Raw genomic sequence first — 57,671 nt, forward strand, 5'->3', positions numbered from 1 at the left:
ATACGGCAGTGAATGCGACAGCCAATATCGATGGTATTGTTAAAAATGCAAGAGTCAACTTCACCGTCGTTGGCGAACGTATTCCAGGTGCTTGGTACTCGGAAACGGATTATTCTGGCTTATATGATTTAGGGACTGAAAACACAGGGAAACTAGTCGTCGAGTATGACGCTATACCAATGAGTTCACGTATTGATGGGGTAATGGCTTTTATGGATTCGGATATTACACCGAGCAAATGGGGAGACCTTCCAATTATTATCCGCTTTAACATGGATGGTAGATTTGATGCGCGAAATGGTGGAAGTTATGAGGAATTAGGCTGGTACGAATATCGTAGATACGTTACCTATCATTTTAAAGTGATTATTGATCTTGATCATAAAAAATTGGGTGCATGGGTGACTACACCAGACGGCCAAACCAATCTCATTGCAGCAGATTATGACTTTAGGTCGGGAGCTCCGGTGCCAGACGATTTAGGAAGACTTTTATTGAAAACGAAAAATCCGAATGCATTACGGGTTGAAAATCTCACCGTTCAAGAGACGACAGAGGATGTTCCACCACGTCCTGAAAAGCCTGAATTGGTACCGATTACACCAAGTGGTAATACGGTGACAGTTAACGGATTTACTGGTGAAGACATTCAAGCTGCAATCGACACGGCAGCTCCTGGTGATGTGGTGTACTTACCAGCAGGAACGTATCAAGTCAAAGAAACAATTATGATTCAAAAACCGATCATAATGAAGGGTGCAGCGAAGCTACTAAACGTCGGTGAAATTGAATGGGACATTGTAGATTCAGAGGACAACAACGTGCCCCCAACATGGGATAGTCAGCCAACGGAGATTGTTTTTGATGATAATGTTCCATATACCTTTGATATGCTTGAGGTCATTACAGATAATGTGCGCTTTGAGGACATCCGTTTTGTTGGTGGTTTGGAGGACCAAAACGGTTATGACCAGCGCACCGAGGATATCCAAAATTCAATTGATTTACGACTGAATGGCGTAGAACTAATCACGGGATACGGAGAGGTTTATGGCTGTGAATTTACACGACATTCGCAAGGCTTGGTAATGGCAGGTCTTGGCTTTGATAAAACAATGATTGTACGAAATTCTTATTTCCATGAAAACTTCCGCCAACATAGCGGATACGGTGTTGTTTCTGAAAGTAATGGAATGGGGACGCTAGATGTTCGAGATAGTGAGTTTGAAAGAAATCGACACGATGTGATTGCGTCTACAGCGATTAACTTGACAGTAATGAATAACTACATGCATACAAATGATCCAATTGTTCGAGAATATAGCATTGATTTGCATCCAGCAGCTTATTATGATGGCAGAATGGTCGTGCGAAATAATGTCATGTTGAATACAGGATGGGTTATATTTCATGCAGGTTCAGGTGAAGTGACTGGAAACTATTTTGGACCATATGAAAATGATTATCATCCAGTATATGTTGGTCCTGGTGATAAAGAAGTTTTCTTAAATCAAAGTAAGCCGCATGACATTTATATCGGCAGAAATATCAATGCAACAGGTAAAGACTATACGGTTGTCAACGGTGTAGATAAACTTGCTGAGCTAAGATATTACGACTTTGACAAGACAGATAATGATCCGACGAAAGAATATTTAGCTTATAACGTGTACGAAGACGGCGTATTGTATGAAGATGCCTATGATCAATATAAGACGCATACTTCTGATCCTGCACCTAAATTAGGAGATATGTATGTAACCCAAGCAGATACAAGTGATATCGTCACAGAGGTGGAAAAAGGTGTATGGTATGACCTTCATGCGATGGCTGTTGACCCACAAGGTGCAGATAATATTGCTAAAATCGGTGTGCAAATTCATGATGCCGATGTTGATGTAGAGCCGGGTAATGAAGAAGGCGACTTTAATGCGGAAAACAATTACTTTGTAGAGGCAGACGGTTCAGCTGTTAATGTAAGAGAAGATGGATCAGACTGGATTAATTTACTTAAAACACAAACAGATGGTCTATACGTTGCTGAGGATAGTGTGGAATATGTCAATGATGGTAGTCATCGTAAGCATTTAACTGTTCGCTTCAAGTTACTTCCAGAAGCTTCCACTGGGTTATGGATGCTGAATGGTTACACGATGGATAAAGACGGAAATCGCCCGATTGATCTAGAATACTATGATCAAATGGGATGGGAAATACAGGTGAATGAACCTGCTGTTACAGCGGTAACAGGTGTAACAGTTGATAAAGAAAGTGTTGACTTGACAGTAGGTGAAGACACACAGTTAACAGCTTCCGTAACACCTGAAGATGCAACAAACCAAAACGCAAATTGGTCTAGCAGCGATGAAACAGTTGCGACAGTGGATGATACTGGTTTGGTTACAGCCATTGGAGAAGGTAATGCGGTTATTACGGTAACGACAGAGGATGGTGCATTCACGGCGACTGTTGATGTGACTGTTGACGCAGGTTCTTCTGGAGACGACGGTGAAAATCCAGGTGAAGATGGGAATAACGATAATGATGGTGATACAGATGAAGATGGCGACACACAAGGGGATAGTGACCAAACGTCAGATCAAATTTCCATTGAACTAGACAAAGTTATCACGGTCCAAGCTGGAACTACCGTGACGCTTCCAGATGGAATATCAAAAGTAGTTTTACCAGACGACCTACCAGACGGAACGACACTTAAGGTGGTAACGGTTGAGCCAGATGTGGAGGATCAAGGTCTCGAAACAGCAGGTGCTGCTTATGCATTTGACTTTGTGTTCCCAGACGGTGAAACGTATAGCGGAACGATTTCGCTAACATTAGGCTATGACGAAGACCATCACGATGCCGATGAAGTCAATATTTATTATTGGAATGAAACAGCAGGAGAGTGGGAGTTGCAAGGAGGTAATGCGCAGGATGGGGCTATCCTGTTAGAGGTATCACACTTCTCTACGTATGGTGTATTCGCAACAGCGAAAGTAGATGCATCAGACGGCCAGGACCAAAATACAGATGATGAGGCAGACGAATTACCTGAGACTGCTACTAATATGTATAACTACTTTATTGCAGGGATTCTATTACTTGTCATTGGTGGCATTACTTTTTATTGGTTTTGGAGAAAAAGGGTGAGTGAGGAATAGGGAATTGTTTCACTACCGATACTTTTCCGGTGAAGAGCTCAATCGATTCATAAGATAATTTTAATAGGAACATGAGGAACGGAGATAGAGTTGCTAAATTCATTTAGTAACTCTATCTAATATTACGAAAGATCTGGAATTGAAATAGGTGTCATCAAGTATTACGATAAACTTAACAACTACATGACAAAAGGGAGATGCAATATGAAAACGATAGATGAACTTGAAAATAAGTTATCAGAACCTTCTGCTAAGTTAGTAGAAGACATTTCGACATTAGGTGGCGACATTATCATTCTAGGTGTTGGTGGGAAGATGGGACCAAGTTTAGCAAAGCTTGCTAAAAATGCAATCGATCAAGCAGGTGTAGACAAAAAGGTGATCGCTGTCTCTCGTTTTTCCTCTCAGGCAGCGCGCATCGATTTAGAGAATCATGGAATTGAGACAATTGCTGCGGACCTGTTAAATGAGGGTGATTTACAAAAACTACCGGAAGTGGAAAATGTGATTTATATGGCTGGTAATAAATTTGGTACGACAGGAAAAGAACATCTTACTTGGGCGATGAATGCTTATTTACCTGGAAGAGTGGCTGAGAAATATAAAAACGCACGGATTGTCTCTTTTTCATCAGGTAACATTTATCCATTCACATCGATTGCATCTGGAGGAGCATCTGAGGACGTAGCTCCTGGTCCAATTGGAGAGTATGCACAATCCTGTTTAGGTAGGGAGCGAGTGTTTGAACACTTTTCCCGCAAATATGATATTCCATTAGTGCAGTTTAGGCTCAATTATGCAATTGATATGCGATACGGTGTTTTATTAGAAATTGCCAAATCCGTGAAGGAAAACAAGCCAATTGACCTCACGATGGGACATGTAAATGTCATTTGGCAAGGGGATGCCAATGAAATGGCAATTCGATCTCTGGCAATTGCTGAAACACCTCCACGCCTTTTAAATATTACTGGTCCCGAAACAGTATCGATTAAGTGGGTAGCAGAGCGATTTGGAAGCTTGCTTGAGACAGAGCCGATTTTTATCCATCAAGAGCAGGGTACAGCTCTACTAAATAATGCTTCGCAGTCTCACCAGTTATTTGGTTATCCACGCGTTAGTTTAAGACAAATGATCGATTGGACAGCCGAATGGGTACAAGAAGACGGAGCTACATTAAATAAACCGACACATTTCCAGGAAAGAGAAGGAGCATTTTAAATGGCGGAGCAAAGACTTAAAGCAGATGTAGTAGCCCTGCTACGAGAGGGTACAGTTATTCCTGCTCATCCTTTAGCGCTAAACGCTGAAAGAAAATTAGATGAACGTCGTCAACGTGCGTTAACGCGATACTATATCGATTCGGGAGCAGGTGGAATGGCGGTTGCTGTACATTCCACCCAATTCGAAATCCGTGATAAAGGTGTCAATTTATTAGAAACTGTCCTTCGCATGGCAGCAGAGGAAGTGGAGAAAGCCAAGCTCTCCCGTCCATTTATTAAAATAGCTGGCATATGTGGTCCGACTGAGCAAGCTGTTTTAGAAGCAAAACTTGCTGCAACACTAGGGTATGACCTTGGGCTCGTTAGTATGGGGGGATTACAGGATTGGTCTGAAGAACAATTGATTGAAAGAGTAAAACAGATTGCTGAAATGATACCTGTATTTGGTTTTTATCTACAACCATCTGTTGGAGGAAGAGTATTAAGCTATGATTTCTGGAAAGCGTTCGCTGAGATCCCAGGTGTTATGGCGATCAAGATGGCCCCATTTAATCGATATCAAACGTTGGACGTGGTAAGGGCAGTATGTCATGCAAGTCGAAGAGATAATATTGTACTCTATACAGGAAATGACGACAACATTGTTGCTGATTTGCTCACTTCCTACAAAATAAATGTAAATGGAGAAACGGTGCAAAAGGATATCGTAGGGGGACTTCTTGGTCATTGGGCGGTTTGGACGCATAAAGCGGTAGAACTGTTAGAAGAGATAAAGCAAGTACGTAAAAACAAGGAGCAAATACCGGCTGAACTGCTAAGTCGAAATATTCAGGTTACCGATTCCAATGCAGCTTTTTTTGACCCAGCCCATCACTTTGACGGGTGTATTCCAGGAATCCATGAGGTATTAAGAAGACAGGGTCTGTTAGAAGGACGTTGGTGTTTGAATCCTGATGAGGAATTATCACCCGGTCAGATGGAGGAAATTGATCGCGTCTATAGAGATTATCCTCATCTACATGACGATGAGTTTGTAAAGCAAAACTTAGAGAAGTGGCTCAGCAAATATAATAAGTAAAAGCGATAGATGTTAATATAAAGCAATGAACGTTAATTAAGAAAAGGACTGCTAGTCTATCAATTGCTAGCTTAAAAGCGCTTGATCGCGATTTACAATTTTCACTCACTTTGGAGGTGAAAGTATGAAGTTTAATTCTGTTTTCGATATTATCGGACCTGTTATGATTGGCCCGTCAAGTTCTCACACGGCAGGTGCAGTTAGAATTGGAAAGGCAGCAAGAACCTTGTTTGGAAAGCGACCCACATGGGCAAAAATTCATTTATATGGTTCGTTTGCTAAGACGTATAAGGGGCATGGAACAGATGTTGCAATCATAGGAGGACTACTTGGGTTTGATACGGATGACACAAGAATCGGTAAAGCACTAGAGATGGCTGCTGAAACAGGGATGAACGTCCAATTTGTTCAGGATGAGGCTTCTACGGATCATCCAAATACAGCTCGGATTAAGCTGGGAAATGAGGATGAAAGCTTTGAATTGGTCGGCATTTCTATTGGTGGAGGAAAGGTGGAAATTACAGAGTTAAACGGCTTTGAGCTTCACTTATCTGGTAATCACCCTGCCATTTTAGTTATGCATAATGACCGTTTTGGTGCCATTGCATCGGTGACGCAGATTCTAGCAAAGCACGAGATTAATATTGGACATATGGAAGTTTCCCGGAAAGATGTAGGCAAAGATGCATTGATGATTATGGAACTTGATCAAAATGTTAGTGACAAAATAGAAAAAGAATTAGCAGTCGCCAATCATATATTGCAGATTGCAAAGATTGTAGACTAGTATTGTTGGCTAATTATGTAAGAGATCTATACGCTAGATCTGAGATTCGGGAAGTCGACTCCAGTGGGAACAGTGCGTTCTGAAGACCTCGCAAGGAGGAGTCTTTGCTTCTGAGGAGACTGAATCCGGCCCGCGGAAAGCGACTGCCCGGATCGGAATCGGGCCGTTGCTGCTACGACGCTGTCTATAGTTTTTGTCAAACAACAATCTATTAAATATTAAGCGCCAACAACTCTAGTATTTTTCAGGAGATGATAACTTGTTTCGTAATGTTGCAGAATTAGTTCATATTGCTGAGACGGAGTGTATACCTATATCCGAGGTAATGATTAGAAGAGAGATAGACGTTCAAGATACGACAAGAGAACTAGTAATGGAGCAGATGGAACGTAATTTACAGGTGATGGGAAATGCCATTGAAGAAGGCTTAAATGGGGTGAAGTCCCGCTCGGGATTAACGGGTGGTGACGCAGTACTGCTGCAACAGTATATAGCAGAAAAAAATCCTCTATCTGGTAATCTCCTGTTGGATGCTGTAAGTAAGGCGGTTGCGACAAATGAGGTGAATGCGGCCATGGGCACGATTTGTGCGACACCAACAGCTGGTAGTGCTGGGTGTGTACCTGGTACCTTGTTTGCCGTTAAAGAAAGACTAAACCCGACTCGAGAGCAGATGATACGATACTTATTTACAGCTGGGGCATTTGGCTACATTGTAGCTAATAATGCATTTATTTCAGGTGCGACTGGTGGTTGTCAGGCAGAGGTAGGCTCTGCTGCTGCAATGGCTTCTGCTGCCATTGTCGAAATGGCTGGTGGAACTGCCCAGCAAAGCGCGGAAGCATTTGCGATTACCATGAAAAACATGCTCGGGCTCGTTTGCGATCCTGTTGCTGGACTAGTAGAAGTACCTTGTGTCAAAAGAAACGCAGCTGGAGCCTCAAATGCGATCGTATCAGCTGATATGGCATTAGCGGGTATTACAAGTAGAATCCCATGTGATGAAGTAATTGGTGCAATGTATCGGATTGGCAAAACGATGCCTAGTGCTTTACGCGAGACAGCTGAAGGAGGATTAGCTGCAACACCTACTGGTCGAGCGTTAGCGGCAAAAATATATGGAACTGACGCAAATCAAGATAACTAAATTTTTTGGATAGTATAACAGAGAAAAAATATTTAATAGGAGGCTTTCGTTATGACAAATACGATTACCCCAATAAAAGAGGGGCAAGCAAAGAACTTAACGTATCAAGTTTTTGAAGATCGAACTGCGATGGGGAAAGCAGCGGGACGAGATGTTATTGAATCGATCAATAAAGTCATAAAAGAAAAAGGGCACGTTAGAATGATCTTTGCGGCAGCACCATCTCAGTCAGAAGTTTTAGAGCAACTAGTAGCAACAAAAGATGTTGACTGGTCAAAGGTTACCGTTTTTCATATGGATGAATACATCGGTTATGATCACAACTCTAATAATAGCTTTGCATATTTTTTGAACAAACACCTGTTTAAACAAGTGAAACCTAAAACAGTAAACCTAATTAATGGCAATGTTTCCGATTATGAACAAGAATGTCAACGATATGTAGATTTATTAACAAAAGAACCGATCGACATCGTTTGTTTGGGGATTGGTGAAAATGGCCATATTGCCTTTAATGAGCCAGAAGTTGCCGATTTTCAGGATCCAAAGAAGATGAAAGTTGTTCCACTAGATGATATCTGCAGGCAACAACAAGTAAATGAAGGATTGTTCCCAACGATTGATGATGTTCCAAAGGATGCATTAACGGTGACAATTCCCATGCTGTTAAGTGCTTCTCATTTATTTTGTGTTGTACCAGGTCCTACGAAGCATAATGCTGTTATAAAAACGCTCCAAGATCCAATCACAACGGACACACCATCTACAATATTAAGAAAGCATGCAGATTGTACACTTTATTTGGATCAAGAGGCTTTTGGTAGGGGGGCTATGTAATGGTCTCTCTAGATTCACCTAATTCCTATCAAGTCCATGGACTCCACTATAAGACAGGTGATGAAGTGATAATTGATATCACAGATGGGAGCATACAGGACATACAAGCATGTCCGACATCTGATCAACAGGATAATCTTCCAATCATTGCACCGGGATTAGTTGATTTACAAATTAATGGCTATTTAGGAATGGATTTCAATCAGTCTCCATTATTAGAAGAAACGGTCACAAAAATAACCTATACGTTAGTAAAGGTCGGTGTGACCTCCTACTATCCAACCATCATTACGAATAGTTCGGAAGCAATTGAACAAGCCATGAGTGCTATCGCCAATGCTTGTCATCAAGATGAGATGGTTAACAGTGTGATTGCTGGCATTCACTTAGAAGGTCCATTTATTTCTCCAGAAGATGGCCCAAGAGGTGCCCATGATGCACAATACGTAATGGCCCCCGATTGGAATCTATTTAGTAGCTGGCAAGCTGCCGCAGATGGAAAAATTAAAATTGTTACGCTCTCTCCAGAATGGGATGGAACAGATGCATTTATTAAGAAGTGCAAAGAGCACGGCGTTACTGTCTCGATTGGACATACTGCTGCCTCTGCGGAGCAAATTAACTCTGCTGCAGATGCCGGTGCGCGGTTGTCGACGCATCTTGGTAATGGGGCGCACGTCATGTTGCCAAGACATCCGAATTATATTTGGGAACAGCTCGCTAATGATAAATTATATGCTTGTATGATTGCTGATGGCTTTCATTTACCAGCGTCCGTACTAAAGGTATTTCTACGTGCGAAGCAGGAAAAGGCGATGATTGTGAGTGATAAAGTGTCGTTATGTGGAATGGAACCTGGAGAGTATTCGCTTCATATTGGCGGAAAAGTTATTTTAACTGAAACAGGCAAGCTTCATTTAGCAGACAATCCAAGGTTATTAGCTGGATCCGCAAGTAAATTAATACAAGGAATTCAATTCCTTGTAAATAGAAAAATTACTACCTTTGCCGGTGCATGGGATATGGCTTCTGTAAGACCAGCTGCATTTATGCAGTTGGAAGACAGCACCTTCCAAATTGGATCAAGGGCAGATGTTGTATTATTCACAGAACGAGACGGAAATATTGATATCAAGCAAACGATAAAGAAAGGAAAGCTAGTTTATGAAGCTGATTGAAAGACAGAGGATCATAATCTTTTAGAGAGGAGGAGTAGAATGGCTAAAACGATCCAATCAGACCATATTTATAAACCATTGACACATGTAACTTATGAGATGTTCGGTGCCCCTTTAAACGGAATTGATGATGATACGTTGGCATTAAAACAATGTCATGAATTTGCTAATAAACATCAATTAAAGGTGGAACAGCATAGAGGAAAAATTAATCTAGCAACAACAGACTTACATGGTTCCCCACTGATTAAAACGGATACAGATTTATCTGGTATGGAATTAATCTTGGATGATAATATGGATGAATTAACCCTTTATAAGCTGGAAAGTGATGAACCAGTAGAGGAAATAGAAGTAAACGCAACACTTCAATCCCAGCTAAAAGAAGATGCCTTAACAATCCCTGCCTTATCAGCCTATAAATTCTCTTTATTCGTTGTAGAAAGCGATGAACTGCTGGCAGTCAGGGAAAATGGAATGGACTATTTCAAACATGAAAATTTTACAATTGGTCAAAATGGAACTTTAATTGATGGAGGTCTATTACTAGACTACACCACTGGCAATCTCAAGCTTACAAGAAAGAGTATATTGGATCGCCCAATTACTGTAAAAGCACCATTTATTAACGTGAAAAAGAAAAATAGCGTAATTTTAGGCACGATTTTTTCCATTAAAAGAAGCAATGTTTCTTTTCAACTTAGTGGGATAGATGAAGATTTACCACTTGAAGAGAAGACGAGCCGATTTAGAGGATTTCTGATTGAAATAATCGATACGTACAATTTTCATTTCTTTGGTGGAATAGGAGAAAACAGTGGAAAGTTAACTACGACCAATGCTACGCAAAGCCAATATATATTTAAAGTAAACACTTCTTCTAAAATTAAACTGACTGATCTTGTGCTTCAAAGAGGATGGGGCGCTATGAACACAGAATTTATTAAAGACATGACGATACGGGACTGTGTACTTAATCGTACGGATAGTCATTTTGGAATGAGTGATTTAACAGTCGAAAATGTCCGGATTGTTGGCAATAATGGTGGCGTTCAAATTGGTTGGGGAAAAGGAAATACGTACATTAAAAATGTGCGGATTGACTATTCAGAGGCAACCAGTAGTGTAAATCAGAACAATGCCATCACTTTTCGAACTGATTTAGGCATGTCTTATGAAGGAAACGTCACGATTGATGGATTGGATATTAAATTGTATGATGACCTTTCTGAATATAAGGTCATGTATATGTTTTTAGGTTGGGAGTTTGATTTTCAATATACGAGGCAGCTTAAGCTACCTAGGATTTCATTAAATAATGTTACAGTCACTCCGAAAGTACCGCAAACCAAGCTGATCGTAACAGGAATGGATTTTTATATGAACGGTAAACACCAGGAAGGAAAGTTAGCAATTCCTCAAGAGCTATCGATTCATAACCTCATATTAGTGAATGAAGGACCCAGACATATATTGCGTGCTGTCCGGTTTGACCAAAATGCAATTAATGGAATAGATCCAAGTGAAAAATTTAAGATAGCCATATCAAATACGGGTCGTCTCAATGCTGACACATTTAATAGGAATGACAAGGAAGAAATGGTCTTTCTAAAGGATGCTACAACCAAGGACGTCGCAAACTGTGATCTTATACTAAAACATGTAGCTGGCCGAATTAAAAGTCATTTATCATTTCTAACTGATTTATACGTAGAGGATTTGGTAGGGGAAATCGTGTCAGATGATCAAGCAAGCTTTACTTATAATAAAGTAGAAATCGAAAAGTCAAGGTTAATAATATTATCGCGGGCAAAAAAAATAGTAGTTAACTATTCCCAAGTGGAGCATATGCGAGACGTTGGGAAAATAAAAGCAAGTAATTCTATTTTCGATAATATCGATGTAACGTTGATGGAAGCTGTGGATTTCTTCAAATGTAACCTAAGCGGCCAGTTTGCGATCAATAAAAGTATGAATATTGATCAAAACTATTGTTTTGATCATTGTGATATTTATCCGCAACGAGACATAGACAACAAGCATACTGTCCTTACATTAGGCAATACCATCATGCGTCATTGTTTTATACACGCTTTTACACATGGGGACAGTTACCTCCCTGTTCATCTGATCCACGATCATGCCATCATCTTATTAGGTAACATAGTGGTTGGAGAAGTAACGGAACCGTCTTCTGTGGATAGATTGTTTCATTATATTAGTAACGGCTTTCCACAACCAAAAATAAGCTTTAAATCAGAAAGGGGAGGTCAGGGGTGAAGATTCATTTTACCGGTGACATGACAGAGCTTGAAAAGGGAATAGAAATTCTGGAAAAAGAGCTACACGTCACGATTGCATCTGATGGATTGCACATACAGGTTGAAAAAACAGAAGAAAATAGCTTGTCCGCTTCGCTTAATCAAAATCAAGGCTTGATTCGTTACAAGGAAAGCATTCACTTTTTTCGTGCACTCGGTTTATTTATGGAGGCAATGGAGGACAAAAGCTCTTTTGAGATAAAAGAAGAACCACAATTTACGATGAATGGCGGTATGTTCGACTGTTCGAGAAATGCGGTAATGAAAGTGGAAACGGTGCAATTGTTATTGCGTAAGATGGCTGTAATGGGATTAAATACCTTTATGTTATATACAGAAGATACATATACAATTGAGGGGGAACCATACTTTGGCTATATGAGAGGGCGTTATACGAGTGCTGAATTAGAACAGATTGATAATTATGCTGCCGCGCTAGGAATTGAAGTCATTCCTTGTATTCAGACCCTTGCTCATCTGGCCACCTATTTACAGTGGCCAATTACACAACCAATCCAGGATACCGATGATATACTACTAGCGAATGCGGAGGAAACCTATTCATTAATCGAGAAAATGATTGCTACGGCATCTAAGCCGTTTAGAAGTAATCGTATTCATATCGGAATGGATGAGGCGCATTTTCTTGGGAGAGGCAAGTACTTAGATAAAAATGGCTATCAATCCAGCTTTCAGATTATGTCCGCACATTTAGAAAGAGTGAAATACATTACGGAAAAATACAAGCTTAAACCAATGATCTGGAGTGATATGTATTTTCGGTTAGGCTCTAAAAACGGCAAATATTATGATAAAGATCTTGTTATTCCAGAAGCGGTTATAGAGGAAATACCTGATAATGTTCAGTTTGTGTATTGGGATTATTATCATAATGATCATGAATTTTATTGTGAGTGGATTAATAAACACCGCGAATTCGGTTCTGATCCCATTTTTGCAGGGGCAGTTTGGACGTTTAACGGCATGACCATTAACTATGATAAAACATTTACTACAACGAATGCTGCACTTTCCGCCTGCAAGAAAGAAGGCGTCCAAGAAGTATTTTCTACTTTTTGGGGAGACAATGGTGCAGAAACAAATGTCTTTACGGCATTACTTGGATTACAGCTTTTCGCTGAGCATGGGTACAGTAAGGAATTGGATACAGCGAAATTAAAGCGTCGCTTTAAATTTTGTACACAAGCTAGCTACCAAGGCTTTATGGATTTAGGTAAATTAGATTATCCTCCTTGTGCACGACCTGCAGAAAGTATCACAGAAACACCGGGACAGCCAGATAATCCATCGAAGTTTTTACTATGGCAGGACCCATTAATGGGGCTCTTCGATAAGCATGTGGAGAAGTATGATTTGAATACGTACTATCTAGAATTAAAAGTACAATTAGAAGAAGCGAAACACAACAATCAAGATTGGGCATATTTATTTGATGTCCCGATTGAATTGTGTAATGTGTTAAGTATAAAGAGTAATTTAGGTAATAAGTTAAAGCATCTATACGAAACAAATGACAAAGTGCGACTGCAATCCATGTTGGAAAGTGAACTTCCAACATTAAGGAATAGAATAAACCTGTTAAAACAAACACACAAAAGATTGTGGCATAAGACAAACAAGCCATTCGGATGGGAAGTTTTGGATATACGATACGGTGGACTGTTAGCAAGAATGGAAACAACGATGGAAAGATTGCAGAGCTATGTTGATGGGGAATTAGAGGAGATTGAAGAACTGGAACAAGACAGACTTTATTATCACCCAATTATTGAAGAACGCGGAGGCATTGGTAGGAATAATATCTATACTAATATTGCTACGGCGAATGTTTTATAAAAAATGATAGGAAAGTTTGCGCAGGTGTCCAGCTCCGGCGCCTACCCCCTCGAGGTCTTAAGTAGACCCTCTTTGTGGCAAAAAGCGCCACATAGAGGGTCTACTTAAGCTTGTCGGGGGTGAGCAAGGCGCCTGCGCTTTTCTTAGATAGCTTCTCATTTTGTACTAGGACACATTTTTCTTCCGATAATCTCCTGGCGTTACACCGGTAATTCGTTTAAACATGCGATAAAAGGAGCTAGCGTTCAAGTAGCCAACTTTCTCTCCAATTTCCTGAACTTTTAAGTTGGTGTCAGACAGTAATGTTTTTGCATTGGCTATCCTTTGCTCATTAAGATAATCAATAAAGTTTTTACCGGTTTTTTCCTTGAAATAGGTAGATAGATATCCTGTACTAATCTTTAGTTGGTCAGCTAAGATATCGAGTGAAATATCTTCAGCATAATGCTCGTTTATATAGGTAAACACAAATGATGTGATCGAGTCATGTTCTTCCTTTCTTTTTTTGATCAGTGCTGTAGCTGTGAGCAAGTAGTTCTCGAAGAACTCATCATATTCCATTAACGTGTGACAGAACTCTAATTGTTCAGAATATGTTTGCAAAGGACCATTATCTAAATTTAAGGATAGTAACGTCTGGTTGATCTTACTTACAATATAGTAGGCGTATTCTCGAATGTGAGTAGCAGAGATTCCTTTTTTACACATTTGTCGCATTAATCGCTCAACCCAGGTAATGACAACAGCATCATTACCTTCCAGTAGATGGATGTGGAATTCTTGCTCTTGATTTGGTGTTAAGAAGAATTCTTCGCTATTTACATCGATGTCATAAATAATTTGTGATTTATCATCTAATTTCCTTTGTTGGGAAGCATGAAGTACCTTTTCATATACATTTGTAAGCTGAGAAGCATGATTATGTGTAGCGCTTACAGTTATCGTAACGTAGTAATAATCATGGTCCACATTGAAAGCATCTTTCATACTAGTTACAAAGTTTGCTAATTCTTTTTCAGATTTTCCGTTTAAAAATATAAGAGATAAAATCTGGTATCTGTCAGCTTGAAATGTGACTGCTTCCGGTGAAAAATCGGAAGTCGTATGCGATAGATAATCCCTTAAAAATCGATTTGCTGCCTTCCCTTCTAATGCAAGCTCTTTAAAACGATTTTTAAGAAAAATATTAAACATTAAGAATTTATAAGGCTCATCTGTAAAATTAAAGTCTTTAATGCCATTGTTGTTTCCGTCTAAATTTTTTATTTTGTTAATATAAACATAGCTTTTTAAAAAATTGTTTTTTTGTTTAAGATTTCGATTTATAGTTTGATGTTCTTGCATTAACGTATTTAAGTTTTTATTTATCTCTCTATATTCATTAATATTTGTTTTGAATGGTTCAAAGGCATTCACCTGTTGAATCGATTGTAAAATCTTTTTAATTGGATTATTAAATCGTTTACTAAACCAGAAGGAAGTAATGATAGCTAAAATAATGGAAATGATTAAAAATAAAACAACCATCGTGTTCATTCGATAAATATTTGCGTCAATATACTCCGTAGGGATAATATTAATGTATGTTAAATTACTAAACGATCCTTTTTTATAAAAGTAATACTGATCATTAATTTTAACATGCCCTTCCGTGTTTTTATGTATAGGCAATTGGGCAATATTTTGGTTAGTTGTAGAAAATAAAACATCATCATTGTTATCCAAAATGACAAGTTTGTAATTGATCGATTGATGTGCACTATAGAAGATTTTATCAGCATCTAAGAAAGCGGTTACATACATTTCCGAAAACAAAGGATGTTTAACAATAATTGGAATTAGTTGTTTGTTATTTCCACTATAATAAGTAAAAGTAGTAGCGGGTAAAATTTTCTTATCAAAGGACTCCTGAAATTGATCTTTCCAAAAAACGTAAGGATAATTAGGATTCTTTAAATACTTTGTATACATGGATTGCAGCGAGTATATACCATCCTTATTAATGACAACGTCTTGATTATCAAATGTAATTAATAAATCGTCCACATATTGAAAATCACTACTTAAAAGTAAGTTTTTATTTCTTTTTATTATTTTATCAGCAATTAAATAGCTAAAATCATCGCCCATTAGGGTTTGGTAATACATTGTGTTGAGTAATTCATCAATCGAAAATACGAGGGACTGATCCACAATCCCTTCTAATTGTTCTTCGTAATTCTTCACTGTGTTGTTTACATTATTTGTGTTGTAAGTAATGGTTTCCTGTTGAATGTAATTCTGAAAGAAAGTAATAGATAGGAAGTTAGATGAGATTAAAAGTGTAATGATAATCATAAAACATAGAAATACTCGGATGAAGAGAGAGTTTGCAGCTAGCTTAAGTTTAAGAATATACTTCATTTGGCTGACCCCCTATAAAGATAATTGATAGTATGATATTTATTATAAGCGAAAAGTACTTATTTGACGTATTGCATTTTATTAAATATTTATACTATTTTCATATTTGTGATTTTTGTGCGATAAAAAAGTAAATCGGTGAATATACGGTGAGTGTAATTCTTGTTTATGATTTAAATGTAACATTTAGTTAAGCATATTTGATTTAGAAGGAGGTATCAACCATTTTTCATCATTGCTTGTTTGCATACAAAAGGCTGCTTTACTGAATCAATTTTATAATACTTATTTAACGTCTCTGACAACGAAAGATAGTGGGGTTAGATCGTTCCTAAACTATATGACGTTGCAAATGACTATATAAGGTAATTATGAGATTGGACCTTATTAGAAGAGAGGGGTAATTAAATGTTGAGAAAGTTTTTCCTTTTACTAGTATTACTGTTGACGATGACAGTAATTGTTGCATGTTCAGATGATAGTTCTACAGCAGATGATCAAAACACCCAAGATACAAATAATGGGGAAGTAAATGATGATAATGGTAACCAAACAGCCGACGACAAAACACCCGACAATCAACAACAAGATGAAAAGCCCACATATTGGTCAGAGGATGGCGCAAATCTAAAACTGTTCTTGGCTTCGCATGCGAGCTGGCCATATCAAGATGAATGGCCTATTTGGGATTGGATCAAAGAAAAAACTAATATCACCATTGAAGGACAGCCACCTTCTGGAGAATATGCAGATAAATTATCGATTACGATGGCATCAGGGAATTTACCGGATTTATTCAATATTTGGTCAGGCGATGATTCAAAATATGGTCAGGCAGGGGCATTTGTTGACTTAACAAAGCACTTGGATAAAATGCCAAATCTTAAAAAATTCTGGGAAGAAAATCCTGATGTAAGAAGTCGAGCAACTCTTCCTGATGGAGCTGTTTACTTAGCAATTGCAGAAGGATCTAGTTTTTCAAATCAACGTGCTTGGCAATATCGAGAGGACGTTTTTGAAGAAAATGGTCTAGAAGTTCCTACAACTTGGGATGAGCTATATGATGTAAGTAAGAAACTGAAAGAAATTTATCCAGATAGTTTTCCACTAGTTTTTAGAGGTGGTATAGGCGCATTTGGTAATATATCTATGAGTTTTGGAACCTATAATAATTATTTTCCAGATCTAGAAACACGAGAAGTAAAATTCGGACCGACTACAGATGAATTCAAAGCATTGGTGACAAGAATGAATACATTTTATGATGAAGGACTCATCCCACCAGATTGGCTTTCTATTAATACAAAGCAGTGGACAGAATATGTTGCAACAGATAGTTCATTTATGACAGTCGATTATATTGGTCGAATTGATTACTTCAATAATATGTTTACAGAGGGTAAAGGTAGACAAATGGCTTATATGAAACCACCAGCTGGTGCCGGAAGCCCGGGGTATGTAATAGATGCTTATTACAATAGTGAAGGTCTTGCAGTTGCTGCCACTTCTGAAAATATGGATGCTGCCTTTAAATATATTGACTTCCTATACTCTGATGAAGGTATTGAAACAATGAGTTGGGGTGAAGAAGGCCAGACATTTGTGAATGAAAATGGTGAAAAGAAAATCGTCGATACTTACATTAGTTTCGATGACTTAAGAGTAAAAACTGGTATGGGAACATACGGAACTTATGGTTACTTCAATCCTGAAGCTGCTTACTCCATGATGAATGATGAACAAAAAGAAGTGTACGAAACCATATCAGAAACTGCTTATCCAGAGAAAATAGTAAAACCTACTTTTACAAAAGAAGAACAAGAAGTTATGTCTGTAGAAGGAGAAGCGGTTAAGAAGCATTACGAGGAAGAAATAGCGAAATTCATCATCGGTGATCGTTCACTTGATGAATATGATCAATTTATTTCGGAATTAGAAGACTTAGGGTTGCAAAAAGTAATCGATACGTACACAGTAGCTTGGAAGCGTCAAGGCACAATCGAATAATAAATCTCATTCTGGATGGTAATACACATTGCCATCCAGAAAAATCAACGATAGAAAGGGAGTGTCAAATCGGTGTCTAATCCTACTGCTCCAATAGAAGCTTCATTAAAGTATTCATCAAAAAAGGTCCAAAAGAAATCGCTCTTAAAACAAATTTCAAAGGATAAATATTTACTGCTATTAGTCGCTCCTGCGGTTCTTTACTTTTTCATATTTAAATATATACCAATGCTTGGGATTATCGTGTCATTTAAAGATTACAATCCCTTTTTAGGATTTTGGGATAGTGAATGGGTCGGCCTCAAGTATTATCGATTGTTTTTTCACAATCCAGATTCTTGGGAGATTATAAGAAATACATTTTTATTAGGAGTATATAAAATTATTTGGGGTTTTCCAGCACCTATTATTCTTGCTTTGTTACTAAACGAGCTACGTTTTATTATATATAAACGGATTGTTCAAACAATTAGTTATTTGCCTCACTTTATCTCTACAGTTGTTGTGGCAAGCATGGTTACCATGTTTTTATCACCAACATCAGGAATGGTGAACGAAGTGATCCAATATTTTGGATTTAAACCGATTAACTTTCTTCAAGAGGCTGGTTGGTTCCGTTCCATTTATGTAACTTCTGAGGTTTGGCAGGATGTAGGTTGGGGGTCGATTATCTTCTTAGCTGCACTATCTGGAATTAATCCATCACTGTATGAAGCTTCATCGATTGATGGGGCAAACCGTTGGAAGCAAATGCTACATATTACCCTACCAGGACTCACACCAGCAATCGTCATATTGCTCATTTTAAATATCGGTAGAATGATAGATATTGGTTTTGAAAAAGTATATTTATTAGCCAATCCAGCTACGTATGAAACAGCAGATATTATTTCTACCTACGTTTATCGGGTAGGTTTAGTCCAAGGGAACTTCAGTTACGGTACAGCAATTGACTTATTTATGGGTATCATCAGTTTGATATTCGTATGCTCTGCCAATTACTTTAGCCGCAAACTGACAGATAACAGTTTATGGTAAGGAGGATTCGAATATGAGACGAAAAAAAATGGGTTGGTTTGACTACTTAAATATCATTTTCCTGTTTATCATGATTTCCGTATGCTTGTATCCTTTCATTTATATGATAAACGTATCACTAAGTGAAAATATTTATGTACTACAAAATAGTGTAACGTTTTGGCCAAAGGGATTTAATTTAGACAATTACAAAGTTGTGTTATCGGATCATCGTATTTGGTCGGGTTATAAAAATACGATTTTATATGTAGTTCTTGGGACGTTCATCTCGATGTCGGTCACCTCAATGGGTGCGTATGCGCTATCAAGACCAATGGTTTTCAAAAAAACGATTACCATGTTTATGGTGTTTACGATGTTGTTTCAAGGTGGGATGATCCCAACATTTTTAGTGGTGAAGGAATTACACTTATTAGACACCATATGGGCTATGGTACTACCTGGGGCAGTTAGTGTATGGAATTTAATAATTATGCGTACATTTTTCAAAGGGATTCCTAAGGATTTGATAGAAAGTGCTAAAATCGATGGACTCAATGATATGGGTGTATTTATACGTATCATTCTACCACTATCTAAACCTGTATTAGCTACTATATCTCTTTTTTATGCGGTAGCATTATGGAATAATTTTATGTTCCCACTGTTGTATCTAAATAAAGAAAGCTTATATCCGCTTACCGTTATAATTCGTAATCTGGTACTAGAAGGTCAGTTTCAAAACAGTGCGATTACAGGGTCATCAGGAGGAGATGCCATTATAGATGAATCCTTTAAGTTTGCGACAATCATTGTATCTACATTACCAATTCTATTGTTTTATCCGTTCATACAAAAATACTTTGTGAAAGGCGTTATGATTGGATCCGTTAAAGAATAGTCAACACAAAAAATAGGAGGAGTTTTTTTGCATACTAATTTGCGTATAGGGATGATCGGTCTAGATACATCACATTGTGAAGCATTTACAAAATTATTAAATGATCCTTCCCATCCTTTTCATGTTCCAGGAGGGAAAATTGAAGTAGCTTATGCAGGGGGATCGCCAGATTTGGAAGTAAGCTATTCCAGAGTGGATAAAATTACGGCAGCACTTCGGGATGAACATGGTGTGGAAATCTTAAGCACACCGGAAGAAGTAGCGGAGAAATCCGATGCCATATTCTTAACTGCTGTTGATGGACGTGTCCATTTAGACTTATTTCAACGCATTGTAAAGTTTAGAAAACCTACCTTTATTGATAAACCATTTGCGGTTACAACCGATGAAGCAAAACAGATGTTTGAACTAGCGAAAGCGTATAATGTTCCATTAATGAGCGCTTCAGCTATAAGATTTTCGGAAAATTTGCAAAATAATTTGACCGATAAGGGTTCTGGTGATGTGATCGGTGCTGACTGTTTCGGACCAATGAACATACAGCCGAAGCTTCCTGGACTGTATTGGTACGGTATCCATTCCATTGATGTGCTCTACCGAATTATGGGTAAGGGTTGTAAACAAGTTACGTCCACAACCAACGAGGATTATGAGTATGTGATCGGTGTTTGGGAGGACGGAAGAATCGGAACCGTTCGAGGAAACAGAAAAGGGAATAAACTGTTTGGTGCTTCCATTCATAGAGAATCAGAAACCGATTTTATTTATGCTACGAAACAAGAGAAACCAATTTATGCAGGTTTAGTAGAAGATGCTCTAAACTTATTTAAGACAGGGAAGGCTTCTATTGAGCCAGAAGAAACCATAGAGGTCATTCGCTTTATCGAAGCGGCTAATGAAAGCCGAGAAACTGGAAAGTCTGTACATCTATAAGTATAGTTTCGAATTTTGAACTTTTAAAAATTTTCATAAAGGATTGTGATGGATCATGAGATCGAGAGAAAAAGTTCGTTTCGCTGTGCTAGGGTGCGGTGTGATATCAGAATTTCATATAGAAGCAATTGTTAAATTGGAAGAAACTGAGTTAGTTGCCATCTGTGATGTCTCCGAAGAGTATATGAAGAAGTATACAGATCAATATAGTGTCCGAACCTATACGGATTATGATGAGCTACTAAGTCAAGATGATATTGATGTAGTTTGTATCTGTACACCGAGTGGCATGCATCCGGAACAAACAATCAAGGCAGCTAAGGCAGGTAAACACGTTATATGTGAAAAGCCAATGGCGTTAAAAATAGAAGATACGTATCGGATGATTGAGATGTGTGAGCAAAATGAAGTGAAATTAGCTGCAGTATTTCCTTGGAGAATGTCACCGGTCGTCCAGTATGTTAGAGAATTTATTCAAGGTGGAGGATTAGGAAAGCTTAGTCTTTGTTCAGCTTATATCAAGCCATTCCGGAAACAAGCCTATTACGACAAAGCAGGTTGGCGTGGAACCTGGGCAATAGATGGTGGCGGAGTATTGATGAATCAAGGAATTCATACAGTAGATATGCTGCAATGGATTGCTGGTCCAGTAGCATCCTGCTATGGCCAAATCGGCGCAGTTTTGCGCAACATCGAGGTCGAAGATACAGCCATTTCGTTGTTGAATTTTAAAAATGGTGCAATGGGTGTAATCGAGGCTTCCACGACAGCGTATAAGACACCTGATTCACTCACGTTTCATGGGGAAAATGGAACACTGATCCTATCAAGTGGGGAAATCACAAAATTAGAATTAGTTGAGGGCGAAGTAGAAATACCGATATTTGAAGCCTTTAAAGTGATTCCGGATGGCCATCGTTTACAAATTAGAGATATGGCACTGGCGATCAGAGAAGACAGAGAGCCAATCGTTACAGGACGTGACGGCATTCAATCACTTGAAATCATTCTTGGCACGTACGAATCATCTAGAAATCAACGAAAAAAGATGATGAGTTAATCGATGTAGAACAAGTTAAGTCGTGTGTGCTCAAGTCTTCTATTCATAGAAAACTAGAGGTGAGAATATGAGAATCATATATATCGATGTCGATTCATTAAGACCAGATCACATGGGGTGTTATGGTTATCACAGAGAAACGACTCCAAATGTAGATCGTATTGCGGAAAAAGGGATGAGGTTTAACCAGGTGTATTGCGCAGCTTCACCTTGTGTTCCTTCGAGGGCGAATTTTGCTTCGGCTCGTTTCGCTGCAAACAATGGTGCCTTAACACATTGGGGAGAAGGCTGTGATTTTGAAGGAAGTGAGCATAGTAAACGTTATCCGATGTTTGCTCGGTATTTGCGTCAAGCAGGATATAAGACAGTAACGTTTTCTAGTTTTGGTGATCGACATGAGGCAAGGTGGTATTTGGCAGGTTGGAGTGAAGTGCACGCCCATACATTAAAGGGTGGTGCAGAGGATGCCGATGAAGTGAATGCGCATGTATTGGATTGGTTAAAGCAGTATGGTGAAGAGGACAATTATTTTCTTCATATTCAATTCTGGGATCCACATACAAACTATACGTGTCCTAAAGAGCACATAGAACAGTTTAAGGATCAACCGATTTCTGATTTTCCTGATCATGAGACGATTCAAGTACATCGCAAAATGGCACATCCAAAATCAGCTTCTTTTTTACATTGGGCACAAAACCCTAAGCTTCCAGATTCCATGCCAATGGAAATTAAAGACCGCCAAGATCTGGCCAATTTGATTAATGGCTATAATGGCGGTATTCACTTTATGGATGAGCAAATTGGGAAAATAGTAGATTATTTCACGGAAGTCGGTTTAGAAGAGGAAGTGTGTTTTATTATTAGCGCCGATCATGGTGAATCCTTTGGAGAACAAGGCATCTATTTAGAGCATGGGATGGCAACCGAATCTGTCCATCATGTTCCGCTTATTATTAAAATGCCGGGTGTTACCCATGCAAATACTGAAAGTGATGCGTTAATTTATAATGTCGATGTCATGTCAACTATTGCCGATGTGGCAGGGTTGGATATACCACATGGCTGGGATGGCCAATCATTTTCAAATCTATTAAAGGATAATAGTACGAGTTGGGATAGAGATTATCTCGTTTTAGAGCATGGGTTATATGCTTGCCAACGCGCCGTTTGGGATGGGAAATGGTGGTTTATTCGCACCTATGATAGTGGTTTTTATGATTTTCCGCATGTCGTTTTGTATGATTTAGAGACAGACCCAAACCAAATAAAAAATGTAGCAACTGAATATCCGGAAATAGTAAATTTAATGGATCATCGGATCGCGGAGTGGGCACAGGCGAATGTTGATCGTCACCACTTCATGATTGATCCGATGCAGGATGTCATGAAATCTGGAGGTCCATTTCGATATATAAAATTGGAACGATGGGTAAAACGTTTACGAGACGAGGGTTGGGATTCCGCAGCAGATTATTTGGAGGAAAAGCATACCATTGTGACGGGAAACTACGACAAAAGGTAAGCGCCGTGCAAGTTAGATTTACCATGTAGAAGAGCGAATATAAAGGAGAATGCGCATATGAAAATTCTCGACATTGTGTCAAAAGAGGTATCAAACGACAATTTACAAAATGCCCTCGATATTCGAAATAATATATTTCCAACAATAACCGTAAAAGATTGGAATCGTGGCGGCCCAAAAACTGGTTCCCTTGCATATGCAGGGGATGAACCAGTTGGTTTTATCCCTATGTTTTTGAAACAAGTAAAAATAACTCCACAACTAACGATCACCGCTGCATTTGAAAATGCAGTCGGTACAAAAGAGGAATATAGAGGCATGGGTGTAGGTGGCAAAATGATTGATGCTGCTGGCCAGTTTTTGCAAGGGAAGGCAGACGCATTATTTGTTTACCGGGGAGATGAAAGAAGTAAGGCGTATCATTTTTACGAAAAGACAGGACACGTTGATTTACTCTATACAAGAAACCATTCCGTTGATTTATCCATCTCCAAGCAGCATCCACAAGTAGAGATCACAGAAGGTAAACAAGACATCATTGCAAATCAGGCAAATTTATTAGAAATCTTTCAGGACACCTATTATACCTACGCTGGCTTTCCAAAAAGAGAAAAAGGATACTGGAAGGAAGCCTTGGAGTCGACTTATTTTGCATCAAGACCTGCAAATTTCTATTTATTAGCTTTGAAGAAGCAAGGGAGAATGATTGCCTATTTAATTGCTTCCACTCAAAAAAAGCCTATTAGGAAATATGCACAAAATAGACTAACTATTTTAGAAATGGCAGCTACTTACGCTAACGAGTCGAATATGAAGGTAGTTTTAGAAGCTGCTTGTTCCTTTGCTGATAAATTGGGTTTAGAAGGACTATCCATTAATACTGGAGACGACCACCCTTTCTTGCCATTGTTAAGGACACTTGGATTTGAATCGAACCAACGGGGGATTCAAGTAATGTGTAAAAGCTTTAATTCAAAGGCCTTGTTTCAAAAGCTATGGAAGGACGATTTGGTCTTGCCTGGTGTGGAATTAAAGATTTGGACACCCGAGCAAGATTTTATTGCACTAAAATCAAATCAGGACAGCCCAAATAAGCAAACTGTTACTTTAGAAATGAAGGAAAGTACATTGACGAAATGGCTGATGGGGAGAATTGATTTTAGTTCTCGAGTAAAGGAAGGGACGATCACCGTGCATAACGGAAATCAGAATATTCTAGATCAGCTAGCCAATGCAGTCCCACATTATAAATGGGAATATCATCAATTAGATTTTTGTTAAGTTGAAAGAATTCTTAGAGGAAAGGAGTACCGCTTATGGGGAGGAAGATGAATGTACTGCTGATCATGACCGATCAACAAAGATTCGATACGTTGGGCTGTTATGGTAATCAAGTGATGGAGACACCTAATTTAGACTGGATGGCATCAGAAGGCACTGTATTCACCAAGGCATATACGCCTAGTCCATCGTGTGTTCCAGCTCGCGCCTCGTTATTAACAGGGATGGATCCGTGGAACACAGGGGTTCTTGGAATGGGTAAAGGGCAAGGCCCAATGGGAATCGGCTTTGAACATACGCTCCCAGGTGAATTGGCTAAAGCAGGTTATCATACACAAGGGATCGGCAAAATGCACTTCTTTCCGCAACGATCATTGAATGGATTTCACCATACCGTCATAGATGAATCAGGAAGGGAAGAGGATCCAAACTTTGTATCAGACTACAAGCAGTGGTTTGATCAACACAAGGATGGGGATTACGGCATTACGGATCATGGTATTGATTGGAATTCATGGATGGCACGTCCTTATCACGCACCAGAATTCCTTCATCCAACCAATTGGACAGTGAATGAGTCGATTCGTTTTTTGAAGGAGAGAGATCCTAGCAACCCCTTTTTTCTAAAGACATCCTTTGCTAGACCGCATTCTCCTTACGATGCTTTAGCCTATTACTTTCATTTATACGAAAACAAACAGCTTCCCAAACCTTTTATCGGTGATTGGGCTTCTTGTCATGATGTGCTAGCTGATGCTGCTCGTCCAGAAGCATGGCGAGGCAAGCGTAGAGAAGAAGAAATCCAGCGAGCAAGAGCAGGATATTACGGTCTTATCAATCATATCGATCATCAGATTGGCCGCTTGCTCATTTTCTTGAAAAAGATAGGAGAGCTCGATAATACCATGGTTTTATTCTTATCTGATCATGGTGACATGCTAGGTGACCACCATCTATGGCGAAAAACCTATGCCTATGAGGGTTCTGCACACATTCCCTTTATTGTTCGGCTGCCAAAGTCCGCTGGAATACCGCAGCAAAAAACAGTAGATGCTCCCGTCACGCTTCAAGATGTGATGCCGACTATCTTAGATGCTGTAGGTACGGACATACCTGATAGTGTGGATGGAAAGAGTGTGCTCGGCCTTATGTCAGGTACAGAAACAACTTGGCGGAATTATGTACACGGGGAACATAGTACGTGTTATGCAGAAGAACAAGAAATGCAATATCTTACGGATGGTAAGTATAAGTACATTTGGCTCCCTAGAATAGGAGAAGAGCAGCTATTTCATTTGGAGAAAGACCCTGGTGAATTAAATAATCTAGCTGGGTCTAAAGCGTATGAACAGATGCTCGTGAAATGGAGGAACCGATTAGTCACTTTACTTGCAAGGCGAAATTTAGGTCTTACTGAAGGTGATCAGCTTGTGTGCCAGGCCGGGAGACCTCCCATTATGTCACCAAGCTATAAAGAGAGACTGGCGATGCATCCCCTCCCATTTTAAGAATTAAAGGAGCTTATCGAATGGATACAGAAAAACTATCACAACAAAGGACGTTAACGAATGATGGTGCTTGGTGTTTTTTTGCAGATCCAAGAGCTGTTTACTACGAGGGTGTTTACAAGCGGACATATATAGGGTGGTTAACCAAAATGGGTGATGTTGTCATCGGTTACTACGATCATGATACAGGTGAAATTCAATCAACTAAAATAAAAGCTAATCTTCAAATAGATGACCACGCAAACCCAACAATATTAGTGACAAAAGAGGGTTATATCACGATTTATTATTCGGCGCACCTTGGCGAGTGTTTGTTTTATTGTACATCTGTAAGTCCAGAAGATATTTCAATGTGGGGAGAAGAGCGGACGATCCTTGGAAATTCGGAGGGGAATCATGGCTATACTTACCCTAACCCAATTCAATTAGAAGGGGAAGACAATACTATTTATCTGTTCTGGCGTGGTGGGAATTTTAAGCCTAGTTTCGCGAAGACAAACGACGGGATCCATTGGAGCGAAGTAAATACGCTCATAACGGGAAGTGGTGCAAGACCGTATATTAAATATGTTTCCAATGATATCGATAAAATATTTTTTGCATTTACAGACGGCCATCCGAATAAGGAGGCGGTTAACAGCATTTATTGTGCTTACTATTATGCAGGGGCTATTTATAACCTCGATGGAACTAAAATTAATAATGTTGAAAAGCTACCCATAGCACCATCAGATGTGGATCAAGTTTATGATGCGTGTTTAACAGGAAATAAGGCATGGATTTGGGACATTGCTTTAGACGAAGAGGAGAATCCAATAATTGTCTATGCTGTCTTCCATACTACATTTGACCACCGTTATCACTATGCACGATGGACAGGAACAAAATGGGAGTGTAAGGAGATTACCTCGGCAGGTAGCTGGTTTCCACAAACACCGGATGGAAAGGAAGAATCCGAACCTTATTATTCTGGTGGAATTATTCTCGATCACGCTGATCCAACAATTGTCTATCTATCCAAACAAGTAAATGGGATCTTTGAAATTGAACAATGGCAGACAAATGATAATGGTGATAATTGGAACGTGGAGGTTGTTACGAGTCATTCAACCTTAAATAACGTACGGCCAATCGTTTCTAAAGGCGCTACTAGTCATATTTCTCATTTGTTTTGGCTGCAAGGTAGATACATCCATTATACGGACTATGACATGGCAATTAAATTTTTAAAGTAGAGATATTATTTGGATTTTCAGATAGGAGATAGGATGCCATGAACTTTCGAACAGCCATATTAGGTGCAGGTAAGATTGCCAAAAGTCATTTGAAGTTTATTCAGGAAATGGACCGAATGCAAGCAGTTGCAATTGCAGATATTAATGCGCAAAGGGCTGAAGATTTGGCTGCACAATATAAATTGAAGGCTTATACCGATTATAAGCAGATGATTCACGAGGAAAAGCCGGATATCGTCATTATTACGCTTCCGCATTTCCTACATAAAGAGGCAGCCGTTTTCAGTGCGAATCGTCATTGCCACATTTTGCTGGAAAAACCGATGGCGATGAACATGTCGGAATGTGAAGAAATTATCACTTCAGCGGAAAAAAACGGGGTACAGCTGATGGTTGGTCATACGCAACACTACATCGCACAGAATATGAAGGCGAAGGAGCTAATCGAGCAAAGAAATCTAGGCGATCTTGTCATGATTAATGACACACGGCATGTTCATTATTTTACTGAGAATAGACCACAATGGTTTTTGGAAAAGGATAAAGCTGGCGGTGGAATCATGATGAATTTAGGTAGTCATTCCATCGACAACATACAATGGATTACTGGACAGCGTATCGCTAAAGTAAAAGCAAAACTTAGCTATTACGGCGACAGAGGAGATGTGGAAGGCAGTGGTCTCCTTTATTTGGAAACAACAAATGGAGTGCCTATTTCCATAGCTCAATCTGGATATGCTGGTGTCCCAAAACACGAAACAGAATTTATTTTTACCAATGGCATGATTAAACTACAAACAAGTAGAGGGTTATGGATCAGCAAAGGAAATGAGTTCCATGAAGTTGAAGTTGAAGTGTCTGCACCACCCTTTCACTTGCAATTTAAAGAGTTAATAGAAGCAATAGATGGTGTAAAGCCATTGAGCAGCTCGGGCCAATATGCCAAATCTATTATTGAAGTAGTTGAAGGTATCTATGAATCTTACGAGACAGATCATGAGGTAATACTGTCTAGAAGATAGAGTGTGACAAAAAATAATAAGGAGTGGGATACATGAAGTTTTCCATTATAGGTTGCCAGCACGCACATATAGGCATTTTTATAAAAGAAATGCTCGATTTAGGTCACGAATGCGCTGGAATCTATGAAAAAGAAAATGTTACATTAGCTACAAACATTGCTGAAGAGTTTCAACTATCACTTGTCTCTAATATGGAAACATTACTAGATGAGTCGATCGATATTGTAGGTTGTGCAGAAATTAATAATGAAAAGATTGACATTATCGAGAAGTGTGAGGGTTACGGTAAGCATGTCATGATAGACAAGCCTGCGGTGACGAGTAAAGAAGCTTATGAGAGACTAAAAGCTGTCATAGATCGAGGGCATATTCAAATTGGAATGCTGTTAACTGAACGGTTTCGAGCTAGTATTTATACTTTAAAAAAGATGCTGGATCGCGGTGATTTAGGAAGTATCGTAAACATTAGTATGCGTAAACCACACCGACTAACCCCTAAGAATCGGCCACAGTGGCATTTTTCGAAGGAACAATGTGGTGGAATTGTTATTGATTTATTCGTGCATGATTATGACTTGCTCAGATGGCTAACTGGTAAAAATGTAATTGAATCAAACGGTTTAATGGCAAAAAATATATTGCCTGAATACCCTAACTTTTTTGACACGGCAAATCTTCAAGTTGAGATGGATGGACATATTTTAGCCCAGCTTTATGCAGATTGGTATAACCCGGAAAGTAGTTGGACATGGGGAGACTGTCGTATTTTTGTCACGGGAACAGAGGGTGTTGCAGAAATTCGTTTAGAAGGGGATCCATTAGTAGCCTCCGAAGAAATGTTATTACTTGTTACCCATGATGAAGTGTTGAGAAAAGTTGAGCTAGAATCACCAGCGAATACGATTACTAAAGATTTTATTCAGCGTATTAATGGTGAAGTATCAACTGTGAATCATGAAGATATATTACTAGCTACTAGATCTACGATTGAGGCAGACGAACGTGTAAAGAAGACCAATCGATTTGCATTGACTAAAAACTAGGACATCTGGGGGGGGTTGGTATGCACATTGGAGAATATCTCGTTAAAATTGCTGAACACATTACAGATAAGGATTTACCCAATCTTTTATCTTTAAAAAAAGTTGAAGAATGGCGACAAAAGAGGCAGGTAGAATTTCATAAAATGTTAGGGATTGATACGTATCTGGAGAAAGAACGGACACCACTAAATGTGACCATAACAGGAGAAATACGCAGGAATAATTATCGGATAGAGAAACTCTATTATGAAAGTCTTCCGGGGTTATATGTAACAGCCAATTTATATATCCCGAATGATTTAAAAGCCCCAGCACCTGCAATTGTCTATCTATGTGGCCATTCCTCCGAGCAGAAAGTACATTATCAGGATCATCCGAGGAAATTTGCCAAGTTAGGATTTGTAACGTTGATTATCGATACGATTCAGTATGGAGAGGTCCGAGGTATTCATCATGGTACCTATTCTCATCGTATGTATGATTGGATTAGTAAAGGGTACACACCAGCTGCAGTGGAAGTGTGGAATGCGATTAGAGGAATCGATTTATTGCAGGAACGAAGTGATGTAGATGCAGAGCGGATCGGGATGACCGGACAATCAGGTGGCGGTTCCATTAGCTGGTGGGCTGCCGCTGCCGATGATCGTGTTAAAACGATTGCTGCTTCATGTGGAACAGGAACAATTTTCTCCCATATTCGTGAGGAGACAATTAATACACATTGCGATTGTGTATTTCCTTCTAATCCATACGGTTGGTCATTAATCGAGACCTGTGCTCTGCTCGCGCCGCGACCAATACTAATTATTACACCAGATCAAGATATGCATTTCCAAGTCGATTCCGTACGGTTCGTACATCAAAAGCTGCAGGATTTTTACAGAAGTTTCGAATGTGGCAATCTCGTCAAATACATTGAATTTTATGGACCGCATAGCTATAGTGCTGATTCAAGGAAAGCTATATTTGGCTGGTTTTTGGATTGGCTCACGAATAAATCGAATACGGAAGCCACGGACGTAGATGAGTGGAGAGAGGAGAAAGACGCTCTCCTTGTTTATAATCACAAGTTACCAACAAATGATGAATCGACATCTGTTCAGGATTGGTTTATTCCTACTAATTCGCTAAACGTACGATCAAAACAAGAGCATCAACAGAGAAAAACTGAACTTATTGAAAACCTGCAAAAAGAGAGCTTTGCAGCATTTCCTAAAGCAGAGCGTATTCCGCCATTACAGGTGGATATTCATCAAAAGTATTGCAATAAAAATAAAGACTGGGTTGTGAAATTCACTTATCAATCGGATGCACATTGGAGATTGGCAGGAGAACTGTGTGGGCATGCAGGTAAAGCTCCATCTAAAACTGCTATTGTGTTAAAGAATCAGAAATTGGGAGTAGCATCCCAAAACATTCTAGATGGTCTTGGTGAGGATTGGGTGAAGGCTAACATTGATACAAGGGGAACAGGTATAACCGCTTGGGGGGAGAAACTAGACTGGTATTTACGACGTTCTTTTGCATTAACAGGAAGAACGATTGCGTCGATCCGTGTTTGGGACACTCTTCGAGGAATAGATGCGGTTAGGAACATGCAAGAGGTTGATGCGAAAACAATCGTTCTTGCAGCGGAAGGAGAAATGGTTGTGCCTGCACTATACGCTGCGTTATTAGATGGAAACATAGCTGCAGTTATTCTGAAAAATCCCCCTGCTACGCAAAATATTTCTAAAGATGGATCGCAGACCAGTCAACATTTAGAGATTATTAATTGTCTTCGTTATACTGACTTAGCTCATCTAGCAGGGATGCTATGGCCAACTAAAATCATTTTTGTTGGGGATCGTCCCAAGACTTTTGATTTAACAGAAAAAATGCACCGTGAATTAGGTGGACCAGGTGATACGTGGAAGGTAGCATCTATCAAAGATTGGGTAAGAAACTTTCATGACTGATAGATTACAAACTAAAGAATACTGACAAAGAGGCTTGTGTTGTAAGAATTATAAGCCTCTTTAGTATTTTTAAATTCACACTTCAGGAGTGTAACGTATTGTCAAAAGTTTTATAGTAAAACTTGTTAAAACCCTGAACTAATATTTGAACACCTCCTCAATGTTAGGATTGTGCAAATTATTGATTTGATTATTGATTATCATATGAAAATTACACCACTAAAATGAAGTTAGAAGATTTCTGTTTTAGGAGGTTGAATGCAATGCATGTAACAAAGGAAAGAAAAATACGTAATGCATCTTTTCACACATTAGCTTCCGGCAGTTTCAAACCAAATGGTTGGCTGTATGAACAAATGAAAATTCAAGCAAATGGACTAACAGGACACTTAGAGGAACAGTGGAAGGATGTAGGACCAGATAACGGCTGGTTAGGAGGAAATGGTGATAGCTATTACTTAGATGGTTTAGTTCCACCAGCTTTTATACAAGAAGATGAGAACCTAATTCAAAAAGCACAGAAATGGATTGAATGGACCTTAAATAGTCAACGAGATGATGGAACATTTGGACCGATAAAACTGAAGCAAAATAACAATGAGTTTTCTGAAAAAGACTGGTGGCAGGAGATAATCATGTTAAAAGTCCTGATCCAATATAAAGAGGCTTCAGAAGACAAGCGAATTGTTCCATTTATGCAAAGGTATTTCCAATATTTTTACTCTACTTTAACAGCATTTTCGTTAAAAATAGAGGTTGGTGCCACTTCCCGAGCTTGTCACAATATGTCGACTAGAGATTGCAGAATTTAGAAGGAACACTTTAAATGTTCGCTTGTTAATTATGAAGGTCTGGGTGGGCAAGTGGTTAATATGTCTAAAGCGTCAATTTGGATTATAAAAAAGTCAAGAAGCTAATTTATACTAAATTATTCATTTTAGCACGTACTCTATATTCTGTTGGCGGGATATCAAAGCAGTTACGAAATGCCCTTGTAAATGCATATAATGTTGGATATCCAAGGGATAAGGCTATTTCTGTAACAGTAAAATCCGTCGTTCTTAGCATGTCTTTTCCTTTTTCAAGTCGTAGTTGTTGTAAATATTTCATAGGTGGAATTCCAAATCGACGAGAAAATCGTTCAGAAAAGTAAGAACGATGAACCCCGATGTATGTTACAACATCTTCAACTGTAATCCCTTCTGTAAAATGTTTTTCCATATAATCTTTGCTTCGCTGTAACCAATCAGAAGCTGATTCAGAGATTGTGTTATTTGCTTGCACTAATAAGCGGTTAATCAACTCATATAATCGACTTTGCAACTGTGTGACATGCTCCAGTTTTTTGTCATTAAATCCATCTAATAATGTAAAAATATGTTCTAATGTCATATGTAAATCATGATAGTTTGTCATTCTCATATAGGATTGCTGGGCGTCCATTCCTAGTGAATCAACAATATGCTTAGCTTGTTGGTTGGTAAAAGCAATCCACCTCATGCTTAAAGGTTCATTGGAAGGTAATGAATCATATTCGTAAACGATGTGGGGAAAAAGACAATACAAGTCTCCCTTTTGCAGTTCCACCTGATGACCTGCATGTTTGAATCTTACCTTGCCCTCCATGACAAAATGAAAACTATAACACTCAATAAATCTAGGTCCAATATGATAGTTTTCCTTCGCTATATTTCTACCAGCTCGAAGTGGCCATAGACCGCCTATTCCTCTTACAGGCATCGATGAAAAATAATAATGATCGGCATATTCCATCTCATACGCTTTCATAAATATCACCTTTCTTATTTCAATATTTCATTTCCATCCTACACTTAACCTAACAAAATGACAAACACAAGTAACATATTGCTATTTTCGTTTGCACTGTTTTCCACTATGATGAACGTATCGATGGTGGGAGGGAGCAAATAAATGAATAAGCCTAACATTTTATTAATTACGAGTGACCAGCAACACTGGGATACAATTGGTGCTTTTAACGATGAAATCTCAACTCCAAATTTAGACCGGTTAGTAAAGGGAGGTACAACGTTTGGAAGAGCGTATTGTCCAAATCCAACTTGTACACCTTCAAGGTCTTCGATTATGACTGGCATGTATCCAAGCCAACATGGTGCATGGACACTCGGCACGAAATTGGATGAAGATAAACATACAGTAAATGAGGATTTGAAAGAAGCCGGGTATCAAACATCTCTAATTGGTAAAGCCCATTTCCAACCGTTACGCGGTTCCGAGGAGTATTCTTCACTAGAATCTTACCCTATTTTGCAAGACCTGGAATATTGGAGAAACTTTAATGAACCGTTTTATGGGTTTGACCATGTAGAGCTGGCTAGAAACCATACAAATGAAGCACATATTGGTCAGCATTATGCCATTTGGCTAGAGGAAAAGGGTTGTGTAAATTGGCGCGATTATTTCCTGCCTCCGACAGGTAATATGGATCCATCAGTTTTGCATAAATGGGATATACCAGAAAAATATCATTACAATACATGGATTGCTGAGCGGACAAACGCCAGGTTAGATGATCACCATGAAAATGATGAGCCTTTCTTTTTATGGTCTAGTTTCTTTGACCCACACCCACCATACCTTGTATCCGAACCGTGGGATACGATGTATGACCCGGATGAGCTTACCATTCCTGAAATGGTACCTGGGGAACATGATAAAAATCCACCACATTTCCAAATGACGCAGGAAGATGACCCTGATTTTACCCATCTACAGGAAACCGGGCAGGAAATACATGGTTACCATTCACATCGTAATATAACCGAGAAGGATCGTAAGCAATTAGTCAGTACGTATTATGGCATGATTAGTATGATGGATAAATATATAGGGAAAATTCTAGATAAGCTCGATGCACTTGGATTGACCGAAAACACAATCGTAATTTTCACGACCGACCACGGGCATTTTTACGGCCAACACGGTTTACAGTATAAAGGTGGTTTTCATTATGAAGATCTCATAAAGCTGCCATTCATCGTTCGTTATCCAAATCATGTTCCTGCAGGTAAAGTATCCAATGCACTTCAATCACTGGTTGATCTGGCGCCAACTTTCTTATCTTTTGCTGGACAAGAAATACCAGTTCAAATGACCGGTATCGACCAAAAAGAAGTGTGGCTTGGAAATCAAGAAAAAGTGCGTGACCATGCAATATGTGAGTTTCGCCATGAACCAACAACGATACATCAAAAGACATATGTCGACGAAAGGTACAAAATCACCGTTTACTATAACCATACGTACGGCGAGATATTTGACTTGCAAGTGGACCCGAATGAGTTGAATAACTTGTGGGACAGTGCTCTACACAGTCAGTTAAAGCAGGAATTATTACTAAAATATATTTGGGCTGAATTAGGAAAAGAGTCCTTGCATATGCCACGGATTTGTCATGCGTGACGTGTGTAAAGATTCATGATATATTGCAGTATATTGATAAAATTGAAGACCAAAAACCAACTATAACTAAAGCTACTACGATTGATTCGCTTCAAAGAAGTGCTTCAAATCGGGAAGTTTTCGAGAAACATTGGCAAAACCATAGGTAGAGTTGTTTGACTAATTATGAATGCCGGATGAACATAATCATCCGGCATTTTAGGCATATCACTCTACATCCGAGACACATCGGAAGCCGAGATTTCCGGTTGAACTGTCTGGTGTGTTCGAACTGCGAGCGGCTACACGATATCGATTGCAGTAAGATTTGTGACATAGATAGGAGCCACCTCTCATTACTATTCCAGTGCCAGAAGATGGTCCTGCAGAGTTGTCATCATGCCCTTCCTGGTAATAAGTTGGACTAAACCAATCAGCACACCATTCCCATACATTTCCGGCAACATTATACAATCCATATCCATTTGGTTCATAGCTGTTCACAGGTGCTGTTCCGATATAGCCGTCAGCTCCTGTATTGGTCCTTGGAAACTCGCCTTGCCATATATTACAGCGATGTTTCCCTTTAGGGCGAAGCTTATTTCCCCATGCATATTTTTTCTGTTCGAGCCCACCACGCGCTGCTATTTCCCACTCGGCCTCTGTAGGTAACCTTTTACCAGCCCACGCGCAATAGGCTTGTGCGTCATTCCATGATATGTGGATAACAGGGTGATCCATTCGACCACTAAGTGTTGAATCATGTCCTTCAGGATGTTTCCAGTTGGCACCTGTGATATTGCACCACCATGGTGACCCTTGAACTACTTGCGTGACTCTTTTAGCTTGGTCCGGAGATAAAAACATATAAAAAACAAATGACCATCCAAATTTTTCTGCTTCGGTAACATACCCAGTAGCTTCAATAAAATCGCTGAACTGCTTGTTTGTGACCGTATATTTATCGATATAGACAGAATCGATGTTTACTTTGTGAATGGGACCTTCCCCATCAGCGGCAAAACCGTACCTTCACCAGCTCCGACAATAGTTCCATATCCTTCTGCTATTATACCAATCGTTAGAAGTAATAGGCCAGTTGAAATATTCAACTAGATTGCCCTCTACGTTATTCTTTCGTTTAATTGTCCCAGAGGGATCGCCTAGCGTAAATTAACATTTTGTTATGGGGTATAACTAAATGTGATTATGCTTCAATCGAATTAACAAAGGAATTGAGCTATTATAGAATGAATACTAGATATTATTGGAAGTATTAAAAGGTGGTTGAATGCATAAGATTCGAGAGTTTACGAATGTTTTGTCACGTTGTGGAAGAAGGCAGTATTAGTGGTGCAGCACGCGCAAGCTTTGTTTCACAGGCAACGGTTACAAGACGTATTCATCAGCTTGAAAATTGATACGATACGTTACTGTTTGATCGGTCTGAGGGTAAGTTAATGCTCACAGAAGCTGTGGACATTCTTTATCCATATGCTAAAGAGATATTAGAATAAGAGAAAATGTCTGTAGAGGCTATTGAAGAGATGTTGGGAACCCGTGAAACTGCCTTGCGGATAGGAGAAAGCCTAACTATCTGAGAGTATTTGCTACCAGGATTGTTAGAGAATCTTAAGAACCGGTATTCTGATTTGCAATTTAGCTTGTCGATCGGTAATACACCTTTTCTTTTAACTAAATTAGAAGAAAATGAGATGACATTGCATTGGTAGAAAGTTTAGTCGAGGATACAGCTTTAAACTTTCAATAATTTGCCGATTACGAACTAGTATTAGTAACGTCCGACCTTCATCGTTGGAAGGACCGACCGGAAGTTTCCATTAATGAACTAACAGAAGAAATTATGAACTGGAGAGAGAAAGATTCTGGAGCACGTCTGAGGGTGGAAAAGGAATTGGATAAGTTTGGAATATTAAATCAGATTGAAAATGCGATTGCACTTGGTAGTATGCAGTCCATTAAAAGTGCTGTAGAAGCAGACTTAGGAATTAGCATCCTACCAAGACTAACAGTAGTAAAAGAGTTGAAATACGGTACATTACTCGAAGTGAATATTAAGGATTTTACCTTAATCAGAGATCTGTGGATTGTGCAGAAATCCCAACGATTCAAAAAAACCGGACAAGTAAATTTTGAAGCATTTATTTTGCGGTGATAAGTACCAACTAAGATTCCCATAATGGATACCATGAAAGCTATTCCGTATCGATTCTCGAATTGTTAGTAATGTGAAGGAATGTAATACAGGAATTCATATTCTCATAACTATTACTAATGGAAGCAAAAATAGCAGCCAAGATTTCATTCAAATAGCTATTACTATCAGGATATGGAGGAAACTAACTTTCTGCATAGAAAAAAATAGATTTGTATGCATTGTTAGATGTTGCGAATGTTTTCTAAGATATGGAGGGAGTAAGATGAAGTGGACAGGTACACAGAACAAGGTAATTGAATTCTGGCACAGCAGACAGAATAAGCCGGAGATTAAATTTCACTCACATACTTGGTATGAAATTTTTTATTTTCATGGAGGAAAATGTACATATTTAATAGGTGACCAAGTATACAGCTTGTATCCAGGAGATCTAATTATTATGAATGGAATGACGTTGCATCGCTCGAAAATATTTAAAGAGGAAGATTATATTCGCTCAGTCATTCACTTTGACCCGACCTATTTCCACAAGGTACTTCGACCGCTGGGAATGGAAGAAATGTTACAGCCGTTTGAAAAGCTACAGTCCTTTCGAATTACACTGGACATAAAGGGAAGAAAGGAAGTAGAAGATTTACTGAAGAGGATGGCTGATTTTCAGCAGAAAGCAGATGATGTATCTCATTATCAGTACAATCTCACATTTTTAAACCTTTTAGTCTCTGTAAGCTCCTTTTGCAAAAAAACGATGAAAGATGTAAGAGAAATTTCTAGTGAAAAAGAAAATCATGTGCGTTGTATAATGGCATTTATTGAAAAGAATTATATGGAAGAGTTATCTATGCAAATGCTGGAGGAGGAACTTCATTTAAGTAAATATTATTTGTCAAAAATATTTAAAGCAGTAACTGGTGTCACTGTTTTTAATTACTTATATCAACGAAGAATAAATCAAGCAAAAATTCTATTTGTTCTCGAACCGGATAAGTTTGTCACTGAAGTCTGTTATACTGTCGGTTTTAAGCACTTATCTCATTTTAGTAAAATATTTAAGCAACTAGAAGGCTGCTCTCCAGAAGCTTATCGGCAATCCAAGAAAGAGAACATAACAATCACAAATAAATAATTATGAATTTTGGTTAAAGGGATGTTAGCGAAGAATGGAGCATATCTATTATGATTTATATATCAGTAAACATTCAACAAATAATTGAAAATCTATATGGAGGATACTCCTATTAAGTCACAATTTTTTTTGTGATAATTGAAAACGATTTCATCGAGGAGCTATAAACTATAAAGGTAATACACAAACAAATAGGTGTGATGTTTGATGTGTGAGAAGAAATGCAATTAGACGAGGATGAATCTTTTGTATATCTTATATGAAAATCGGAAGATCATCCGTACATGCCATTATCAGTTATGGGAGTAACATTAACTAAGCACCTAGCATCGAAAGAATTGCCGGGATGGGAATTGTTTGATTTAGTATTTGGTCCGCTTGAATTAGTGAGTGTTTAAGAACGACCTGAATTCGAACCACATGTAATGGAGTTATAGAAAGCTCTACTCGATTTGAAAGAAAAGATTCTAGATGAATTTGGAAATTGTGTCACTGTTCAAATATATGCAAGAAGGGGTGAAAGAGATTATGCAAGCAGAAGAAAAGATGACCTTAGATGAACATTTAGGAGAGCTTCGTAAACGTATTATCTGGATTTTACTTGTAATTATGATTTCGATGATCATTGGTTTTGTAATAGCTCAGCCTGTCATTGACTTCTTTAGACAATTGCCATCAGCAAACGGAATGCAGTGGAATGTTTTTTCACCTTGGGATCCGGTTCGTGTGTACATGCAATTTGCCTTTATGACAGCGTTGATCATTTCTTTCCCGTTTATTTTGTATCAGATTTGGGCATATTTTAAGCCCGGTTTAAGAGAGAATGAGCAGAAAGCTACTTTGTGGTGTATTCCTGCTGCACTTCTATTATTTTTAGTTGGGTTATCCTTTGCTTACTTTGTCGTATTTCCTTTAGCGATACACTTTTCCTTACTTATTACGAATCATATGAGCTTGGAGCAGACGTTTGGGATTACACAATATTTTACCTTTATGTTTAATATTGTATTACCTATATCTTTCGTTTTCGAGCTTCCGCTAGTAGTAATTTTCTTAACACAACTTCGAATATTAAATCCTAATAAAATGAAGGGTATTCGTAAATATGCATATATACTCATTCTGATCATTGGATCAATTGTTACCCCACCAGATGTGATTTCAGCAATAGTTGTTTCCATACCAATTGTTATTTTGTTTGAAATAAGTACGATTTTGTCCAAGATTATCTACCGAAAACAAGTAAAAGAGGATAAGCTCTGGACAGCGAAATTCGACAGTTAGTGTACTTTCTTACTTACTAGCAAATAGTCAATAACATTCAAGATTACCTCGTTCAGTACCCGTGATTTACTCATTTAGGGAGGTGATGCTTAAGAAACGAAGAGACAGTGAAGCTAGCTTTCAACCATTCATCAATGAGGATACTTAAAAAAAGGAGGTAAATGGATGATTTCAAACATTGGTCCTGGTATGTTAATTATTATTTGTGTGGTAGCGTTGGTTATTTTTGGTCCGAAAAAACTTCCGGAGCTAGGTAGATCAATCGGGATTACGTTACGAGAGTTTAAAAATGGAACAAAGGATGTTTTTTCGGATGAAGAGTCAAAAGATAACAACGCCAACTTGGTGGAAGACAATGATGAGTCAAAGAAAAAAGCACTAAAAGCTGTGAATGAAGATTAAGATAGAGTCTGTTTTATTTTGATTAAATGTAAACGATTTCATACGTTTGTGGATGTTAATAACTTTTTGAGCAACTAATTTATTGCTAGGAGGTATAGGTAATGTCAAAACAGGTTTCGAGACGTGATTTTCTAAAATACAGTGGTGCTTTGGCAGGTGCAAGTGCAATTGGTAGTAGTTTTCCGTGGCTTGTGGAAGCAAAGGATTCTAAAGGAAACGGCAAGCACAATCAAATTTTCGTCCCTAATATGGGTGATACAAACTATTGGGAAATGTTGATGTTTAGTTGTTTACAAGGGTTCGCCAATCGAGAGTATGCACGAGTATTTTGTTATTATCCTACTAAAAGTAAGGAAAGCTGGTATGATCGACACCCTGTGCCAGAGAAACGGTATTTCTATGAGTGGTATAAACAGTATAATCATTTAAACTTTGCAGAGCTTGTATCCCCATACTTATTGTTTGATCAGCTCGCAGATTCAAAATCTAACAAAAAAGGTGAGGTTACGCATCCGTTTAAAGGCTATGTATTGGTAGACACCGAAGCCCCTATTACTGCAAATATTGCTGCAAATTATGCCAGTATTGAAGATCTGCTTCCTGTTACGGAGGAAATTCTTAAGGATCATAAGGGGGAGATGCCTGACTTAGATGTAATCAGAGACTTACGTGGCAAGTTCCGTCAAATGTCCAAGCTCGAAGTTTATGAATGGGCATTTGAAAATCAATGGCCAAAAGCAAATCATGCTCGTGTTGCCAATTTAGGAACGCCTGAACCAGCCCCAGCCGATAAAATACCGACAAATAGTTTTTATACATCCAATCGAAGTAGAGATTTTACTATAGCTGATCGAGGTTTCTTTTTTGAACTTGCGAGTAATGGCGAGGATTACGCGCTTAAGGATCGTATTTATAGTGCGATGGATCATAGAGGCTATGTTTTTGGCTGGCATCAAGGAGCTGGAGAAACCGCGCACATTAGTCAAGTATCCAAACACGGATTACTAGCGCTTGGCGCATCCACATATGCTGCTAATTTTTCTTTTCATAACCGGGTTAAAGTTCCTGGTGCTGTCCAACGTTTCAAACGAAAGGCTAGTAGACCAAAGGTGGCAGGTCCGCTGGAGGATAAGATATATTTAACTTTTGTGCTCTCTGATGGAGACTCACTTAACTTTCTTGCAAGAAGAGGACAAGGTGGGCAGTGGCAGCTACCGGAGAGAGGTAAAATACCATTCGGTTGGGAAATCCAGCCTTTATTAGCAGATATCGCACCTGGATTACTAGATTATTTTCAAGCAACCGCAACAGAAAATGATTTCTTCGTAGATGGAGTATCGGGAATAGGTTATTTTTATCCAGAAGAAATGCCTAAGGATGTCTTGCGTAGCATACTCGAAGACACGAAGCCGTACTTAAAGAAGACAGGGGAGAGAATGCTGTCATTAATGAGCCCTACTGGACCAGTAACAGATGAGACGGCACAAATCTATGCGGATGTTCTTGGCGATCACCTTACCGGAGTGATGGAAGGTTACGTCAGGCGAGGTGCGACGAAAGTGCGCATATATGGTGGTAAGCAAAAAAATGGAAATGGTCGTATTCCTATTCGTCCAAGTGATGCTACTGTCTGGTTGCCAACATCGAATCCTGAAGGTGATGAGTCAGTAGAGAATTGGGTGCAGGATTTAAGGAAGTTAGCAGAACGTCGGCCAGAGCGACCGATATTCGTCCCATTGCACATACCTGCTCACCGGTTAACGATAGCAGATATGGTTGAAGTAGTGGAGAAAATTGGCCCTGACTTTAAAGTAGTTGCACCAGATGAATTTTATGCGCTCTATGCGCAAGCACGTCCAGGTACGATTGTTGTGGAATCACCAGAAAGTTTCACGCCACGGGAGAGTAACTTAGTAATTGGTAGGGAGAATGTCGTAACGACTACACTTCAAAGCTTCCATGATCAATCGGTTAGTGTTGATCTCCAGATGAAAATTACTTCAAATAAATTAGAGAGTGACTTAATTATAAACAAAGAAGTTACCCTGCCTGTGCAGGACATTGCACAGGTATCCTTTACAGTGGATATACCGGAATCTGTAGGTAAAGGGAATGGGACACTCGAATACTCCATAAATGGGGAAAGTCCAGTCGTATCCAAGCCGATTACTTTCGACACAATCGCAGTGGACGATCAGGTCTATGAAGCGGAGGATTTAAAGCATAGGCAAGGAAAGCGTATCAATGATCCAGATGCTTTGAATGGATTCGCTTGGCAGGCAATAGAAGGACAGCATAACGGTGATGTTAGTAGTAATCATGTGATTTGGGGACCAACGAAAGACCAAGACAAAAATGGGAATTATGTTGCTCGCTTCCGTATGAAGGTAGATGACAATACAAAGGATTTGCGGGTTGCCAGAATCGATGCGGTATCCAATATTCCGGGTAATGCTCCAGTCGGACCGTCACGTGATATTAAGGCTACAGATTTCGCTAAATCAGGGGAATATGAGTACTTTGATGTTCCGTTTTCGCTTCCAATTATTGATAGTCCGATTCCGCCAGCGCAAATGCAATATAGAGTAGCGTATGAGGGTAACGCTACTCTTACTATCGATCGAATTGAAGTTTCCATGGTTTAAGAGTCTATTAATGATAAGCGATATAGAAATGGTAAGAAAGGGTGAGTCGCTTGAATAAGACTAGCTTAAAGAATGCTTTCCTAAAGTTTATGGTAATCATTCTAGTAACAGGAGTAGTAACGCCGACTTATACGTTGAACGCACAGGAAGGTAGTTCTACAGAAGCAGAAATTTACGTCGTTGACATGCGTGCATTAACGTATTGGGAAAAAACAATGTTTACTAGTTTACAAGGAATTGCCAACAGAGAGGATAAGCGGATCTATCTTATATTTAAAGAGAGTGAAGAGATGTGGTTGGAGTGGTATGAAGATTATTATGGGTTGAATACGACGTACTTGGATGATCCTTATGAATTATTTGAAAAAAAATCATGGCCGATCAAAGGATATACGATTATGGACCTTGAAGTGCCGGACACGGTAAATATCGCTACGAACTATGCTTCTACTGAAGATCTATTACCAGTTACGGAGCATCTCTTGCAATCTAAAAATCTGCCAGCATTGCAGGTAAAGCATGATCTGCGTGGGGACTTTCAAGGAATGTCAAAGGCGGAAATTTATGATTGGGCAATAGAAAATCAATGGCCAAATGCTGCGCATGATACGGTTGCTTCCCTGAATGTACCGTTTTCACCAGCAATAGACATTACCGAGCACACGAAAGATCATGATACGATTTACCTTCGTTTTGAGGATAGTACGACAAACGATGGATTAGGTGCACAATTAGGTTCATTGATGGTTACAAAAGGTAATGAGTTAGTAGCTAAAATTGCTACCAATACAGAGGAAGAATTAACTCATCTCGTGGAGGAAGTTGATACACAAATTAATGACAGAGGCAAACGTTTTGCTAATCAAGAGGCGTATTGGACCTACAAGATTGATGGTGTACAAGGTGCTGACCTTCTTTCTCTTGATATTATGAATCAGTATAAGGTTAGTATTGCCAATGAAATAGATGGAAATTATGAACAATTGGTCAGAGAAACCTTAACAGGAGGTGCTGTTGGGTACACCAATGAGGTACGAGATTATGTTGTTGCGCACCGTGGTTTTTTCTTTGAGCTATCGAGTAATGTCAATCACACCGAGGAATATGCACTAAGAGGAAAGTTAATAGAGGAGTTAGATAAGGATGGGGTCGTTCTAGGCTGGCACCCTGCTCGTTCAAGTGAGAAAGAAGACTTAAAACAGGCTTCTGAGCATGGAAAACGCACACTAGCTGCATCAAGAACACCGAACTTCTCCTTACACCAGTTTATTACGCCAAAGGAACCATTTAAGCAACCGCAAAAAGTAACAGCAGAAGAGGTGGAGGTAGAACCGAACAAAATCTATGTTACCTTTGTATTGTCAGATGGTGACTCCCTGAATTTCGTTAGTGATTTTCAAGGTGCACAATGGAACATGGATGGACGCGGAGAGATTCCTTTTGGTTGGGAAATTCAACCTTTAATGGAAGACATGGCGCCGGGTATGTTGGAGTACTTTTATCAAAATGCAACAGAAAATGATACCTTTGTTGCCTCAGCTTCAGGGCTCGGTTATACATTTCCTGATGTAATGAAAGAGCAGGACATTGCACAATTACTGGAAGATACCAAACCGTATTTAGAAAGATTGGATTTGACGTCCTTAACGTTTCTACCTTTTCAAGAAGGTGCCCACGAGGATATCGCGCAAATTTATGGTGACATCTTAGGTGATAGCTTAAATGGAGTGGTAAATGACTATTGGGGTCAAATAAACGCCCTTTCCAGACAGCAGGTTGTGAATGGAATGGCTTGGATGCCAACAGCGTTGCCAATCATATCTAAGTTTGAACAACGTACTGTTAGTGGAATGACAGATGCATTAAATGATATCGCGAATCAACAGTCAGGGGAAAGTGTGACGTTTGTTCCCATTCATGTTCCTAAAGGACATATGGATATTAATATGATCTGGGATGTTGTGAACAATTTGGATTCCAATACGTTCATCGTTACAGCACCAGATGAATTTATGATTTCCTATCAAAAGGCAGTAGATGCTGGGTTGGTTGACACGGGCAATCAAGCAGAAGTCCCGATTTATGATGCACAGAAAACGACTGAAGCGATCACAGTTGATGGCGATTTAGACGCAGTGTGGGAGCAAGCGGAAAGTATAACTTATAATGGCTTTGATAAGGTTACTTCCCAGTTTGGCAATGTGTGGGATGATGTGAGCTTTGAATCGGATTCTCGAGTCATGTGGGATGAAAATAATCTATATTATTTCGCCAGAGTAGAAGATAGCGATCGGCAGATTCCATTTGGTAGCGATAAAATATATAAGAATGATGCAGTAGGTTTGTATTTATATGATGAATCGAAAGCAATTAATTACAAACTATTTGCTACGCCGATAGGTAGAGATGGAAGCGGTCCGCTTATGGCAGGTTGGGGAACGATGAATAATGCTCCAACAAATCTGCCAGAAAATGCACAAATAGCCGGTAAGTCGACAGACGGCTATTATACTGTGGAAGTAGCGATTCCTTGGAGTGATTTACGTAATGGATCAGTCCTGGTAAATGGTGACAATATGAAGTTCTCTCTAATGACATTTGATGCAGATGAAAATAGTTGGGGACAGTCGATGTGGGTCGGTCAAGGTGATACGCCATCATTATTTGCGGATCTGCATTTGGTAAATGAACCTGTAATAAGTCCGACGATATCCATTGATGGTGTGGAAGATGGTAAATCCTACACAGAGAGTGTTACTCCTGTTGTCTCTGCAGAAGTGGGGAGTATAGATATTAGTGAGTTTACAACAGAAAGTGACAGCATTTATGTGAAATTTGAGGATAGTGTAAAGGAAGATGGTTTCGGTGCTCAAGTTGGAAATATAAAAGTTTCTAAAGATGACGAGACGGTGCTCGAGTTTGCTACAGGATCTTCCGCAGAAGGGAATGTCATATATAAGGATAATGGAAGCAGAATAAATGATAGGGGAAGACGTTATGTAAATAAAGATGCAACTTGGATCTATAAGCTTTCAGATATCGCACAAGCTGATTCTTTATGGATGGACCTTACTAACCAGTACACCATTAGCGCTGCTACAGAAGCAGATGGCCCATACAACGTTATGGCAGTTAATAAAACAACACGGTTTAACAGCGGCATCAAGGAGATGCTTGTTAGGGTGGATAATGAAGCATGGACTGCTGGTACACCTATTACAGGTGTAGGATCACACACCATTGTCGTAGAGGCAATTAGCAATGCGGGACACAAAGCGTGGAAATCAATTGAGTTCGTTATCAAAGAAGCGGATAAAAAAGCTCCAGAAATCACTACCATGCTTAATGGGCAAGTGCTTGAGACGGATGCTACAGTGCTTGATACCGATGAAATTTCCTTCGAATGGGAAGTAACCGATGAAGAAAGTGGAGTAGCTGCCGTTACTGCCATGTTTGATGGTGAAGCCTATAAAGCGGAGGACACTATCAAACTAGCAGGTAAAACCGGCAAGCATGAACTCATTGTCACAGCAGAGGATCATGCTGGTAATGTAAACGAGCATACCTATGCGATCTATGTGACAACGAATGCTGAAGCAATGCGTTCACTTTTACAGGGATTTGTTGAATCAGGTGCGATCGATCGACCAAACAAAGCGAAACCGTTAGATAATCAATTGCGCTTAGTACAACACTTTGGAGAAAAAGAGTCAGTGGATAAGGCGGTGAAACACTTAGAGTTGTTTAAGAAAAAGCTGGAGAAAGAGAAGCAGAAACAAGCAATTTCCGAAGCTGCATACCAAATGCTTATGTCGGATGCAAATTATTTAAAAGATAGCTTGCAATCAGACTGATGGGCTTTCAACTCCCCTGTGATCGAGAACTGGGTCCCAAGGGAGTTTTTTCCTAAAGTTAAGACAGCATATACCTTGCGCTTCGCTATCTAGATTCGGCCCTACCTCCCTCTTCTAGTCAATCCTCTAAGTACTGACAGAGCGTCAAGCTGTAGTTGCACTTAATGCCGGGGGTGAGCACAAAGGAATGCAACTTAGATAATTTTTCACTAGACACAGGAGACCTTATTTCGATTGAATTAACAGTTTTGATGATTTAGCGGCCAACAGAGACCATATTTGCTAAAAATAGCAAACAACAACAATAATTTTACCCTTATAAGCGTGCTGATTGTAACCATACTTCTCATTTTCCTACAATATTGAAGGTAAAAAGGAACATAAAAAATTAATAGACCAAGTGAAAAAATAATATTCGTGTTATGGAATTGCAAAATAGAACAATGAGAATTAAATGAAAAAGGTACTTTGGTTAAAGAGGTGTTAGCCTAAGTATTGTTTCTATACTATTATTGTATTAAGCAATTAAAACAGCCTCACATTCTAATTGTTAGCTTAATTGCACCAGACCTATTTTTTTGGTTATTTATGAGAACGATTTCATGTTTGTGAGATCTTGAAAGGAGTAAAGGAGGGATCGTAGAAGAGGTAAGGAGGCAGGAGGCAGATGATGGCAACTATTAAAGATGTCGCTGAGCGAGCTGGATTATCCCGTGCTACAGTGTCAAGAGTCATTAACAATCATGCATACGTAACAGAAGAAAAAAAGAGGTTGGTATACGAGGCGATGAAGGAACTAAATTATGTCCCAAATTCCATTGCTCGCCATCTACGTAAGCAAACTACGGAGACCATTGCAGTATTAGTACCAAGAATCTCTAATCCATTCTTCAGCAAGCTCGTTGAAGTGATGGAGATGGTAGCAGCAGAAAACATCTTCCAGCTAATTGTTTGTCAAACGAGATCGGATAAAATGCGGGAAATGGAATACTTGGATATGTTAAAAACAAAACAAATCGCTGGAGTCATCATGGTTTCTATTGAAAACGATTGGGAAGATATTAAAGACTATAGTAGCTTTGGTCCAATATTTTTTTGTAACGAATATCCAACGAACAATAATATTACTGTTGTTGGATCCAATCAATTTAATGGAGGCTACCTTGCTACACGTCATTTATTGGAAAAAGGACACAAAATAATTGCATTTTGTAGCGGTGAAAAAACAAACACAAATATGCACGGTAGAAAACTCGGATTTGATTTTGCTTTAAAAGAATTTGGTTTTTCGAATTCAGATAGTTGTTGGTTTAGAGGTGTAGTAGATATTGAGGATGGAAGGCGTGTTTTACGAAAGATAATTGCGATGAAAGACAGACCCACTGCAGTATTTACAGGAAGTGATGAAATTGCTGCGGGGATCATCAAAGAAGCGAGAATGAATAACATTCAGATTCCGGACGAACTAGCTGTTGTAGGGTACGATAATCAATCGATTGCAGAGCTTATGGAACCCGGCATAACAACTATTAACCAGCCAGTTGAAGCTATCGGCAAGAGGACAATGGAACTTATGATTAATTATTTAAGGAGCTATGGTGAGTTTGCACCAATTAATTTGGAATTACCCTTATGTTTAATTGAAAGGAATTCAACGTGAAATTTTTTGATTGAATATGATAACGTTTTCATAAGCGGTAACAAAGTACGCTTCTTTGCTACAGAGAACCATAAAAGTAATTATAGTTACATTAAGTAATTCTCTGAATTAAAGGGGTGTTAAATGTAATCGCTTACAGATGATAATTTTTCTTTACCATTCTAAGGAGGTTGATTAAAATGCAAAAAAGATTGATGTTCTTGTTTTCGATTCTGGTACTTTCATTCGTAATGGTTGGTTGTACTTCTGACAAAGAAACTTCATATGAAGTAGCGGAGCCAAGTGAAAATTTCAATGAAACTGGTTTTCCAATTGTGAGCGAATCCATTGAAATTAATATGACTGGGGCTAAAAAGCCTGATCAAGCAGACTGGAATGAAATGATTGTATTACAGGAATATGCTGAAAAAACAGGAATAAATGTCAACTTTGAACCTGTTCCTGGACCAGGTTGGGAAGAAAAGAGAAATCTCTTACTTTCTAGTGGTGACCTACCAGATGCTTTTTTTAAAGCTGGATTATCGCAAAGTGACATTGTAACTTATGGAAGCCAAGGGGTCTTTATCCCTCTTAACGATTTAATTGATCAATATGCTCCTAATATTAAAGCGATGTTTGATGAATATCCAGAGATCAAAAAATCAGTTACTGCACCAGACGGAAACATCTACGTATTACCACAAGCTGTAAACTATTTAGCACCTCGAATTGAAAAACCGTGGATTAATAAAACTTGGCTGGATAATTTAGGACTCGAAGTGCCTACAACAACAGACGAATACTATCAAGCATTAAAGGCCTTCGTCGAAGAGGATCCAAATGGAAATGGCCAAGCAGATGAACTTGGCTATAGTGGGCCACCTAGATTACCTAGATTCTTTGAAATTATAAGAGGATCGTTTGGACTTGGTAACGCAGGTTATCAGTCAGGAAACTTTGATTTAGACAGTGATGGAAATGTTAGGTTCTATCCAATCGAAGAAGGTTACAAGCAGATGCTTGAGTACTCGAAGAAAATGTATGAAGATGGATTAATTGATGAAGAAATATTTGTACAGAACAATAACTGGGTAGGTAAAGGACAACAAGGTATTGTCGGTTCATTCATTGCGAACAACTCGTTAACAATGGGAGATAAAGTGGATGATTATGTCGCAATGGACGCATTAGAAGGACCGAATGGGGATACCCTTTATTCTCCAGTTAAGCCGATGGTTCAAGTACAAGGTACGTTCGCAATTACTAGTGAAAATGACTATCCAGCAGAAACGATCCGTTGGGTCGATTATTTCTATGGCAAAGAAGGTTCAAAAATGATTCGTATGGGTATTGAAGGAGAAACCTATGAAGTAAAAGATAATGGTGAGCTAGCATACCTAGATAAGATTTTGAATAATCCAGATGGAATGAGCTTTGACCAAGCAATCGGTCAGTACACGATGTGGACTGGTGGAAATATGCCACACTTTATTTATCAAGAATCTGATCTTACTGGTAACAGCCATCCTGCGGCTCTAGAGGGTGCTGAAATTCTTAAAGATAATATTCCAGAAGATCCATGGCCACCATTACTATTAACAACAGAAGAGCAACAAAGAATTGCCGGGATTCAAACGGATATCGACACGTATGTTCAGGAAATGTCAGCTAAATTTGTAGCTGGATCTGAGCCACTATCAAATTGGGATGAGTATGTTTCTACAATCGAACAGATGGGTGTAGAGGATTATATAGAAGTCATGCAAGCTGCTTATACGCGTTATAAAGAAGCTGAGTAATCAAATTATATACTAAAATGGAGGGGAAGTTTAGCTCCCCTCTCCCTATTTTAAATCACTATTAATCAGAAAAGGATGATTAGTTTTGTCTAATAAATTGAAGGTTGGCGTCATTGGCATAGGAGGCATCTCAAATAACAATCATATCCCTGCATGGCTATCTCATCCGGAAACCGAAATTATTGCCTTATGTGACATTGAAAGAGAAAAAGCGGATAAGGTTGCACAGGATTATAAGATCCCTCATGTATTTACAGATTTTCACGATTTATTAGCAAATGATGAAATCGATATCATAGACATCTGTACACCGAATCTGTTTCACTCTGAAATAGCAGTGGCAGCTCTGCAGCATGGTAAGCATGTTTTTTGTGAAAAACCAGACGCAATCAATCCGGAAGAAGCACAAAAAATGGCCGATGCTACAAAAAATAGCGAAAAGCAATTAATGGTTATGAGGAACAATCGTTTCAATCCTTCCTCCACATGGATGAAGCAGTTTGTTGACGATGGATTAATGGGAGAGATTTACACCGGAAGATGTGGCTGGATCCGACGTCGGGGTATACCGGGTAAAGGCGGATGGTTCACAAATAAAAAACTATCTGGAGGTGGACCGCTTATTGATTTAGGTGTTCATTTTATTGATTTAGCCATGTGGTTAATGGGTAATCCACGTCCCGTTTCTGTAACTGGTGCTACCTATAATAAATTTGCCAATACTACGATTGATGATTCGCCACATAGTCAGTTTGGTGAAGCAAAAAAAGATGGCGTTTTTGATGTGGAGGATTTAGCAACTGGTTTTATCCGGTTCGATAATGGAGCTACGCTGCAAATCGAATTTAGCTGGGCTTCTAATATTGAAGAAGAAAGGAATTTCTATGAACTCCGTGGTACGAAAGCTGGAGTAAGTTGTAAAAATGGAGATTTAAAGGTGTTTACAGAAACTGCTAATGCATTAAGTGATGTATCCCCACGTTTACAACAAAGTAAGCAAAAGGATCATGAGACAAATATATACCACTTTATTGATGTCGTACAAAATCGAGCAGAACCGATTATCACCCCGGAGCAAGGTGTTGACATGATAAAAATTTTAGCAGCAATCTATGAGTCCGCTCAGACTGGATCTGAAGTTAAGTTATAAAAATTTATATAGACAGAGCTAGTAATGCACAGGAAGGATGAGGTGTCTATGGTTAAACCATCAACTCGCGTAACAGTATGGAATGAATTTAGACATGAACAAACAAATGAAACGGTAAGAAATATATATCCAAACGGAATTCATGATGTGATTGCAAATTATTTGCACGATAAAGAAATGGAAGTATCGACAGCTACATTAGATGAACGAGAGCACGGTCTAACGGATGAAGTACTGAATGGAACCGACGTCCTTATTTGGTGGGGACATATGGCGCACAATGAGGTAACAGATGAAGTAGTTAATAAGGTTCATAAACGCGTATTAGACGGGATGGGATTAATTGTCCTCCATTCTGGGCACTTTTCTAAAATTTTCAAGAAATTGATGGGTACTACATGTAATTTAAAATGGCGGGATGCAAGTGAGAAAGAACGTCTTTGGGTGGTTAATCCAAGTCATCCAATAGCAGCGGGTATTGGCGATTACATTGAACTGGAAGAGGAGGAGATGTACGGCGAGTTCTTTGATATACCGAATCCGGAAGAAGTTGTGTTTACAAGCTGGTTTACTGGTGGAGAAGTTTTTAGAAGTGGTTGTACATTTACGCGAGGAAAAGGCAAAATATTTTATTTCAGACCGGGTCATGAGGCTAATCCAACCTATTATAACGAGAAAATTATGCGCGTTATCGCAAATGCTGTATCTTGGGCAAAGCCATCAGGAAACTATGCATTTAACTTTGGAAATGTAGCACCGCTTGAATCACTTAGATAAATTAGTGATTGCGGGATTAAATAGAAGACATCGTGACCAGTAGTGCGGGAGGGTTTAAAGAAAGGGGTTGTTTAACAGATGAATAGCCAATACAGTAGCACGAATTTCGAGAAAATACCTAAAAACCGCAAATTCAGTAGGAAAAACTTTCGAAAGTTGCATCGAAACTGGCAATTGTATGCATTACTAGCACCGGCGTTAATCTATTTTTTAGTATTTAAGTATTATCCTATGTATGGCTTACAAATTGCGTTTAAGAACTTTGTCGCAACAAAAGGTATATGGGGAAGTGAATGGATTGGTTTTGACCACTTCACTAGATTTTTCGATTCCTATTATTTCTGGAGAATTATTACGAACACACTTGAGCTAAATTTGTATCAACTAGCATTATTTCCTGTATCGATTATCGTCGCATTATCACTTAATGAATTAAAAGAAGGAAAGTTTAAGAAAGTAGCCCAGACGATTACGTATGCCCCACATTTTATTTCAGTAGTCGTGTTCGTTGGGATGCTAGTGGCTTTCCTTAATCCATTAACGGGGATTATTAACTTATTTATTCAATTATTAGGATTTGAGCCTATTAATTTCATGACCGAGCCAGGTTGGTTTAAAACGATCTTCGTATTTTCAGGTGAATGGCAGCAGCTTGGGTGGGGTGCGATCATTTATTTAGCAGCACTAGCGGGTGTTGATCCACAGTTGCATGAAGCTGCAAGAGTAGACGGTGCATCCAGACTGCAGCGAATATGGCATATTAATATTCCAGGGATTTTGCCAACGATTGTCATTCTACTAATCTTAAATATGGGGAACTTTATGACCATCGGTTTTGAGAAAGTTTTATTAATGCAAAATGATCTTAACTTATCTGCATCAGAAGTGATTCAAACCTATGTGTATAAAAGTGGGGTATTGGAAGCTCAGTACAGTTATTCCACAGCAATCGGTTTATTTAATTCATTGATTAACTTCATTATACTAATCACCTTTAACCGTCTTGCAAGAAGAACGGGGACGAGTCTATGGTAAAGGGGTGTGAACGATGTTAGGACAAAAAAATTCAGATAAATTGTTTGAGATTTGTAACAAAATTATAATTTGGTTCTTTATTCTTATAATTGCATATCCGTTGGTATATATATGCAGTGCATCCATAAGCGACCCAGCATTAGTGAGTTCTGGTCAGATGTGGTTGTGGCCAAGGGGGATTACCTTCGAAGGATTTGAAAGGGTTTTCCAAAATGCTGAAATATGGATGGGCTATCGTAATACGATCTTTTACACATTACTTGGTACTTTTATCAATCTTGCTGTTACGTTGCCATGTGCTTATGCACTTTCCAGGCAAGATTTAAAAGGAAAAGGATTAATCATGGGATTGTTAGTGTTCACGATGTTTTTTGAAGGGGGGCTGATCCCAACGTATTTACTAGTTAAAGATCTTCAAATGACAAATACCATTTGGGCAATGGTTATTCCAAATGCAGCAGCTGTGTGGAACATCATTGTAACAACTACCTTTTTTAAAGTGACGATACCGAGGCAGTTAGAGGAATCGGCAGAAATTGATGGAGCCTCGACTTTTCGAATCTTCTTTCAAATTGTCTTACCATTGTCCGCTCCAATTATAGCAGTAATGGCTCTATTTTATGGGGTGGGGCATTGGAATCAATATTTTAATGCCTTAATTTATCTATCCGATCGTGATCTCTATCCATTACAACTCATTTTAAGAGAGATTCTTGTCCTGAATCAGATGTCTACAGAGTTAATGAATACGGCGGATCCAGAATCGCTTATTGAGCAAATGCGCGTAGCGAATATTATTAAATATGCCGTCATGATTGTATCGGCAGCACCACTATTAATTGTGTATCCATTTTTACAACGCTTCTTCCTTAAAGGTGTAATGATTGGTTCTATTAAAGGATAATATATGTGCAGTTCCATTTAGCATAACAACTATTGATGAGTAATTAAACATAACTTTTCTAATAAGGAGTTTATGATATGTTTTGGACAGAGAAAAAGCTAGCTATTCGTATAAATGAATTATCTGAATATCGGTATCGTGACACACTCTCGGTACCTTCATTCGATTTTCAGCTGGATGAAAATGGTGAGGTGGGGACATACCCGCCTCAGAATGGAGAATGGGAGGAAATTAAAGTAGGTGAAATTTGGCGTGGTCGTGACCTCTACGCTTGGCTGTCTACAGAAGTCGTTATTCCAGCCGAATGGAAAGGGCGAACCATTGTCGGCCGGTTTGACTTTGGTAGAACAGGAGGTGGAGGGAACTTTGGCTTCGAATCCTTATTGTATCTAAATGGATCACCCTATCAAGGGGTGGACATGAATCATCAGGAGGTATTTTTACCAGATGATTCTCCGAGTAAGAAGCTACAATTGAATTTCCGATTATGGTCTGGCACGGAAGGTGGAGGAATTCCGCAGCAGCAGGAACACAAGCTAAAAAGAGCAGTCATTTCTTGGTTGGACGAAACAACAGATGATTTGTTTTTTACTAGTCAGGCTATATCCGATACAGTAGATGTTTTGGATGAGAATGACCCGAATAGAATTGCTTTACTAAAAGCATTAGACCGGACTTTTTTAGAGATTGATTGGTCTAGCCCAGGTTCGGATCATTTTTATACTTCTATTCAAGTCGCTCATAAGGTGTTGCTGACAGAACTGTCTGTTCTTGAAAAGCACCATGCAGTGACAATTCGTTGTATCGGCCATACGCATATTGATGTAGCGTGGCGTTGGCAATTAAAGCATACGCGAGAAAAGGCTGCTAGATCATTTTCAACTGTTTTACGCTTAATGGAACGGTACCCTGACTATACGTTTCTCCAGACACAACCACAATTATATGAATACATTAAACAGGATTATCCTGAAATATACGATCAAATTAAAAAGCGCGTTAAAGAAGGCCGCTGGGAAGTGGAAGGAGCAATGTGGTTAGAGGCGGACTGTAATATTCCTTCTGGTGAATCATTAGTTAGGCAAATCTTAGTTGGCACACGGTTTCTTCGTGAAGAATTTGGTGCGGAATCAACGTATCTATGGTTACCGGATGTGTTCGGCTATAGCTGGGCACTGCCGCAGATATTAAAAAAATCAGGCATTGATACGTTTATGACAACTAAAATTAGCTGGAGTCAATACAATCGTATGCCTCATGATACGTTCCAGTGGCGTGGGATTGATGGATCAGAAGTGCTGACGCATTTTATTACAACCGCACCAAAAGGAAAAAATACGTACACCTATAATGGAACCTTAAGTGCTCCCCAAGTAACTGGCATTTGGGATAACTATCGGGACAAGAAATTTAACCAGGAATTGCTGCTGGCATACGGACATGGTGATGGTGGTGGAGGGGTCACGAGAGACATGCTAGAAAGACGTCGACGCTTTGAACAGTTGCCAGGAATGCCAAATGTCGTAACAGGAAGAGCAGATGAGTATTTTGAACGGTTACAGGAGAGTGTAGAAAGTACTGATCAGTACGTACATACGTGGGATGGAGAGCTATATTTAGAATTCCATCGTGGAACGTATACGAGCCAAGCGCTAATTAAGCGAATGAATCGTAAATTAGAGCTTTTATACAGAGAGGCAGAATGGATCAATGTTATTGCTAGTACGTTAGGTTCCACGTGGTCTTCATACCCACAGAAGCAATTAACAGATGGATGGAAGATTATATTACGAAATCAGTTTCATGATATCATTCCAGGGTCATCGATTGGTGAAGTATACGAAGACAGTTTAATCGAGCATAAAGAGGCACAAGAAATTGGAAGCAAGGCTTGGAACCAAACTGCAAAAAGCCTTGTAGATGAAAAAGATCACCAATCCGTTTCGGTGTTCAATTCATCTCCTTGGCAAAGGGATGATTATGTGACTATTCCTGTAGAGCTAAACAAGGAATCGGGGACGTGGCTAGATGGGAATGGAAAAGCACTTAAAGCACAACGTTTAGGAAACAATTGGTTGGTGCGAGCTCAGTCGCTTCCATCAATGGGCGTTTCTACCCTTTACTTTGACGCTAGTAAAGAGGCTGAAGAGAAGAATAATCCATTTAGCTGCACTTCCTCTAGTATAACCACTCCATACTATAAGTTGGAATGGAACGAACAAGGGCAACTAACGAAACTTTATGACCGACATGCAGAGCGTGATGTATTGGCTGAGGGAGAACGAGGCAATGTTCTTCAAGTCTTTGAGGATAAGCCTATGCGTTTTGATGCTTGGGATATTGATATCTTTTACCAAGAGAAAATGCAGGAAATACTAAATCTTAAAAAGGTAAGCACCCCAGAGTCAGGTCCGTTGCGTACAATCATTCGATTTGAATGGGAGTATATGGAATCGAGCATTGTCCAGGATATGATTGTTTATGCGGAGGAACAAAGAATTGATTTTGTCACAAAAGTCGATTGGCATGAATCACAGCAATTATTAAAAGTCGCATTTCCGGTAGATATTCGAAGCACAGAAGCGACGTATGATATTCAATATGGAAATGTGAAAAGACCCACGCATTGGAATACTAGCTGGGATGCAGCGCGCTTTGAAACAGTCGGACATCAATGGGCGGACTTGTCTGAACAAAGCTACGGGGTAAGTTTATTAAATGATTGTAAATACGGCTATGACATTAAAGATAACGTCATGCGACTTACGTTAATTAAATCCGGTATTTTTCCTGATCCGCATGCGGACCAAGGAGAGCACCTATTTACTTATTCCTTGTACCCTCATAAAGGAGATTGGCGAGAAGGTAATACCGTTATGAAAGCTTGGGAGCTTAACAATCCACTTACTTTTATAAAAGGGAAAAGGAAGCATGACGAACCGTTCTCTTTATTTCATTTATCTGCTGACCATGTGATGATCGACGCAGTAAAGAAGGCAGAGGATGATAATCGAATTGTTGTGCGTGTGCATGAATTTAAAGGAGCAAGAGGGTCGGTGCGGGTGAATAGCGATGCAACGATTAATTCATGGCAGGAAACTGACTTAATGGAACGACCAATCAGTGATGTTTTCAAGGGTGAATCCATCGATTTTAAAATTAAACCTTATGAAATAAAAACCTTCTTAATAGAAATGGAGTGATCCACATGGAGAAGCCAAATATTATTCTCATTACATCGCATGATACAGGAAGGTACTTAGGCTGCTACGGAAGAGGGGTTGAAACGCCCGAAATTAATCAGCTTGCAGAAGAAGGAATTCGATTTGATCAATATTTTTGTCCAGCTCCGCAATGCAGTCCAAGTCGAGGAAGTATGATAAGTGGAATGTATCCAAACCGTCACGGGTTGATGGGGCTTGGTCATTTAGGGTTTAGTATGAAGCCTGAGATTGTAACATTGCCGAAAGCAATGACTGCATGTGGATATGAATCTGTTCTAATCGGACTAAGTCACGAGCGAATCGACGATGATTCCTCACCAGAGGCAATTGGTTATGAAAGGTTCGAAGCGGTTCCTGGAAACCGAGCGCATGATGTGGCAGATAAGGTGGAGGCGTTTTTGCAGGAGAAAGCATCCACTACTCTTTCTCGGCCCTTCTATGCTTCTGTAGGGTTACATGAAACGCATCGAAAAGGCTATTTATTCGATGAATACGAACCAGTGCAAGAAGAGCAAGTAGATATACCATCCTATTTACCGAATACTTCACAGACGCAAGATGATTTTGCCCATTTTCAAGGCTCCGTCAAATTATTAGATCAGGCAGTTGGTCGTATCGTTCAATCACTTAAGGATACAGGGTTAGAAAATGATACCTTGATCATTTATACGACCGATCACGGGATTGCCTTTCCGCGGGCGAAGGGTACGCTATTTGATGCGGGGTTAGAAACCGCGTTTATTAT

Annotated in this window: 40 protein-coding genes and 2 pseudogenes (2 of these 42 running past the window's edge); 38 read left to right on the plus strand and 4 right to left on the minus strand. The window is 39.1% G+C overall.

Features of this window, described 5'->3' with window-relative positions:
* The 9 genes from ACI6MV_RS00945 to ACI6MV_RS00985 all read left to right on the plus strand — a co-directional run.
* A protein-coding gene (locus ACI6MV_RS00945) for an Ig-like domain-containing protein (RefSeq protein ID WP_407267904.1) crosses the window boundary here: on the plus strand, positions 1 to 3,164 show its 3' portion. The gene continues 763 nt to the left of window position 1, outside the view; 3,164 of the gene's 3,927 nt are visible here — the last part of the coding sequence; the start codon falls outside the window, past its left edge; it ends in the stop codon at positions 3,162 to 3,164.
* Between the two features lie 204 nt (positions 3,165 to 3,368).
* Positions 3,369 to 4,385, plus strand: coding sequence for an NAD-dependent epimerase/dehydratase family protein (locus ACI6MV_RS00950; protein ID WP_407267905.1), 1,017 nt, complete (start codon positions 3,369 to 3,371; stop codon positions 4,383 to 4,385).
* Entirely contained in the window at positions 4,386 to 5,465 is a 1,080-nt protein-coding gene (locus ACI6MV_RS00955; RefSeq protein ID WP_407267906.1) for a dihydrodipicolinate synthase family protein, read from the plus strand. It begins immediately after the preceding gene.
* 124 nt (positions 5,466 to 5,589) lie between these two features.
* Positions 5,590 to 6,252, plus strand: coding sequence for an L-serine ammonia-lyase, iron-sulfur-dependent subunit beta (gene sdaAB / locus ACI6MV_RS00960; protein WP_407267907.1), 663 nt, complete (start codon positions 5,590 to 5,592; stop codon positions 6,250 to 6,252).
* A 259-nt stretch (positions 6,253 to 6,511) separates the two neighbouring features.
* The gene (gene sdaAA, locus ACI6MV_RS00965) at positions 6,512 to 7,399 is read left to right on the plus strand and encodes an L-serine ammonia-lyase, iron-sulfur-dependent, subunit alpha (protein ID WP_407267908.1); all 888 of its coding nucleotides are present in this window, start codon (positions 6,512 to 6,514) and stop codon (positions 7,397 to 7,399) included.
* Between the two features lie 51 nt (positions 7,400 to 7,450).
* Positions 7,451 to 8,236, plus strand: coding sequence for a glucosamine-6-phosphate deaminase (locus ACI6MV_RS00970; protein WP_407267909.1), 786 nt, complete (start codon positions 7,451 to 7,453; stop codon positions 8,234 to 8,236).
* Positions 8,236 to 9,414 (plus strand): N-acetylglucosamine-6-phosphate deacetylase, encoded by a 1,179-nt coding sequence (locus tag ACI6MV_RS00975; RefSeq protein ID WP_407267910.1) that lies wholly within the window; start codon positions 8,236 to 8,238, stop codon positions 9,412 to 9,414. Before ACI6MV_RS00970 ends, ACI6MV_RS00975 begins: the two co-directional genes overlap by 1 nt.
* Positions 9,415 to 9,453: 39 nt before the next feature.
* Positions 9,454 to 11,694, plus strand: coding sequence for a hypothetical protein (locus ACI6MV_RS00980; RefSeq protein ID WP_407267911.1), 2,241 nt, complete (start codon positions 9,454 to 9,456; stop codon positions 11,692 to 11,694).
* On the plus strand, positions 11,691 to 13,592 hold the full coding sequence (locus ACI6MV_RS00985; protein WP_407267912.1) for a beta-N-acetylhexosaminidase: 1,902 nt from the start codon (positions 11,691 to 11,693) through the stop codon (positions 13,590 to 13,592). Before ACI6MV_RS00980 ends, ACI6MV_RS00985 begins: the two co-directional genes overlap by 4 nt.
* Positions 13,593 to 13,757: 165 nt before the next feature.
* Here the strand turns inward: ACI6MV_RS00985 and ACI6MV_RS00990 are convergent, their stop codons facing one another.
* The gene (locus ACI6MV_RS00990) at positions 13,758 to 15,995 is read right to left on the minus strand and encodes a helix-turn-helix domain-containing protein (RefSeq protein WP_407267914.1); all 2,238 of its coding nucleotides are present in this window, start codon (positions 15,993 to 15,995) and stop codon (positions 13,758 to 13,760) included.
* A 408-nt stretch (positions 15,996 to 16,403) separates the two neighbouring features.
* Between ACI6MV_RS00990 and ACI6MV_RS00995 the strand changes: the two genes are divergently transcribed.
* The 13 genes from ACI6MV_RS00995 to ACI6MV_RS01055 all read left to right on the plus strand — a co-directional run bounded on the left by ACI6MV_RS00995 (position 16,404) and on the right by ACI6MV_RS01055 (position 32,297).
* Positions 16,404 to 18,002 carry an extracellular solute-binding protein gene (locus tag ACI6MV_RS00995; protein WP_407267916.1) on the plus strand — a complete coding sequence of 533 codons (1,599 nt, stop codon included), beginning with the start codon at positions 16,404 to 16,406 and terminating at the stop codon, positions 18,000 to 18,002.
* 72 nt (positions 18,003 to 18,074) lie between these two features.
* Complete coding sequence (locus tag ACI6MV_RS01000; protein WP_407267918.1) at positions 18,075 to 19,040, plus strand: ABC transporter permease; 966 nt, start codon at positions 18,075 to 18,077, stop codon at positions 19,038 to 19,040.
* A 13-nt stretch (positions 19,041 to 19,053) separates the two neighbouring features.
* Positions 19,054 to 19,920: a carbohydrate ABC transporter permease gene (locus ACI6MV_RS01005; RefSeq protein WP_407267919.1), complete on the plus strand. Its 867-nt coding sequence runs from the start codon at positions 19,054 to 19,056 to the stop codon at positions 19,918 to 19,920.
* 27 nt (positions 19,921 to 19,947) lie between these two features.
* Positions 19,948 to 20,853, plus strand: coding sequence for a Gfo/Idh/MocA family protein (locus tag ACI6MV_RS01010; RefSeq protein WP_407267921.1), 906 nt, complete (start codon positions 19,948 to 19,950; stop codon positions 20,851 to 20,853).
* Positions 20,854 to 20,908: 55 nt separating this feature from the next.
* Positions 20,909 to 21,913 (plus strand): Gfo/Idh/MocA family protein, encoded by a 1,005-nt coding sequence (locus tag ACI6MV_RS01015; protein WP_407267922.1) that lies wholly within the window; start codon positions 20,909 to 20,911, stop codon positions 21,911 to 21,913.
* A 67-nt stretch (positions 21,914 to 21,980) separates the two neighbouring features.
* Positions 21,981 to 23,438 (plus strand): sulfatase family protein, encoded by a 1,458-nt coding sequence (locus tag ACI6MV_RS01020; RefSeq protein WP_407267923.1) that lies wholly within the window; start codon positions 21,981 to 21,983, stop codon positions 23,436 to 23,438.
* Positions 23,439 to 23,495: 57 nt separating this feature from the next.
* A complete protein-coding gene (locus ACI6MV_RS01025; RefSeq protein WP_407267924.1) occupies positions 23,496 to 24,719 on the plus strand; it encodes a GNAT family N-acetyltransferase in 1,224 nt (407 codons plus the stop codon).
* 35 nt (positions 24,720 to 24,754) lie between these two features.
* Entirely contained in the window at positions 24,755 to 26,227 is a 1,473-nt protein-coding gene (locus ACI6MV_RS01030; RefSeq protein ID WP_407267925.1) for an arylsulfatase, read from the plus strand.
* Between the two features lie 20 nt (positions 26,228 to 26,247).
* The gene (locus ACI6MV_RS01035) at positions 26,248 to 27,462 is read left to right on the plus strand and encodes a BNR-4 repeat-containing protein (RefSeq protein WP_407267926.1); all 1,215 of its coding nucleotides are present in this window, start codon (positions 26,248 to 26,250) and stop codon (positions 27,460 to 27,462) included.
* Between the two features lie 38 nt (positions 27,463 to 27,500).
* Positions 27,501 to 28,484, plus strand: coding sequence for a Gfo/Idh/MocA family protein (locus ACI6MV_RS01040; protein WP_407267927.1), 984 nt, complete (start codon positions 27,501 to 27,503; stop codon positions 28,482 to 28,484).
* Positions 28,485 to 28,516: 32 nt separating this feature from the next.
* The gene (locus ACI6MV_RS01045; RefSeq protein ID WP_407267928.1) at positions 28,517 to 29,527 is read left to right on the plus strand and encodes a Gfo/Idh/MocA family protein; all 1,011 of its coding nucleotides are present in this window, start codon (positions 28,517 to 28,519) and stop codon (positions 29,525 to 29,527) included.
* Positions 29,528 to 29,547: 20 nt separating this feature from the next.
* Positions 29,548 to 31,485, plus strand: coding sequence for an alpha/beta hydrolase family protein (locus tag ACI6MV_RS01050; RefSeq protein ID WP_407267929.1), 1,938 nt, complete (start codon positions 29,548 to 29,550; stop codon positions 31,483 to 31,485).
* Positions 31,486 to 31,748: 263 nt separating this feature from the next.
* Entirely contained in the window at positions 31,749 to 32,297 is a 549-nt protein-coding gene (locus ACI6MV_RS01055) for a beta-L-arabinofuranosidase domain-containing protein (RefSeq protein WP_407267930.1), read from the plus strand.
* A gap of 106 nt (positions 32,298 to 32,403) precedes the next feature.
* Here the strand turns inward: ACI6MV_RS01055 and ACI6MV_RS01060 are convergent, their stop codons facing one another.
* Positions 32,404 to 33,273, minus strand: coding sequence for a helix-turn-helix transcriptional regulator (locus ACI6MV_RS01060; protein WP_407267931.1), 870 nt, complete (start codon positions 33,271 to 33,273; stop codon positions 32,404 to 32,406).
* A gap of 144 nt (positions 33,274 to 33,417) precedes the next feature.
* Here ACI6MV_RS01060 and ACI6MV_RS01065 point away from each other — a divergent pair, with 144 nt between their 5' ends.
* Positions 33,418 to 34,929, plus strand: a complete 1,512-nt coding sequence (locus ACI6MV_RS01065; protein ID WP_407267932.1) for a sulfatase family protein — start codon at positions 33,418 to 33,420, stop codon at positions 34,927 to 34,929.
* A 207-nt stretch (positions 34,930 to 35,136) separates the two neighbouring features.
* Here ACI6MV_RS01065 and ACI6MV_RS01070 read toward each other — a convergent pair.
* Positions 35,137 to 35,934, minus strand: a pseudogene (locus ACI6MV_RS01070) (formylglycine-generating enzyme family protein); the annotation flags it as partial.
* Positions 35,895 to 36,020: a hypothetical protein gene (locus ACI6MV_RS01075; protein ID WP_407267933.1), complete on the minus strand. Its 126-nt coding sequence runs from the start codon at positions 36,018 to 36,020 to the stop codon at positions 35,895 to 35,897. The pseudogene ACI6MV_RS01070 and the gene ACI6MV_RS01075, both read right to left, overlap by 40 nt.
* Before the next feature lie 204 nt (positions 36,021 to 36,224).
* Between ACI6MV_RS01075 and ACI6MV_RS01080 the strand changes: the two genes are divergently transcribed.
* The 15 genes and pseudogenes from ACI6MV_RS01080 to ACI6MV_RS01150 all read left to right on the plus strand — a co-directional run.
* Positions 36,225 to 36,329 carry a helix-turn-helix domain-containing protein gene (locus tag ACI6MV_RS01080; protein WP_407267934.1) on the plus strand — a complete coding sequence of 35 codons (105 nt, stop codon included), beginning with the start codon at positions 36,225 to 36,227 and terminating at the stop codon, positions 36,327 to 36,329.
* A 413-nt stretch (positions 36,330 to 36,742) separates the two neighbouring features.
* A pseudogene (locus ACI6MV_RS01085) lies at positions 36,743 to 37,084 on the plus strand (LysR substrate-binding domain-containing protein); the annotation flags it as partial.
* Positions 37,085 to 37,349: 265 nt separating this feature from the next.
* Positions 37,350 to 38,213, plus strand: a complete 864-nt coding sequence (locus ACI6MV_RS01090) for an AraC family transcriptional regulator (RefSeq protein ID WP_407267935.1) — start codon at positions 37,350 to 37,352, stop codon at positions 38,211 to 38,213.
* A 471-nt stretch (positions 38,214 to 38,684) separates the two neighbouring features.
* Positions 38,685 to 39,497, plus strand: a complete 813-nt coding sequence (tatC, locus tag ACI6MV_RS01095) for a twin-arginine translocase subunit TatC (RefSeq protein ID WP_407267936.1) — start codon at positions 38,685 to 38,687, stop codon at positions 39,495 to 39,497.
* Positions 39,498 to 39,662: 165 nt separating this feature from the next.
* Entirely contained in the window at positions 39,663 to 39,899 is a 237-nt protein-coding gene (locus ACI6MV_RS01100) for a twin-arginine translocase TatA/TatE family subunit (RefSeq protein ID WP_407267937.1), read from the plus strand.
* Between the two features lie 101 nt (positions 39,900 to 40,000).
* A complete protein-coding gene (locus ACI6MV_RS01105; protein ID WP_407267938.1) occupies positions 40,001 to 42,544 on the plus strand; it encodes a twin-arginine translocation signal domain-containing protein in 2,544 nt (847 codons plus the stop codon).
* A 50-nt stretch (positions 42,545 to 42,594) separates the two neighbouring features.
* Entirely contained in the window at positions 42,595 to 46,398 is a 3,804-nt protein-coding gene (locus ACI6MV_RS01110) for an FIMAH domain-containing protein (protein ID WP_407267939.1), read from the plus strand.
* Positions 46,399 to 47,068: 670 nt separating this feature from the next.
* Complete coding sequence (locus ACI6MV_RS01115; protein WP_407267940.1) at positions 47,069 to 48,058, plus strand: LacI family DNA-binding transcriptional regulator; 990 nt, start codon at positions 47,069 to 47,071, stop codon at positions 48,056 to 48,058.
* 179 nt (positions 48,059 to 48,237) lie between these two features.
* Positions 48,238 to 49,836, plus strand: a complete 1,599-nt coding sequence (locus tag ACI6MV_RS01120) for an extracellular solute-binding protein (protein WP_407267941.1) — start codon at positions 48,238 to 48,240, stop codon at positions 49,834 to 49,836.
* Positions 49,837 to 49,921: 85 nt separating this feature from the next.
* Complete coding sequence (locus tag ACI6MV_RS01125; protein WP_407267942.1) at positions 49,922 to 50,986, plus strand: Gfo/Idh/MocA family protein; 1,065 nt, start codon at positions 49,922 to 49,924, stop codon at positions 50,984 to 50,986.
* Between the two features lie 48 nt (positions 50,987 to 51,034).
* A complete protein-coding gene (locus ACI6MV_RS01130; protein WP_407267943.1) occupies positions 51,035 to 51,763 on the plus strand; it encodes a ThuA domain-containing protein in 729 nt (242 codons plus the stop codon).
* Positions 51,764 to 51,841: 78 nt separating this feature from the next.
* Positions 51,842 to 52,798: an ABC transporter permease gene (locus tag ACI6MV_RS01135; protein ID WP_407267944.1), complete on the plus strand. Its 957-nt coding sequence runs from the start codon at positions 51,842 to 51,844 to the stop codon at positions 52,796 to 52,798.
* A gap of 13 nt (positions 52,799 to 52,811) precedes the next feature.
* Positions 52,812 to 53,702, plus strand: a complete 891-nt coding sequence (locus ACI6MV_RS01140) for a carbohydrate ABC transporter permease (RefSeq protein ID WP_407267945.1) — start codon at positions 52,812 to 52,814, stop codon at positions 53,700 to 53,702.
* Between the two features lie 77 nt (positions 53,703 to 53,779).
* A complete protein-coding gene (locus tag ACI6MV_RS01145; RefSeq protein ID WP_407267946.1) occupies positions 53,780 to 56,905 on the plus strand; it encodes an alpha-mannosidase in 3,126 nt (1,041 codons plus the stop codon).
* A 5-nt stretch (positions 56,906 to 56,910) separates the two neighbouring features.
* On the plus strand, positions 56,911 to 57,671 hold the 5' portion of the coding sequence (locus ACI6MV_RS01150) for a sulfatase family protein (RefSeq protein ID WP_407267947.1). 538 nt of this gene lie beyond the right edge of the window; 761 of the gene's 1,299 nt are visible here — the first part of the coding sequence; the start codon lies at positions 56,911 to 56,913; the stop codon falls past the right edge of the window.

The organism is Radiobacillus sp. PE A8.2 (genome assembly GCF_045635475.1).
Lineage (GTDB): Bacteria > Bacillota > Bacilli > Bacillales > Amphibacillaceae > JBJGXI01.

Coding starts and splice junctions, on each gene's coding strand:
- ACI6MV_RS00950 (WP_407267905.1), top strand. CDS start 3,369: ATGAAAACGATAGATGAACTTGAAAATAAGTTATCAGAACCTTCTGCT.
- ACI6MV_RS00955 (WP_407267906.1), top strand. CDS start 4,386: ATGGCGGAGCAAAGACTTAAAGCAGATGTAGTAGCCCTGCTACGAGAG.
- sdaAB (WP_407267907.1), top strand. CDS start 5,590: ATGAAGTTTAATTCTGTTTTCGATATTATCGGACCTGTTATGATTGGC.
- ACI6MV_RS00970 (WP_407267909.1), top strand. CDS start 7,451: ATGACAAATACGATTACCCCAATAAAAGAGGGGCAAGCAAAGAACTTA.
- ACI6MV_RS00975 (WP_407267910.1), top strand. CDS start 8,236: ATGGTCTCTCTAGATTCACCTAATTCCTATCAAGTCCATGGACTCCAC.
- ACI6MV_RS00980 (WP_407267911.1), top strand. CDS start 9,454: ATGGCTAAAACGATCCAATCAGACCATATTTATAAACCATTGACACAT.
- ACI6MV_RS00990 (WP_407267914.1), bottom strand. CDS start 15,995: ATGAAGTATATTCTTAAACTTAAGCTAGCTGCAAACTCTCTCTTCATC.
- ACI6MV_RS00995 (WP_407267916.1), top strand. CDS start 16,404: ATGTTGAGAAAGTTTTTCCTTTTACTAGTATTACTGTTGACGATGACA.
- ACI6MV_RS01005 (WP_407267919.1), top strand. CDS start 19,054: ATGAGACGAAAAAAAATGGGTTGGTTTGACTACTTAAATATCATTTTC.
- ACI6MV_RS01015 (WP_407267922.1), top strand. CDS start 20,909: ATGAGATCGAGAGAAAAAGTTCGTTTCGCTGTGCTAGGGTGCGGTGTG.
- ACI6MV_RS01020 (WP_407267923.1), top strand. CDS start 21,981: ATGAGAATCATATATATCGATGTCGATTCATTAAGACCAGATCACATG.
- ACI6MV_RS01025 (WP_407267924.1), top strand. CDS start 23,496: ATGAAAATTCTCGACATTGTGTCAAAAGAGGTATCAAACGACAATTTA.
- ACI6MV_RS01030 (WP_407267925.1), top strand. CDS start 24,755: ATGGGGAGGAAGATGAATGTACTGCTGATCATGACCGATCAACAAAGA.
- ACI6MV_RS01035 (WP_407267926.1), top strand. CDS start 26,248: ATGGATACAGAAAAACTATCACAACAAAGGACGTTAACGAATGATGGT.
- ACI6MV_RS01040 (WP_407267927.1), top strand. CDS start 27,501: ATGAACTTTCGAACAGCCATATTAGGTGCAGGTAAGATTGCCAAAAGT.
- ACI6MV_RS01045 (WP_407267928.1), top strand. CDS start 28,517: ATGAAGTTTTCCATTATAGGTTGCCAGCACGCACATATAGGCATTTTT.
- ACI6MV_RS01050 (WP_407267929.1), top strand. CDS start 29,548: ATGCACATTGGAGAATATCTCGTTAAAATTGCTGAACACATTACAGAT.
- ACI6MV_RS01055 (WP_407267930.1), top strand. CDS start 31,749: ATGCATGTAACAAAGGAAAGAAAAATACGTAATGCATCTTTTCACACA.
- ACI6MV_RS01060 (WP_407267931.1), bottom strand. CDS start 33,273: ATGAAAGCGTATGAGATGGAATATGCCGATCATTATTATTTTTCATCG.
- ACI6MV_RS01065 (WP_407267932.1), top strand. CDS start 33,418: ATGAATAAGCCTAACATTTTATTAATTACGAGTGACCAGCAACACTGG.
- ACI6MV_RS01080 (WP_407267934.1), top strand. CDS start 36,225: ATGTTTTGTCACGTTGTGGAAGAAGGCAGTATTAGTGGTGCAGCACGC.
- ACI6MV_RS01090 (WP_407267935.1), top strand. CDS start 37,350: ATGAAGTGGACAGGTACACAGAACAAGGTAATTGAATTCTGGCACAGC.
- tatC (WP_407267936.1), top strand. CDS start 38,685: ATGAATTTGGAAATTGTGTCACTGTTCAAATATATGCAAGAAGGGGTG.
- ACI6MV_RS01100 (WP_407267937.1), top strand. CDS start 39,663: ATGATTTCAAACATTGGTCCTGGTATGTTAATTATTATTTGTGTGGTA.
- ACI6MV_RS01105 (WP_407267938.1), top strand. CDS start 40,001: ATGTCAAAACAGGTTTCGAGACGTGATTTTCTAAAATACAGTGGTGCT.
- ACI6MV_RS01115 (WP_407267940.1), top strand. CDS start 47,069: ATGGCAACTATTAAAGATGTCGCTGAGCGAGCTGGATTATCCCGTGCT.
- ACI6MV_RS01120 (WP_407267941.1), top strand. CDS start 48,238: ATGCAAAAAAGATTGATGTTCTTGTTTTCGATTCTGGTACTTTCATTC.
- ACI6MV_RS01130 (WP_407267943.1), top strand. CDS start 51,035: ATGGTTAAACCATCAACTCGCGTAACAGTATGGAATGAATTTAGACAT.
- ACI6MV_RS01135 (WP_407267944.1), top strand. CDS start 51,842: ATGAATAGCCAATACAGTAGCACGAATTTCGAGAAAATACCTAAAAAC.
- ACI6MV_RS01140 (WP_407267945.1), top strand. CDS start 52,812: ATGTTAGGACAAAAAAATTCAGATAAATTGTTTGAGATTTGTAACAAA.
- ACI6MV_RS01145 (WP_407267946.1), top strand. CDS start 53,780: ATGTTTTGGACAGAGAAAAAGCTAGCTATTCGTATAAATGAATTATCT.